The organism is Dactylosporangium sp. NPDC048998, from assembly GCF_043197855.1.
In the GTDB taxonomy this organism is placed as follows: domain Bacteria; phylum Actinomycetota; class Actinomycetes; order Mycobacteriales; family Micromonosporaceae; genus Dactylosporangium.
Window position 1 is genome coordinate 1 of record NZ_JBICTV010000010.1, and the last position, 56,698, is coordinate 56,698.

General features: G+C 72.2%; 52 protein-coding genes and 1 pseudogene (1 of these 53 cut by a window edge). 21 read left to right on the forward strand and 32 right to left on the reverse strand.

Annotated elements, in window-relative coordinates; genetic code table 11:
- The 7 genes and pseudogenes from ACGFI8_RS23280 to ACGFI8_RS23310 form a co-directional block, all read right to left on the reverse strand.
- Nucleotides 1-869 (reverse strand): annotated as a pseudogene (locus ACGFI8_RS23280) (L-arabinose isomerase); the annotation flags it as partial.
- Nucleotides 866-1,525, reverse strand: a complete 660-nt coding sequence (locus ACGFI8_RS23285) for an L-ribulose-5-phosphate 4-epimerase (protein WP_392808295.1) — start codon at nt 1,523-1,525, stop codon at nt 866-868. The pseudogene ACGFI8_RS23280 and the gene ACGFI8_RS23285, both read right to left, overlap by 4 nt.
- Before the next feature lie 2 nt (nt 1,526-1,527).
- The gene (locus ACGFI8_RS23290) at nt 1,528-3,141 is read right to left on the reverse strand and encodes a ribulokinase (protein ID WP_392807843.1); all 1,614 of its coding nucleotides are present in this window, start codon (nt 3,139-3,141) and stop codon (nt 1,528-1,530) included.
- Entirely contained in the window at nt 3,138-4,109 is a 972-nt protein-coding gene (gene yjfF / locus ACGFI8_RS23295; RefSeq protein ID WP_392807844.1) for a galactofuranose ABC transporter, permease protein YjfF, read from the reverse strand. The genes ACGFI8_RS23290 and yjfF overlap by 4 nt, the downstream gene beginning before the upstream one ends.
- Nucleotides 4,106-5,134, reverse strand: coding sequence for an ABC transporter permease (locus ACGFI8_RS23300; protein ID WP_392807845.1), 1,029 nt, complete (start codon nt 5,132-5,134; stop codon nt 4,106-4,108). Before ACGFI8_RS23300 ends, yjfF begins: the two co-directional genes overlap by 4 nt.
- Nucleotides 5,131-6,633, reverse strand: coding sequence for a sugar ABC transporter ATP-binding protein (locus ACGFI8_RS23305; protein WP_392807846.1), 1,503 nt, complete (start codon nt 6,631-6,633; stop codon nt 5,131-5,133). The genes ACGFI8_RS23300 and ACGFI8_RS23305 overlap by 4 nt, the downstream gene beginning before the upstream one ends.
- A gap of 24 nt (nt 6,634-6,657) precedes the next feature.
- Nucleotides 6,658-7,653, reverse strand: coding sequence for an ABC transporter substrate-binding protein (locus ACGFI8_RS23310; protein ID WP_392807847.1), 996 nt, complete (start codon nt 7,651-7,653; stop codon nt 6,658-6,660).
- Nucleotides 7,654-7,955: 302 nt separating this feature from the next.
- On the opposite strand from ACGFI8_RS23310, the gene ACGFI8_RS23315 reads away from it, so the two are divergent.
- Complete coding sequence (locus ACGFI8_RS23315; RefSeq protein WP_392808298.1) at nt 7,956-8,942, forward strand: LacI family DNA-binding transcriptional regulator; 987 nt, start codon at nt 7,956-7,958, stop codon at nt 8,940-8,942.
- Between the two features lie 40 nt (nt 8,943-8,982).
- On the opposite strand, the gene ACGFI8_RS23320 is transcribed toward ACGFI8_RS23315, so the two are convergent.
- Nucleotides 8,983-10,017, reverse strand: coding sequence for a LacI family DNA-binding transcriptional regulator (locus ACGFI8_RS23320; protein WP_392807850.1), 1,035 nt, complete (start codon nt 10,015-10,017; stop codon nt 8,983-8,985).
- Nucleotides 10,018-10,426: 409 nt separating this feature from the next.
- Here ACGFI8_RS23320 and ACGFI8_RS23325 point away from each other — a divergent pair, with 409 nt between their 5' ends.
- The 3 genes from ACGFI8_RS23325 to ACGFI8_RS23335 all read left to right on the forward strand — a co-directional run bounded on the left by ACGFI8_RS23325 (nt 10,427) and on the right by ACGFI8_RS23335 (nt 14,421).
- Nucleotides 10,427-11,518: a hypothetical protein gene (locus ACGFI8_RS23325; protein ID WP_392807852.1), complete on the forward strand. Its 1,092-nt coding sequence runs from the start codon at nt 10,427-10,429 to the stop codon at nt 11,516-11,518.
- Between the two features lie 86 nt (nt 11,519-11,604).
- Entirely contained in the window at nt 11,605-12,417 is an 813-nt protein-coding gene (locus tag ACGFI8_RS23330) for an SAM-dependent methyltransferase (protein ID WP_392807853.1), read from the forward strand.
- 243 nt (nt 12,418-12,660) lie between these two features.
- On the forward strand, nt 12,661-14,421 hold the full coding sequence (locus ACGFI8_RS23335; protein ID WP_392807855.1) for an EAL domain-containing protein: 1,761 nt from the start codon (nt 12,661-12,663) through the stop codon (nt 14,419-14,421).
- A gap of 42 nt (nt 14,422-14,463) precedes the next feature.
- Here the strand turns inward: ACGFI8_RS23335 and ACGFI8_RS23340 are convergent, their stop codons facing one another.
- The 4 genes from ACGFI8_RS23340 to ACGFI8_RS23355 all read right to left on the reverse strand — a co-directional run bounded on the left by ACGFI8_RS23340 (nt 14,464) and on the right by ACGFI8_RS23355 (nt 18,097).
- The gene (locus ACGFI8_RS23340) at nt 14,464-15,108 is read right to left on the reverse strand and encodes an acetoacetate decarboxylase family protein (protein ID WP_392807857.1); all 645 of its coding nucleotides are present in this window, start codon (nt 15,106-15,108) and stop codon (nt 14,464-14,466) included.
- A 43-nt stretch (nt 15,109-15,151) separates the two neighbouring features.
- Nucleotides 15,152-16,393 carry a D-alanyl-D-alanine carboxypeptidase family protein gene (locus ACGFI8_RS23345; protein WP_392807859.1) on the reverse strand — a complete coding sequence of 414 codons (1,242 nt, stop codon included), beginning with the start codon at nt 16,391-16,393 and terminating at the stop codon, nt 15,152-15,154.
- Between the two features lie 134 nt (nt 16,394-16,527).
- Complete coding sequence (locus ACGFI8_RS23350) at nt 16,528-17,871, reverse strand: chitosanase (RefSeq protein ID WP_392807860.1); 1,344 nt, start codon at nt 17,869-17,871, stop codon at nt 16,528-16,530.
- Nucleotides 17,872-17,965: 94 nt separating this feature from the next.
- A complete protein-coding gene (locus ACGFI8_RS23355; protein WP_392807862.1) occupies nt 17,966-18,097 on the reverse strand; it encodes a hypothetical protein in 132 nt (43 codons plus the stop codon).
- Nucleotides 18,098-18,210: 113 nt separating this feature from the next.
- Here ACGFI8_RS23355 and ACGFI8_RS23360 point away from each other — a divergent pair, with 113 nt between their 5' ends.
- The 4 genes from ACGFI8_RS23360 (at nt 18,211) to prfH (ending at nt 22,727) form a co-directional block, all read left to right on the forward strand.
- Nucleotides 18,211-19,131: a hypothetical protein gene (locus tag ACGFI8_RS23360; protein WP_392807864.1), complete on the forward strand. Its 921-nt coding sequence runs from the start codon at nt 18,211-18,213 to the stop codon at nt 19,129-19,131.
- 19 nt (nt 19,132-19,150) lie between these two features.
- Nucleotides 19,151-20,806 carry a lysine--tRNA ligase gene (gene lysS, locus ACGFI8_RS23365; RefSeq protein WP_392807866.1) on the forward strand — a complete coding sequence of 552 codons (1,656 nt, stop codon included), beginning with the start codon at nt 19,151-19,153 and terminating at the stop codon, nt 20,804-20,806.
- A gap of 170 nt (nt 20,807-20,976) precedes the next feature.
- Nucleotides 20,977-22,083: an RNA ligase RtcB family protein gene (locus tag ACGFI8_RS23370; RefSeq protein ID WP_392807867.1), complete on the forward strand. Its 1,107-nt coding sequence runs from the start codon at nt 20,977-20,979 to the stop codon at nt 22,081-22,083.
- Nucleotides 22,080-22,727 (forward strand): peptide chain release factor H, encoded by a 648-nt coding sequence (gene prfH / locus ACGFI8_RS23375; protein WP_392807868.1) that lies wholly within the window; start codon nt 22,080-22,082, stop codon nt 22,725-22,727. The genes ACGFI8_RS23370 and prfH overlap by 4 nt, the downstream gene beginning before the upstream one ends.
- Here prfH and ACGFI8_RS23380 read toward each other — a convergent pair.
- Entirely contained in the window at nt 22,690-23,817 is a 1,128-nt protein-coding gene (locus tag ACGFI8_RS23380) for a trans-sulfuration enzyme family protein (protein WP_392807870.1), read from the reverse strand. The genes prfH and ACGFI8_RS23380 overlap by 38 nt on opposite strands.
- 186 nt (nt 23,818-24,003) lie before the next feature.
- Here ACGFI8_RS23380 and ACGFI8_RS23385 point away from each other — a divergent pair, with 186 nt between their 5' ends.
- A complete protein-coding gene (locus ACGFI8_RS23385) occupies nt 24,004-24,600 on the forward strand; it encodes an NlpC/P60 family protein (protein WP_392807872.1) in 597 nt (198 codons plus the stop codon).
- Here ACGFI8_RS23385 and ACGFI8_RS23390 read toward each other — a convergent pair.
- Nucleotides 24,587-25,774 (reverse strand): ROK family protein, encoded by a 1,188-nt coding sequence (locus tag ACGFI8_RS23390; protein ID WP_392807873.1) that lies wholly within the window; start codon nt 25,772-25,774, stop codon nt 24,587-24,589. The two genes, ACGFI8_RS23385 and ACGFI8_RS23390, sit on opposite strands and share 14 nt — an antisense overlap.
- A gap of 61 nt (nt 25,775-25,835) precedes the next feature.
- On the opposite strand from ACGFI8_RS23390, the gene ACGFI8_RS23395 reads away from it, so the two are divergent.
- Entirely contained in the window at nt 25,836-26,453 is a 618-nt protein-coding gene (locus ACGFI8_RS23395; RefSeq protein ID WP_392807875.1) for an HAD family hydrolase, read from the forward strand.
- 40 nt (nt 26,454-26,493) lie between these two features.
- Nucleotides 26,494-27,831: an MFS transporter gene (locus tag ACGFI8_RS23400; RefSeq protein ID WP_392807876.1), complete on the forward strand. Its 1,338-nt coding sequence runs from the start codon at nt 26,494-26,496 to the stop codon at nt 27,829-27,831.
- A 26-nt stretch (nt 27,832-27,857) separates the two neighbouring features.
- On the opposite strand, the gene ACGFI8_RS23405 is transcribed toward ACGFI8_RS23400, so the two are convergent.
- The gene (locus ACGFI8_RS23405) at nt 27,858-29,063 is read right to left on the reverse strand and encodes an RNA polymerase sigma factor (protein ID WP_392808300.1); all 1,206 of its coding nucleotides are present in this window, start codon (nt 29,061-29,063) and stop codon (nt 27,858-27,860) included.
- Between the two features lie 65 nt (nt 29,064-29,128).
- On the reverse strand, nt 29,129-29,485 hold the full coding sequence (locus ACGFI8_RS23410; protein ID WP_392807877.1) for a YciI family protein: 357 nt from the start codon (nt 29,483-29,485) through the stop codon (nt 29,129-29,131).
- 132 nt (nt 29,486-29,617) lie between these two features.
- On the opposite strand from ACGFI8_RS23410, the gene ACGFI8_RS23415 reads away from it, so the two are divergent.
- Entirely contained in the window at nt 29,618-29,854 is a 237-nt protein-coding gene (locus ACGFI8_RS23415; protein ID WP_392807879.1) for a hypothetical protein, read from the forward strand.
- Complete coding sequence (locus ACGFI8_RS23420; protein WP_392807880.1) at nt 29,854-30,429, forward strand: helix-turn-helix domain-containing protein; 576 nt, start codon at nt 29,854-29,856, stop codon at nt 30,427-30,429. Before ACGFI8_RS23415 ends, ACGFI8_RS23420 begins: the two co-directional genes overlap by 1 nt.
- 1,011 nt (nt 30,430-31,440) lie before the next feature.
- Here the strand turns inward: ACGFI8_RS23420 and ACGFI8_RS23425 are convergent.
- Nucleotides 31,441-32,094, reverse strand: a complete 654-nt coding sequence (locus ACGFI8_RS23425; RefSeq protein WP_392807882.1) for a biotin/lipoyl-containing protein — start codon at nt 32,092-32,094, stop codon at nt 31,441-31,443.
- 805 nt (nt 32,095-32,899) lie between these two features.
- Nucleotides 32,900-35,113: a DEAD/DEAH box helicase gene (locus tag ACGFI8_RS23430; protein WP_392807883.1), complete on the reverse strand. Its 2,214-nt coding sequence runs from the start codon at nt 35,111-35,113 to the stop codon at nt 32,900-32,902.
- A gap of 279 nt (nt 35,114-35,392) precedes the next feature.
- Between ACGFI8_RS23430 and ACGFI8_RS23435 the strand changes: the two genes are divergently transcribed.
- Entirely contained in the window at nt 35,393-36,931 is a 1,539-nt protein-coding gene (locus ACGFI8_RS23435; RefSeq protein WP_392807884.1) for a carboxylesterase/lipase family protein, read from the forward strand.
- A gap of 13 nt (nt 36,932-36,944) precedes the next feature.
- Here the strand turns inward: ACGFI8_RS23435 and ACGFI8_RS23440 are convergent, their stop codons facing one another.
- On the reverse strand, nt 36,945-37,526 hold the full coding sequence (locus ACGFI8_RS23440; protein ID WP_392807885.1) for a CGNR zinc finger domain-containing protein: 582 nt from the start codon (nt 37,524-37,526) through the stop codon (nt 36,945-36,947).
- Nucleotides 37,527-37,616: 90 nt separating this feature from the next.
- Here ACGFI8_RS23440 and ACGFI8_RS23445 point away from each other — a divergent pair, with 90 nt between their 5' ends.
- A complete protein-coding gene (locus tag ACGFI8_RS23445; RefSeq protein WP_392807887.1) occupies nt 37,617-38,918 on the forward strand; it encodes an MFS transporter in 1,302 nt (433 codons plus the stop codon).
- Nucleotides 38,919-39,018: 100 nt separating this feature from the next.
- Complete coding sequence (locus ACGFI8_RS23450; RefSeq protein WP_392807890.1) at nt 39,019-39,918, forward strand: aminoglycoside phosphotransferase family protein; 900 nt, start codon at nt 39,019-39,021, stop codon at nt 39,916-39,918.
- Nucleotides 39,919-39,991: 73 nt separating this feature from the next.
- Here the strand turns inward: ACGFI8_RS23450 and ACGFI8_RS23455 are convergent, their stop codons facing one another.
- Nucleotides 39,992-40,909, reverse strand: coding sequence for a GNAT family N-acetyltransferase (locus ACGFI8_RS23455; RefSeq protein ID WP_392807892.1), 918 nt, complete (start codon nt 40,907-40,909; stop codon nt 39,992-39,994).
- 412 nt (nt 40,910-41,321) lie between these two features.
- Between ACGFI8_RS23455 and ACGFI8_RS23460 the strand changes: the two genes are divergently transcribed.
- Nucleotides 41,322-42,755 carry a ricin-type beta-trefoil lectin domain protein gene (locus tag ACGFI8_RS23460; protein WP_392807894.1) on the forward strand — a complete coding sequence of 478 codons (1,434 nt, stop codon included), beginning with the start codon at nt 41,322-41,324 and terminating at the stop codon, nt 42,753-42,755.
- 37 nt (nt 42,756-42,792) lie between these two features.
- Here the strand turns inward: ACGFI8_RS23460 and ACGFI8_RS23465 are convergent, their stop codons facing one another.
- The 3 genes from ACGFI8_RS23465 to ACGFI8_RS23475 form a co-directional block, all read right to left on the reverse strand.
- On the reverse strand, nt 42,793-44,157 hold the full coding sequence (locus ACGFI8_RS23465; protein ID WP_392807896.1) for an MFS transporter: 1,365 nt from the start codon (nt 44,155-44,157) through the stop codon (nt 42,793-42,795).
- 32 nt (nt 44,158-44,189) lie between these two features.
- A complete protein-coding gene (locus tag ACGFI8_RS23470; RefSeq protein ID WP_392807897.1) occupies nt 44,190-44,924 on the reverse strand; it encodes a DUF2306 domain-containing protein in 735 nt (244 codons plus the stop codon).
- Nucleotides 44,925-45,074: 150 nt separating this feature from the next.
- Nucleotides 45,075-45,665 carry a TlpA family protein disulfide reductase gene (locus tag ACGFI8_RS23475; RefSeq protein ID WP_392807898.1) on the reverse strand — a complete coding sequence of 197 codons (591 nt, stop codon included), beginning with the start codon at nt 45,663-45,665 and terminating at the stop codon, nt 45,075-45,077.
- A gap of 158 nt (nt 45,666-45,823) precedes the next feature.
- On the opposite strand from ACGFI8_RS23475, the gene ACGFI8_RS23480 reads away from it, so the two are divergent.
- A complete protein-coding gene (locus ACGFI8_RS23480; protein WP_392807899.1) occupies nt 45,824-46,576 on the forward strand; it encodes an alpha/beta hydrolase family protein in 753 nt (250 codons plus the stop codon).
- A 38-nt stretch (nt 46,577-46,614) separates the two neighbouring features.
- On the opposite strand, the gene ACGFI8_RS23485 is transcribed toward ACGFI8_RS23480, so the two are convergent.
- Nucleotides 46,615-47,091: a hypothetical protein gene (locus ACGFI8_RS23485; protein WP_392807900.1), complete on the reverse strand. Its 477-nt coding sequence runs from the start codon at nt 47,089-47,091 to the stop codon at nt 46,615-46,617.
- A 193-nt stretch (nt 47,092-47,284) separates the two neighbouring features.
- Here ACGFI8_RS23485 and ACGFI8_RS23490 point away from each other — a divergent pair, with 193 nt between their 5' ends.
- Entirely contained in the window at nt 47,285-48,040 is a 756-nt protein-coding gene (locus ACGFI8_RS23490; protein WP_392807902.1) for a hypothetical protein, read from the forward strand.
- Between the two features lie 4 nt (nt 48,041-48,044).
- Here ACGFI8_RS23490 and ACGFI8_RS23495 read toward each other — a convergent pair whose 3' ends face one another.
- The 6 genes from ACGFI8_RS23495 to ACGFI8_RS23520 form a co-directional block, all read right to left on the reverse strand.
- Nucleotides 48,045-48,335, reverse strand: a complete 291-nt coding sequence (locus ACGFI8_RS23495) for a peptidoglycan-binding protein (RefSeq protein ID WP_392807904.1) — start codon at nt 48,333-48,335, stop codon at nt 48,045-48,047.
- 66 nt (nt 48,336-48,401) lie between these two features.
- Nucleotides 48,402-51,074: a DEAD/DEAH box helicase gene (locus ACGFI8_RS23500; RefSeq protein WP_392807905.1), complete on the reverse strand. Its 2,673-nt coding sequence runs from the start codon at nt 51,072-51,074 to the stop codon at nt 48,402-48,404.
- A gap of 50 nt (nt 51,075-51,124) precedes the next feature.
- The gene (locus ACGFI8_RS23505; RefSeq protein ID WP_392807907.1) at nt 51,125-51,937 is read right to left on the reverse strand and encodes a class I SAM-dependent methyltransferase; all 813 of its coding nucleotides are present in this window, start codon (nt 51,935-51,937) and stop codon (nt 51,125-51,127) included.
- 4 nt (nt 51,938-51,941) lie between these two features.
- Complete coding sequence (locus ACGFI8_RS23510; protein WP_392807908.1) at nt 51,942-52,310, reverse strand: hypothetical protein; 369 nt, start codon at nt 52,308-52,310, stop codon at nt 51,942-51,944.
- Between the two features lie 96 nt (nt 52,311-52,406).
- Nucleotides 52,407-53,153, reverse strand: a complete 747-nt coding sequence (locus tag ACGFI8_RS23515) for an SDR family NAD(P)-dependent oxidoreductase (protein WP_392807910.1) — start codon at nt 53,151-53,153, stop codon at nt 52,407-52,409.
- A gap of 38 nt (nt 53,154-53,191) precedes the next feature.
- Entirely contained in the window at nt 53,192-54,385 is a 1,194-nt protein-coding gene (locus ACGFI8_RS23520) for an ROK family protein (protein WP_392807911.1), read from the reverse strand.
- Nucleotides 54,386-54,642: 257 nt separating this feature from the next.
- Here ACGFI8_RS23520 and ACGFI8_RS23525 point away from each other — a divergent pair, with 257 nt between their 5' ends.
- Both ACGFI8_RS23525 and ACGFI8_RS23530 read left to right on the forward strand, forming a co-directional pair.
- A complete protein-coding gene (locus ACGFI8_RS23525; protein ID WP_392807912.1) occupies nt 54,643-55,425 on the forward strand; it encodes a universal stress protein in 783 nt (260 codons plus the stop codon).
- A gap of 102 nt (nt 55,426-55,527) precedes the next feature.
- Complete coding sequence (locus ACGFI8_RS23530; RefSeq protein WP_392807914.1) at nt 55,528-56,142, forward strand: DedA family protein; 615 nt, start codon at nt 55,528-55,530, stop codon at nt 56,140-56,142.
- On the opposite strand, the gene yidD is transcribed toward ACGFI8_RS23530, so the two are convergent.
- Complete coding sequence (yidD, locus tag ACGFI8_RS23535) at nt 56,139-56,564, reverse strand: membrane protein insertion efficiency factor YidD (RefSeq protein ID WP_392807916.1); 426 nt, start codon at nt 56,562-56,564, stop codon at nt 56,139-56,141. The two genes, ACGFI8_RS23530 and yidD, sit on opposite strands and share 4 nt — an antisense overlap.
- 46 nt (nt 56,565-56,610) lie before the next feature.
- Nucleotides 56,611-56,698: the 3' end of an aminotransferase class I/II-fold pyridoxal phosphate-dependent enzyme gene (locus ACGFI8_RS23540; RefSeq protein WP_392807918.1), read on the reverse strand. Its footprint extends 1,169 nt past the window's final position; only the last 88 of its 1,257 coding nucleotides appear in the window; its start codon lies beyond the right edge, outside the window; the stop codon is at nt 56,611-56,613.

Sequence of the window (56,698 nt, forward strand, 5' to 3'; positions counted from 1 at the left end):
AACCGCTGCACCGCCAGGCCCGGCAACTGCCGCAACCCACCCAGATCCTCGAAGTTCGTGGTGAACGCCCGATACCCACCGCCCTCCAGGAACCCACGCAGCCCCAGCTCGATCCGGGCGGCGTAGCGCAGCGACTCGGAGCGCTCCCCCAGCAGCGCGGAGGAGACGCGGTAGGTGTCGGCGTACTCCTTGACCAGCCGATCGACCTCCCCGTCCAACGCGGCGTCGACCGCCGCGACGAGGTCGTTGACACCGAAGGTGTTGACCGACACCCCGAACCGCAACTGCGCCTCAACCTTGTCACCCTCGGTCACAGCCACATCACGCATGTTGTCGCCGAACCGCACCAGCCGCAGCGAACGCATCGCGGCATAACCGACCGCGGCACGAGCCCAGGCACCGATACGCGACACCACCCGCGGATCAGACACATGCCCGGCGACGGTCTTACGGGCCACACCAAGCCGGGACTGGATGTACCCGAACTCCCGGTCACCGTGCGCCGCCTGATTGAGATTCATGAAATCCATGTCAATGTCCGCCCACGGCAGCGCGACATTAGCCTGGGTGTGCAGATGCAACAACGGCGTACGCAACGCGTCCAACCCCGCGATCCACATCTTCGCCGGCGAAAACGTATGCATCCACGCGATCACACCGACCACATTCGGATCGTTACCCGCCTCCAGACACACCCGCAGAATGTCCCCGGCCGAGGTGAGCACAGGCTTCCACACGACCCGCGGGCCGATGCCCGACGCCTCGTCCAGCGCCGCGGCGATCTGGCGCGACTGCGACGCCACCTGTTCCAGGGTCTCCGGGCCGTACAGACCCTGGCTACCGGTCAGGAACCAAATTTCGTGCGTCATCGTGCGCCTTTCTGGCCGTAGACGTTCTGATAGCGGTCGTGCAAGGAATCGACGGCCTCCGCAGGCAGCCGCTCCACGGAACCGAGCTGCCGGGCGAAATGCATGGTCCGCGCCACGTCCTCACACATCACGGCCGCCTTGACCGCGGCCTTCGCGGTGGCGCCGACGGTGAACGGCCCGTGCTGGCGCATGAGCACCGCCGGCGAGCGGTGACCGGTCAGCGTCTCGACGATCCCCCGCCCGATCGCGTCGGAGCCGATCAGGGCGAACGGCCCGACCGGGATGTCACCGCCGAACTCGTCGGCCATCGCGGTGATCGAGCACGGGATCGGCTCGCCGCGCGCCGCCCAGGCGGTCGCGTACGGGCTGTGGGTGTGCACGACCCCGCCGATGTGCGGCATGTGCGCGTACACGTAGCCGTGCGCCTCGGTGTCCGACGAGGGCGAGTGGTGCCCGTCCACGAGCTTCCCGGAGAAGTCGGCGACCACCATCGCCTCCGGGGTCAGGTCGTCGTACGACACCCCGGACGGCTTGATGACCAGCAGGTCCTCCCCCGGCACCCGGGCCGACACGTTGCCCGCGGTCCAGGCCACGAGGCCCCACCGGATGAGCTCCCGGTGCAGCTCGCAGACCTCGGCCCGAAGCTTCTCGATCACGCTCACCGGGAGACCTCCTCGCGCAGCGCCCGCAGCCGGTGCAGCACGTCGTTGCCACCCCGTCCGAAATAGTCGTGCAACGTCGTGTACTCGGCATAAAGCCGGTCGTAGACGTCCGCGGCCGAGGCGTCCGGGACGTACACGTCGCGCTGCACCTTGCCCATCGCCTCGGCGGCGGCCCGGATGTCGGGGTAGGCCCCGGCGGCGACGGCGGCGTGCATGGCGGAGCCGAGCGCCGGCCCCTGCTCCGAGCCGATGATCGAGATCGGCCGGCGCAGCACGTCGGCGTAGACCTGCATCAGGAAGGCGTTCTTCAGCAGCCCGCCGGCGGCGATGAACTCGGTCACCGCCACGCCCGCGCCCTCCAGCGCCTCGACGATCGTGCGGGTGCCGAACGCGGTCGCCTCGACCAGTGCCCGGTACACGTCCTCGGGCCGGGTCGCGAGGGTCTGCCCGACGATCACGCCCGACAGGCCGTGGTCGACGAGCACCGACCGGTTGCCGTTGTGCCAGTCCAGGGCGACCAGGCCGTGCTGGCCGGGGCGCTGCGCGGCGGCGAGCTCGGTGAGCCGCTCGTGCGAGTCGCCGCCCTGCAGCAGCGTGTCCACGAACCAGCCGAAGATGTCGCCGACCCCGGACTGGCCGGCCTCGAACCCCCAGAGCCCGGGGATGATGCCGTCCCGCACCACCCCGCACATGCCCGGCACGTCGGCCAGTTCGGCGCCGCTCATCACGTGGCACGTCGAGGTGCCCATGATGGCCACCAGCTGGCCCGGCTCGACCGCCTTGGCGGCCGGGGCGGTCACGTGGGCGTCGACGTTGCCGACCGCCACCGCGATCCCGGCCGGCAGTCCGGTCCACTCCGCCGCCTCGGCGGTCAGCGAACCGGCCCGCCCGCCCAGCGGCCACAGTGGACCGTCCACCTTGGACACCCAGTCGCCGAATTCGGTGTGCAGCGACTGCAGGAAGTCCTTGGACGGGTAGGAGCCGTCCTGGAACACGCCCTTGTACCCGGCCGTGCACGCGTTGCGCGTCTCCACGCCGGCCAGCCGCCAGACGATCCAGTCCGCCGCCTCGATGAACCGCTCGGCGCGCGCGTAGACCTCCGGCGCCTCTTCGAGCACCTGCAGCGCCTTGGCCAGCTGCCACTCCGACGACAGCTTCCCGCCGTACCGCGAAATCCAAGGCTCGCCACGCGACGCGGCCAGGGCGTTGATCCGGTCCGCCTGGCCCTGCGCCGCGTGGTGCTTCCACAGCTTGGGGTACGCGTGCTTCTCCGCGGGCAGCACCGCGCACAGCGGCGTGCCGTCGGCGAGCACGGGCAGGAACGTGCAGGCGGTGAAGTCGGTGGCGATGCCGATCACCGAGCCCGGGTCGATCCCGGCCGCGGCCACCGCCGACGGTACGGCGTGACGCAGCACGCCGATCCAGTCGTCCGGCATCTGCAGCGCCCAGTGCGGCGGCAGCGTCTCGCCCGTTGCGGGCAGGGCGCGCTCGACGGCGCCGTGCCGGTACTCGTGGACGGCGGTGGCGACCTCGGCCCCGTCCGAAACCCGCACGACAACGGCTCGTCCGGACAGGGTGCCGAAGTCGACACCGACTACGTATTGCGTCATCTGGTTCTCCGAGCGCTCTGTTTCCTGGTCACCGTCCGCTGCAGCACGATGAAGACGAACAGCAGCGAACCGATGACGATCTTGGTCCACCAGGAGCTGAGGGTCCCCTGGAACGTGATGATGGTCTGGATGAGGCCGAGCACGCCGACGCCGAGCACCGTGCCGAGCACGAAGCCGGAGCCGCCGGTGAGCACGGTGCCGCCGATGACCACGGCGGCGATCGCGTCGAGCTCCATGCCCAGCGCGTTGAGCCCGTAGCCCGAGGGCGTGTAGAAGGTCAGCAGCACGCCGCCGAGCGCCGAGCACACGCCGCTGATGGTGTAGACGCCGATCCGGGTGCGGCCGACCGGCAGGCCCATGAGCAGCGCCGACTGCTGGTTGCCGCCGAGCGCGTAGATGTTGCGGCCGAGGCGGGTGTACGCCAGGACGTACGCGGCGACCGCGACGACGACGGCGGCGATGACGACGCTCCAGGAGATGTGGAAGCCGCCGAAGCGCAGCTTGTCCTGGGCCATGCGGGTCCAGAACGCGTCGGTGATGGGGATGGAGTCGGTGCTGATGACGTAGCAGGTGCCGCGGGCCAGGAACATGCCGGCCAGGGTGGCGATGAAGGGCTGGATGTCGAAGAAGTGGATGATGCAGCCCATGCCGAGCCCGATCGTGGCGCCGACGGCGAGCACGACCAGCAGTACGACACCGGGGTTGACGTGCTTGTCCAGCAGCGACGCGGCGATCATCGTGGTCAGTGCGACGACGGCGCCGACCGACAGGTCGATGCCCCCGGTGAGGATGACGAAGGTCATGCCGACCGCGACGACGAGCAGGAACGCGTTGTCGATGAAGATGTTCAGCACGATCTGCGTGTCGTCGAAACCCTTGTAGCGCAGCACGCCCGCGCCGTACATCAGGCAGAGCAGGATCCCGGTGGCCATGGCCGGCTTGCGCAGGAGGTTCAGGGTGAGCGTCATGCGCCGACCTCCACCTTCTTCTCGGCGGCGGGAGCGGCGGCCGGGAGCGGCCGGCGCCGCTGGAACGCGGCGCGGAACTTCGCCGACTGCGCCAGGCAGAGGACGATCACGACGATCGCCTTGAACAGCAGGGTCACCTCCGGCGGCACGCCGACGGTGTAGATGGTGATGTCGAGGGTCTTGATGATGATCGCGCCGAGCACGGTGCCGACGATGGAGAACCGGCCGCCGGACAGCGAGGTGCCGCCGATGACGACGGCCAGGATCGCGTCGAGCTCGATGAGCAGGCCGGCGTTGTTGCCGTCGGCGCTGGAGACGTTCGAGCTGATCATCAGCCCGGCGACGCCGGCGCAGAGGGCGGCGAAGACGTACACGCCGAGGATCAGCCAGCGGGACTTGATGCCCGCCAGGCGGGACGCCTCGGCGTTGCCGCCGACGGCCTCCAGCAGCATCCCCAGCGCCGAGCGGCGCACGAGCACCGCGGACAGCGCGATGACGGCGCCCGCGATGAGCACGCTCAGCGGCAGGCCGAGCCAGTAGCCGGCCCCGATCATCTTGTACGGCCCGCTGTTCACCGTGATGATCTGCCCGTCGGTGATGAGCTGGGCCAGGCCGCGCCCGGCGACCATGAGGATCAGGGTGGCGATGATCGGCTGGATGCCGATGGTGGCCACCAGGAAGCCGTTCCACACGCCCAGGACGAGCGAGAGCCCCAGCGCGAGGCCGACGGCGATCAGCACGCCGGCGACGCTGCCCTGGTCGTCCAGCTCGCTGATGCGCAGGCAGGCCAGGGCGCCCGCGATGGCCACGACGGCACCGACGGACAGGTCGATGCCGCCGGTGGCGATGACGAGCGTCATGCCCAGCGCGACCAGCGACAGCGGCGCCGCAGCACGCAGGATGTCCACGACGCTGCCGTACAGGTGCCCGCCGCGCAGCTCGACGCTGAAGAAGCTGTGCGAGAAGAAGACGTTCGTGATGAGCAGGGCGACGAGGACGGCCAGCGGCCAGACGAAGCGCCTCATGCGGTACCACCTCCCTCGGCGATGGCGGCCATGAGCCGGTCGGTGTCGACGTCGGCGGTGTTGGGCAGCTCGGCGACGAGGCGGCGGTCGCGCAGGACCGCGATCTTGTGGCTGAGCCGCAGCACCTCCTCCAGCTCGGCGGAGATGAACAGCACCGCCATGCCGCCGTCGGACAGCTCGGTGACCAGGCGCTGGATCTCGGTCTTGGCGCCGACGTCGATGCCGCGGGTCGGCTCGTCGAGGATGAGCAGCCGCGGCTCGGTGATGAGCCAGCGCGCGAGCAGCACCTTCTGCTGGTTGCCGCCGCTGAGGTTGCGCACCGGCAGGTCGGGGTTGGCCGGGCGGATGTCCAGGGCCTTGATGTACTTGTCGACCAGCTCGTCCTGGCGGCGGCGCGACAGCGGGCGGGACCAGCCGCGGGCGGCCTGCAGGGCGAGCACGATGTTCTCCCGCACCGACAGCTCCTCGATGAGCCCCTCGGTGCGGCGGTTCTCCGAGCAGAAGGCGATGTCGTGGTCCATCGCGCTGCGCGGGCCGTGCAGGGCGACCGGCTTGCCGTCGATGCTGAGCCGGCCGCTGTCGGCCCGGTCGGCCCCGAAGAAGAGCCTTGCCGCTTCGGTACGGCCGGAGCCCAGCAGCCCGGCCAGCCCGACGACCTCGCCGCGGTGGATGGTGAGGCTGAAGGGCGCGATGGCCCCCGTGCGCCCGAGGTTGTCGGCCTCGACGACCGGCTCGGCGTCCTGCAGGGTGCGCTTGGACTGGTCCTCGAGGCGCTCGAGGATGGCCAGGTCCTTGCCGATCATCAGGCTGACGAGCTCCAGCTGCGGCAGGTCGGCGACGCGGTGCTCGCCGACCAGCCGGCCGTTGCGCAGGATCGTCATGCGGTCGCAGATCTCGTACACCTGGTCCAGGAAGTGCGAGACGAACAGGATCGCGATGCCCTGCTCCTTGAGCTGGCGCATGACCCGGAAGAGCTGGGCCACCTCGCCGGCGTCGAGGCTGGAGGTCGGCTCGTCCAGGACGAGGACCTTCGCCTCGACGTCGATGGCGCGCGCGATGGCCACCATCTGCTGCACCGCGATCGAGTACTCCGACAGCGGCGCCGAGACATCGAGGTCGAGCTCGAGGCGGTGCAGCAGGTCCGTGGCCCGCCGGCGCATGGTGGCCCAGCGGATGTGTCCGAAGGTGCGCGGTTCCCGGCCGATGAAGACGTTCTCGGCGACCGAGAGGTTGGGGCAGAGATTGACCTCCTGATAAACCGTGCTGATGCCGGCCTGGGTGGCCTGCAGCGGCCCGGAGAACCGCACCGGGGTGCCGTCGAGGACGATCTCGCCCGCGTCGACGCTGTAGACGCCCGTGAGCACCTTGATCAGGGTCGACTTCCCGGCGCCGTTCTCGCCCATGAGGGCGTGGACCTCGCCTGGCAACAGGCGGAAGTCCACGTCCTGCAGGGCCATGACACCCGGGAACTGCTTGGTGATGCCGGTCATGGTCAGCATGGTTCAGTCAGGCTCTCGGCGCGCTCAGTACTTGCGGTCGGGCAGGGCCGCCTTGGCCTGCTCGGGCGTGAACGTGGTCTCCTCGGTGAGGATGCGCTGCTGCACGCTCTCGCCCTTGACGACCTTCTTGGCCAGATCCATCAGCTGGGGCCCGAGCAGCGGGCTGCACTCGACGATGAAGTTGATCTTGTTCTGGGACAGCGCGGTCATGCCGTCCTTGACCGCGTCGACGGAGATGATCTTGATGTCGGTGCCGGGCTTCTTGCCGGCCGCCTCGATCGCCTCGATGGCACCCAGGGCCATGTCGTCGTTGTGCGCGTAGAGCACGTCGATCTTCGGGTTGGCCTTCAGGAAGGCCTCCATGACCTCCTTGCCCTTCGCCCGGGTGAAGTCACCGGTCTGCGACGCGATGATCTTCAGGTTGGGGCTGCCCTTGATCGCGTCGGCGAAGCCCGACTTGCGGTCGTTGGCCGGGGCCGAGCCGGTGGTGCCCTGCAGTTCGACGATGTTCACCTGGTCGGTCTTGCCCTCGTACTCCTTGACCAGCCACTCGCCGGCCTTCTTGCCCTCGACCACGAAGTCGGAGCCGAGGAAGGACTTGTACAGCGTGGTGTCCTTCGAGTCCACGGCGCGGTCGGTCAGGATGACCGGGATCTTCGCGTCCTTGGCCTCCTTGAGCACGGTGTCCCAGCCGGACTCGACGACCGGCGAGAACGCGATGACGTCAACCTTCTGCGCGATGTAGCTGCGGATCGCCTTGATCTGGTTCTCCTGCTTCTGCTGCGCGTCGGAGAACTTCAGCTCGATGCCCGCCGCCGCCGCGGCGTCCTGGATCGACTTCGTGTTGGCGGTGCGCCAGCCGCTCTCGGCGCCGACCTGCGCGAAGCCCATGGTGATCTTGCCGTCGCCCTTGGCGCCGCCACCATTGCCGGCGTCGTTGCTGTTCTCCCCGCCGCACGCGGTGAGCGCGCCGAGCAGGAGCACGCCGCCGAGCACTGCGGCGGACCATCTCTTCAGCACTGCGTCTGTCCCTTCGCGATAGCGTTAACGTTCACATCGACGAGCGGATGGCCACACGCCTGGGGTGTTTGGCGGTGACCTGGCCGCGCTGATGGCCCGAATGCATTGGCCGTCGCGGTTGTATTTCGAGAGTGTTAGCGTTCTCATGCCGGGCGTCAAGTAGCGGCGGTCGGAAAGTTGCCGGAAGGAGACACTCCGTGGCTGCAGTCATCGGACCGGATCGCGGGCGCCCCGGTCCGGTCGCGCACACCGGCGGCCGGCCTGACCTGGACGCCGTCGAGCCGCCGCTGCGCAAGGTCGGCATGCGCGACGTCGCCCGACTGGCCGGCGTGTCGCACCAGACGGTGTCCCGGGTCCTCAACGATCTACCGAATGTGAGCGCACCCACGCGCGAGCGGGTCCTCGACGCGGTGCGGGTGCTCAACTACCGCCGCAACCTGGCCGCCCGTACTTTGGTCACCAGCCGCTCCCGCACGATCGGCCTGATCGGCTTCGAGACGACCCTGGCCGGCCCGGCATCGATGATCTACGGTATCGAGAAGGCGGCCCGCGAGGCCGGCTACTACGTCAGCATCGCCACGGTGCGCTCGCTCGATCGCCACGCCGTGCTCGACGCCGCCGAACAGCTGTGCGCGCAGGCGGTCGAGGGCATCATCGCGATCGCACCGAAGAACTCCGTGGCCGACGCGCTGACCCAGGTGCCGGAGGGCACCCCGGCCGTGGGGGTCGGCGGCGCGGACGACGGGTTCGTGCCGATGCTGCGCGTGGACAACGTGCGCGGCGCCGGCCTGGCCACCAGCCACCTGCTGGAGCTGGGGCACGAGACGGTGCACCACGTCCCGGGACCGGCCGACTGGCCTGAGGCCCGGGACCGCATCGAGGGCTGGCGGCAGACCCTGCACGCGGCCGGCGCCCCGGTGCCGCCGATCGAGGCCGGCGACTGGAGCGCGCGCTCGGGCTACCTGCGCGGCCAGCGCCTGGCCGCGGACCCGCGCGTCACCGCGCTGTTCTGCGGCAACGACCACATCGCGCTGGGCGTGCTGCGCGCCTTCCACGAGGCCGGCCGCCCGGCCCCGGCCCGGGTCAGCGTGGTCGGCTTCGACGACACGCCGGAGTCCGGGTACTTCCTGCCGCCGCTGACCACGATCCACCAGGACTTCGCGGAGCTGGGCCGGCGCAGCGTCGACCTGCTGGTGGCCCAGCTGACCGGCGCGTGCCCGCCCGAAACGGGCCCGGTGCAGCTCTCGCCGCACCTGGTCGTGCGCGCCTCCGCGAACGCCGCCCCGTGAGGCGTCCGGGCCCCGCGGGGTCTTCCCGTGACCGGCGGGGCTACGAGCGGGGTGCGGCGGTGCTGCGGCGCAGGATCAGGGTCGGGGCGACGCGCGGGTCGGGCGACGGGCGGTCCGGCCCCTCGGGCAGGTCGGCCTCGATGACGCGCAGCAGCGCGGCGATGCAGCGCCGGCCGACCTCGTCGAAGTCCTGCCGGATCGTGGTCAGCGGCGGGGACATGAACTCGGCCTCGGGGATGTCGTCGAAGCCGACGATGCTCACGTCGTCGGGGACGCGGATCCCGCGCTCGTGGAAGGCGCGCATCATGCCCAGGGCCATCTGGTCGTTGCCGGCGAACACGGCGGTGACGTCGTCGCGGCCGGCCAGCTCGAGGCCGGCGTTGTACCCGGACCGGGCGCTCCAGTCGCCGGTCATGAGCGGCGGCGCGGCGAGGCCGGCCTCCTCGATCATGCCCCGCCAGCCCTCGATGCGGCCGTGGGTCTCCAGCCAGTCGCGAGGCCCGGACAGGTGCCAGACCTTGCGGTGGCCGAGCTCCAGCAGGTGCCGCACCGCCATCCGGGCGCCGATGACCTGGTCGACGGAGATGGCCGGCACCTCGCCGCCGACATCGGACTCGACGGCGACGGCGGCCATGCCCAGCGGCATGTTGTGCAGCGCCGCGGCGGCCGCGGTCTGCGGGGCGATGACCACGACGCCGGCGACGGACTGGTCGGCCAGGGCGCTCAGCGCCGACACCATGCCGGCGTGGTCGACGCGCTCCAGGGTCACGATGCTGACCCCGTAGCCGGCGGCGCGCGCGGCCCGCTCGATGCCCAGCAGCGTGGACGCGGGCCCGTAGAGGATCGTGTCGAAGGAGACCACACCGACGACCCGGGACCGCCGGCCGGCCAGGCCGCGGGCCATGGCGTTGGGCCGGTAGTTGAGCTGTCGCACCGCCTCGAGGACCCGCTCGCGGGTGGCGGGGCTGACGCTGGGATGGTCGTTGAGGACCCGGGACACAGTCTGGTGCGACACGCCGGCGAGCCTCGCCACGTCGTTCATGACGGCGGCCCGGTTGTGGCTGGTTGCGCGCATGTCCCTCCCCCCGTTGTTGATGTTAGCGCTGCCACGATAAGCCCGGATATCGGGCAACGCGTGGCGCCGGTCACGCGAAATGTCCGTTCGGCTGATCCGGATTGCTGTCATGCCACGCGCAACGCACGGCACTCAACGAAACGGAACGCAATACAACATTGCCATGACAGGAAATCCCGGGCCTGCATCCAATGTGGACATCGGATCGCCGGCCGGGGGCCGGGGGCCGGGGGCCGGGGGCGCGGCGCGGTTGCCTGGCGGGAACGGGTGGACGAGGATTACCGGGATGATCTCGGGACAGGACAAGTCGACGCCGGCCGGGCGTTTGCCCCCTCGGTTTGGTGGGCCGTCGGGCGCGGTACCGGTGACGGCAGCCGGCCAGCCCGCGCTACACGCTTTGGTGGCGGAGGTGGCACGGACGCTACGCCTGCCGCCGACCACGCGGGTGTGGTTGACCGCGGACGCCGAGATCACCCGCCTGACGGACCTGTACGGCCAGCATTTGATCATCGGCCTGCCCCTGCTCAGCGTCCTGAGCGCAACGCAGCTGCGGGCGCTGGTCGGTCAGCACCTGGCGCTGCTGCACCGCACGGATGCCCGCCGGGCCGATCGAGCGCTCGCCAAGTGGTCCGACGTGGTCTGGGAGGAGGCGACGCCGGAGCCTGCGGTGGCGCCGCGCCGCGAACCCGATCCGTATGTGGCGGAGCTGCAGAACGCGGCGGACCGCGCGGCGATCGCCGCGGCCGGCGGCGCGGAACCGGCCGCATGGGCGGTTGCGCTGGCCAACGTGGCCGAAGTCGGCTATCTCGTGTTCCGGGTCGATTCCGGTCCGCCGCTGCTCGGGCAGTGGTGGTGGCAGTTCAGCGACCTCGTCGACGGCTGGGATCGTGCGGTGCGACACGGGCTCGGCGACGCGGACTGGGACGCGGAGACGGCCGCCACGCTGGCCCGCCTGCACCCGTGGCTGTCCGCCGCGCTGACCGCACTGGGCCAAGGGTCGCTGCCCCTGGTCGCGGCGGCGGATCCGGTACCGGTGGTGCCACTGTCGGTCCGCGAGCAGCGGCGGATCGTCCGAGCATTGATCGATCAGTCCGTCCCGACCATTCTGCGGTGGCGGACGTACGACACGGTGCCGGCCCGGCGGTGGCAACGGCGGGCCGCGAAGAACGCGCGTTCGCTGCGGGCACAATTGGCCGCCGCACTCGGCCGCGACCTCGTCGACGACGTCGACGCGATCCGGGTGATCGAAACAGGGGAGGCCGAGCAGGCGTGCGGGCACGTCGGCGGCCGCCACGAGTTCAGCGCGGGCGACCCGGCGGTGGCGTTGATCGAGGATCATCTGCTGCGGCGGGGTTGGCGCCTGGAGCATCCCGCCGTACGCGGCGTGCTGATCGGCCCCGACGGCCGGCGGGTCGACGCGATCGAGGTCTTGCGGGCGGGCGCGGACTCCGCTGCCGTACGCGAGCTGTTCGGACACGCCGGCCCCGCGACCGACCGCTGACGCACCGCCGGCGCGCCAGTCCCGGTGCGACGCGCGTCGATGTATCGTCGGACCCGCTGGCCGCACGACACAATCGGGAGGGCGCGGTGGGGTTGCCGGAATGGGTGCCGGACGGGGTGGACATCACCACGCCGAACGCGGCGCGCGTCTATGACTACACGCTGGGCGGGTTTCACAACTTCCAGGTCGACCGCGAGTTCGCCGAGGACGCGCAGCGGGCCTGGCCGGGCATCTTCCAGCTCGCGCACGCCAACCGGGCCTACCTCGGCCGGGCCGTGCAGTGGCTGGCCAAACAGGGCGTGCGCCAGTTCCTCGACATCGGCTCCGGCATCCCGACCCTGGGCAACGTCCACGAGGTGGCACAGGGGCTGGCGCCGGAGGCGCGGGTGATGTACGTCGACATCGACCCCGTCGCGGTCGCCCACAGCCGGCACATCCTGGCCGGCAACCCGCGCGCGAGTGCCATCAGCGGCGACCTGCGCCGCCCGGAGGAGATTCTCGCCCACCCCGAGGTCCTCGCGCTGCTGGACTTCTCCGAGCCGGTGGCGCTGCTGCTCATGGCCGTGCTGCACTTCGTCTCCGACGAGGACGACCCAGGCGGCATCATCCGCCGCTTCGACGAGGCCACCGTCTCCGGCAGCTACGTCGCGCTGTCGCACGGCATCCCGGCCGAGGTGAAGGCGGCGGAGCAGGACGAGGTCCGCAACCTCTACCGGCGCACCCCGACCGCGGTGCACCTGCGCACCCCGCAGCAGGTGGCCGGCCTGTTCGACGGCTGGAGCGTCATCGAGCCCGGCCTGGTCCCGATCACCGAGTGGTACCCGGACCCCGAGGATGACGAGGCGCCCCAGCCCGCGGTGCTCGCCGCCTTGGCCCGCAAGGGTGCGGATCGTCCGTGATGCGGCGATAGGACTGGATTTGTCGGGCCCCGGCCCGACATAATCATTCGCTGGAGGCAAGTCACATGCCCCCGGTTTCGCACGTCATGTCCTGGAAAGGGTCGCCCACATGACGGAGCCAGCGCTCGCGTACTGCTGCGCCCACATCCGAGTCAGCACGTGACCGGCACGGAGCGAAGCGGAGAGGCCGGTCACCATGGGCACAGTCCTGGGCTCACGCGGCCGGAGCGAAGCGGAGGGCGCGTGACCGGCACGGGGGCCATCCCGCGACCGCGCGACGAGGCGGTCGCGGAGTTCGCCGCCGTCTGGAACCGCACGCTGCCCGCCGGCACGAGCTTCGTGCCCGGCGGCCGGGCCCGGCGCCGGCAGCTGCTGGAGGGCTTCGCCCAGCGGCTGGTCGACGCGCTGCGGGACGGCGACTTCGACCGGCAGGCCGGCTACCGGGTCGGGCAGGACATGGTCCTGGCCGCGCTGGCCGACCCGCGGATCCTGCTGGTCAGCCTCCGGGTGCTGCGCGAGCAACTGCTGAGCGCCGTCGGTCTGCACGAAGCCCGGCCGGCCAGCCGCCTGACCGAACTGCTCGACGAGCTCGCACACGGGTTCACCACCGCCATGCGCACCGAGGTCTGGTCGGCCGCGGAGTCGATCAACCGCGGCGAGCGCTCCGCGTGGCGGGACCGGCAGCGCGACCTCGAGCGGCAGGTCCGCCACGCGCTGCTGCACGACCCGCTGACCGGCCTGCCCAACCGCGCCGCCCTCACCGCCCTCCTCGACGGCCTACCGGCCACGGCGACGCCGGGCGCGCGGCTCGGGCTGTGCCTGATCAACCTGCGCCGGTTCACCGCCGTCAACCAGCTCCTCGGTCACGACGCCGGCAACCAGCTGCTGCTCGGCGTCGCCCGCCGGCTCGGGGACGTCGCCGCGGAGCGCGGGTACGACCTCGCGCACCTCGGCGGGGACACCTTCGTCCTCGTCGTGCCGGACACCGCCGGCGCGGACGAGGCGATCAAGGCCGCCGATGCGGCGCTGAGCGCGCTGCCGAGCCCGTGGCCGATAGACGGCCACGACGTCCCGATCGCCGGCCGGGCCGGGATCGTGGAGCGCGCCGTCGCCGGGGCGAGCGCGGGCGAGCTGCTGCGCCAGGCGTCGATGGCGCTGGACTGGGCGCGCCACGACGCCACGGCGTGGGCGCTGTACAACCCGGGCCGGGCCACCGCCCACCTGCGCCGCCACCAGCGCGCCAACGCGCTGGCCGAGGCGCTCGCCGCGGGCGCGGTCACGCTGGCGTTCCAGCCGATCGTCAGCCTCGACGACCACGGCATCGCCGGCATGCACGCGCTGCCCCGCTGGGTGCACCCGGCGACCGGGCCGGTGCCGGAGGCCGAGCTGCTGCAACTCGCCGAGCAGAGCGGGCTGCTGATCCAGCTCGGCCACCGGCTGCTCGCCGACGCGTGCGCCCGGGCCGCGGCGTGGCAGGCCCACAACGCCGCGCCAATCGTCAGCCTCGACCTCACCGCCGCCCAGCTGCGCCACCCCGACCTGGTCCGGACCGTCACCGCCGTGCTGGACCGCACCGGCCTGCCCCCGGCCAAGCTGCACCTGGCTGTGCCCGAGCACGCGCTGCACGATCCGGCCGACGCGATCGCATTCGCCCTCGACGGCCTCGACCGCGCCGGCGTGCGCATCGCGGTCACCGAGGTCGGCATGGGCCACGCCAACCTGACCGCGAACCCGGTGCACAGCGTGCGGCTCGACTCGCAGCTGATCACGGGGCTCACCCGGACCTCGCCCGCGCACCGGTCCAACCTGTCCATGGCGACGTGGCTCATCGCGATGTTCCACGACCTGTCGATCTCGGTCACCGCCACCGGCGTCGACCACCGCGACCAGACCACCGCCCTGCAGGTGCTCGACTGCGACCACGGCCTGGGGCGCGCCCTCGGCAAGCCGATGACCGGCGACGCCGCCGACACCCTGTTCGGCATCCGCCGGCCGCCGGCCTGACCGGTTACCGCTCGTGTCCGGGCCGCGTGGGAGACCGGGCGGCTACGGGGTGGTCCGAGCCGCCCGCGGGCGGGCCGCCCCGGCGCCGAAGCGCATCCGGAAGTCGTCGGCGACCATCGACAGCAGCGGCCGGCGGCCGGCCAGGAAGCGCAGCGGCCCGTCCGGCTCGATCGTCCACGCGACGCGGGCCGGGCCGCAGCGGGCCGTCGCGCGCACCGGCGTGGTCTTCGCCGCGCCGGCGAGGGCCTGGGTGACCCGGAAGCCGACCGGCAGCCGCAGCGCCGGGCGCCGCCGGCGCAGGTCCGCCGCGGCGATCGGCCCGGCGCCGGTCGCGGCGGCGGCGCGCTCGCCGGTCAGCTCGAACTCGGCCAGCTCCTTCGGGATTCCCCACAGCGCCCGGCCGCCGTCGCGGGAGCCGGGGCTGTCGACCCAGATGTGGGTGACCGTCACCCGCGGGCGCAGACCGGCCCGCACCAGCACCGCCGAGAGCAGCTCGCGGTAGCTCATGTCGCCGCCGGGGCGGTAGTCGACCCAGGCGGTGCCCACCACCGCCCACCGGCCGAAACCAACCACGCGTACCACGCCGGCGAGCTCCGGGGGCAGCTCGGGCAGGTCGGCGACGGGCAGCGCCCAGACCGACACGTACATCCGGCCGCGCAGCGACCAGGGCTCCGCCGGATAGGCCATATCGGCACCCTACGCCGCTGTGACAGACCGCCGAGGACGGTCGTCAACCGGCCTGTCCACGGGACTTGGCCCGGCGGCGGACGCGGACGGTCACGAAGGCCGCCGCGCCGGCCAGGGCCGCGGCCGCGGCGGACAGGGCGCCCACGGTACCCGGGGCCGCGCCCTTCGACGCCGCGGGGCGCGCCCCGGCGGCGGCGGCGGCCGCGGCGCTCGGCGTGGGCGGGGCGTGCAGCGCGGCCGCCTCCTCCGGCGTGACCAGGTGACCGACGGACGTGCCGGCCGGCAGGGCGAAGCCCCAGTCGAGCAGCATCGTGCCCTGCTTCCAGGCCCGGGCCGGGACGATCTCGGCGCCCATGATGGTGACGACCAGCCGGCGGCCGCCCCGCTGGGCCGCGCCCACGTAGGTGTGACGGGCCTCGTCGGTGAAGCCGGTCTTGCCGCCCAGCGCCCCCGGGTACTCGGTGAGCAGCTTGTTCTCGTTCTGGATCTGGAAACCCTTCGGGTCGTTCGGCGGCTGCGGCGGCCACTGGAAACGCTGCATCGTGTCGTACTTGAGGAACTCGGGCCGGTCGAGGTCCTCCCGCGCGATGAGCGCCAGGTCGTAGGCGCTGGTCAGCTGGTCCGGCGCGTCCAGGCCGGACGGGGTGACCGCGTGGGTGTCGTCGGCGCCGAGCCGGTGGGCCTCGGCGTTCATCGCCGCGATCGTGGCCGGCACGCCGCCCTCTGCGCCGGCGGCCCGGGCGAGGGCGTTCGCGGTGTCGTTGCCGGACTGCAGCAGCAGCCCGTACCACAGCGTGGACACCGGGTAATGCCCGCCGACGATCATGCCGACCGCGGAGCTGTCCGCCGGCAGGTCGAGGTCCTCGGGCGTCGCCTCGACGACCCGGTCCGGGTCCAGCTTCGGCAGCACGGTCGCGGCCAGCAGCAGCTTCTGCACGCTCGCCGGGCGGCGGCGCAGGTGCGGGGCGCAGGCGCCGAGCACCTCGCCGGTGTCCAGGTCGGCGACCACCCACGACATCGCCGACAGGGTCGGCGGCGCGGGCGCGCCGGCCGCGACGGCCAGGCCGGTGGTGGCCATCCGGTCGCCGCCGATCACCGGCGCGGACGGGTCGCGCGGCGGCGACGGCGGGGTGGGCGGGACCGTCGGGATCGTCGCGTACGGGCACGGCAGCACCGCCGCCGGGCTCGACGACGGACCCAGCGCCGGCAGCAGCGGCACCGGGCCGGCCGGCAGGGCCAGCGGGGCCGAGGCCAGCGCGGCGGCCACGAGACGCCAGACTCCCATGCCGCGCAGCCTACCGAGCCCCGGCGTCGCCCGGCGGCGAGTCGCCGTCAGGACCTGCCGCGGCTACCGCGACTGCACCACAACCGCACTCATCCTCAAGATCGACCGTTCGTTCGTCGACGGGATCACCCGATCTATGCCGCGATGCTGTACGGGTCGCCGTACACCTTCCAGCTCAGCGGCGGGTTGAGGTCGAAGTTGCGGTTGTTGAGGAACACCCGCTGCCCGGTGTCGACGCGGCTGGTGTCGCTGTGCGCCGCCTCGGTCCTCATCGCCGCGGCCCGCGCGTCGAGGAAGGCGTTGAGGTAGGTCGCCTCGTCGCCGCCCTGCGCCGGGGTCTTCGCCTTGGCCATGGCGGCCTTGCGGATGCCGCCGAAGCTGACCGGGTCGGTGCCGGGGCCGTGCATGACGATCGCGTCGTAGTAGATGAACTGGCCCAGCGCGCGCAGGCCGTCGGCCTTGGCCTGGTTGACGGCGGGGTTGAAGTACACCCGGTCCCGCTCGTCGTCCTGAGCCTTGGTGAACCGCGGGTCGGCCGCCGCGGTCTTCCAGTCCTTGGTGAAATTCGGGTCGAGCCCGGCGTGCGAGGCGCTGCCGTTGACGCTGCGCAGCGCCGGCAGGTACTTCGCCAGCACGTTGCCCGGCACCCGCTGGGTGTAGAGCTGGACGAGCGCGAGCATGTCGCCGGTGCCGGAGCAGAAGCCGATGACGCCGGCCGTGTACCCGCGGCCGTCGCCGATGTCCTCGATGTACTTGTACTGCGCCTTCCAGTCCAGCGAGGAGTTCTCCGCCGAGGACACCAGCCGCATCGCGATGTCCTTCTTGCGCGGGTCGGTCAGGTCCTGGCCGGGCGAGGACGTCGGGCTCTTCGTCGGCGAGGCGCTGGCGGACGCGCTGGGCGACGGCGAGGCCGACGGGGACGCGGAGGCGGACGGACCCGCGGAGCGCGAGGCCGACGGGGACGGCGCCGGGGTGCCCTCGGTGGCGCTGCCGTACACCTGGAACTCCCACAGCGAGTAGCCCCACCGCGTGCCGCGGGCGGTGCCGTAGAGCCGCACGTACCGGCCGGAGCCGGACAGGCCGGTCAGGTCGTCGGTACCGCCGTCGCCGCTGGTCGTGCTGTAGATCGTGCTCCACGTGGCGCCGTCGGCGGAGGTCTCGATCCGGTACGCCTTGCCGTACGCGGCCTCCCACTTGAGGTTCACGTGCGTGATGCGCCGGGTCGCGCCGAGGTCGACGCGGATCCACTGCGGATCGGACCCTTCCGCGCTGGCCCACCGGGTGCCGGTGTCGCCGTCGAACGCCAGTGCGGCGCCGAGGGACGACGACTCCACCGACGACGCCGCGGCCGGCTTGCCCTGCGACAGCAGGGTCTCCGTGGCCGCGTCGGCGCCGTACATGACCAGGACGGTCGTGACGGTGCCGACGGTGAGCAGCGCCGCGGCGCCCAGGCCGGCCAGCCTGAGGGGGTGGTTCACGAGACGCCTCCAGCCCTTATCTGTCAGGTAACTTGCCTGACAGATCTTGGGATCGGAGCGCCTCGATGTCCAGGGGCCTAAACGAGACTTCATCTCACGTTATGGTTCGACGCCGCGAGTCGAACACCCGGCCTTTCTCCTCGTCGGGGATGCCGATGCCGCGGTCGGCGACCTCCAGCCGCGCGCCACCGTCGCCGATCGATGCGGATATCTCCACCCGCACCACTCAAGGATATTTGATGGGATTTGTTCGGTTCGAGATATTGGAGGGGTGCGATGTCGGTGTCGCGGGCGCCGACGAGTCCGGAACCGATCGACCGGCCACCGCGTCCGAGGAGCATGAGGCGCCACTGGCTCACCGCGCTCGCCGCCGCCCTCGCGACCCTCGCCGTCGTGGGGTCGCTCTCCTTCGCCGCCCGCCGGGCCGGCCCCGCCGCCCACGGCCCCGGCCAGCCCGGCCCCGGTGCACCCACCGCCTCGCCGCCGGCCGACCCCGCCGCGCTGGTGGTGCGCGACGGCGACACGGTCGAGGCCTCCGGCGCGGTGGTCCAGGTCCCCGGCAAGCCGCCGCGCTTCTGCGCGCCCGCACCCGTGGCCGCCGTCGGGAGCATCGACGGCCGCCCCCAGACCTGCCAGATGGGCGTCGACCTCGCCGGCCTGGACGCCACCCGGCTCGGGCCCGACGGTCGCGCCCTGCTGCGCGGCACCCTGCGCGGCGGCGTGCTGCAGATCACCGACCAGGGCCCGGTCCGGCCCGAGCCCACCACCGGCTTCGACTGGCGGGTGCCGTGCCCGCCCCCGGACGGCGGCTGGAACCGGGGCCGCCCCGACGACAACGGCCTGCACGAGTTCATCTACAACGAGCACCCCGACTGGTTCCGCGACCTGCGCGTCACCTACCCCGACGGCGAGCCCGGCGCCGCCACCGACGGCCCGCAGCCACGGACCGTGTTCGTGGTCGAGATCGTGATCGCCGACCACGCCGCCGCCGAGCGCGCGGTGCGCGCCCGCTACGCCGGCGACGTGTGCTTCGTGGCCAACCCGGGCGCCAAGAGCCTCGCCGACCAGCAGCGCGACCTCGAACGCGTACGGGCCGTCGTCGAACGGCTCATGCAGGAGCCCGCCAACGGCATCTACACGATGCGCGGCGGCGACGCGGTCGAGCTGGACATGGTGGCCCTGACCCCGCCGCTGCTGGAACGACTCGAGCCGGTGCTCCGGCTCATCGTCGCCAACCCCTGGCTTCGGCCCGTCCGGTAGGATCGGACAGAATGGCAGGGTGACGCACAGCATCGAGGACGACTGGGTAGCCCGCTTCGCCGACGAGGTCATCGCATCCGCGCAGGACCGCGCGCCGGGCCGGCCGATCGTCTGCGCGTCCGGGCTGAGCCCCTCCGGGCCGATCCACCTCGGCAACCTGCGCGAGGTGATGACCCCGCACCTGGTCGCCGACGAGATCCGCCGCCGCGGCGAGGACGTCGTGCACATCCTGTCGTGGGACGACTTCGACCGCTTCCGCAAGGTGCCGGCCGGCGTCGAGGGCGTCGACGAGTCGTGGAGCGAGCACATCGGCCGCCCGCTGACCTCGGTGCCGCCGCCGCCCGGCAGCCCCTACGGCAGCTGGGCCGAGCACTTCAAGGCCGCGATGGCGGCGTCGCTGGAGCAGCTCGGCGTGCGGTACCGCGGCATCAGCCAGACCGAGATGTACCGCTCCGGGGCGTACACCGAGCAGATCCTGCTCGCCATGCGGGAGCGGCAGCACATCGACGGCGTGCTCGCGAAGTACCGCACGAAGATCGCGCCGGAGGAGAACGACGAGGACGGCGAGAGCGTCACCGGCTACTACCCGTACCGGCCGTACTGCTCAGTCTGCGGCCGCGACACCACCACCGTCACCGCCTACGACGACGCCACCACCGAGCTGACCTACACCTGCTCCTACGGCCACGGCGCGACCGTGCTGCTGTCCGAGCACCGCGACGGCAAGCTGGTGTGGAAGGTCGACTGGCCGATGCGCTGGGCCTACGAGGGCGTGCACTTCGAGCCCTCCGGCGTCGACCACTCCTCCCCCGGCTCGTCGTACGTCGTCGGCAGCCAACTCGTCGCCGAGGTCTTCGGCGCCCGCGCCCCGATCGGCCCGATGTACGCGTTCGTCGGCATCGCCGGCATGGCCAAGATGAGCAGCTCCCGCGGCGGCGTGCCCACGCCCGCCGACGCCATGCAGATCATGGAGCCGCCGCTGCTGCGCTGGCTGTACAGCCGCCGCCGCCCCAACCAGTCCTTCAACATCGCGTTCGGCGACGAGAACCAGCGGCTCTACGACGAGTGGGACACGCTCGGGCGCAAGGTCGCCGACGGCACCGCGCCGCCGGCCGACGCCGCCGCGTACCACCGCGCGATCGGCACCGCCGAGGGCCTGCTGCCCGCGACGCCACGCCCGTTGTCGTACCGCATGCTCGCCTCCGTCGCCGACATCACCGTCGGCGACCCGGCACAGATGCTGCGGATCCTCGCCGACGTCGACCCCGCCGACCCGATCGTCACGCTCGACGAAACCCGCCCGCGGCTGGACTGCGCGGTTCGCTGGGTCACCACGTACGTCCCGGCGGAGCAGCGCACCCACGTCCGCACGGCCCCCGACACCGAGCTGCTGGCGTCGCTGGACGACGAGCAGCGCGCGGCGCTGCGCCTGCTGGCGGAGCGCCTGGAGGACCAGTGGTCCCTCGAGGGCCTGACGAGCCTGGTGTACGGCGTGCCGAAGATCCGCCTGGGCCTGCCCCTGGACACGAAGCCGACCCCGGAGCTGAAGACGGCCCAGCGCGAGTTCTTCTCGCTGCTGTACCGCCTCCTGGTCAGCCGCGAGTCGGGCCCCCGCCTGCCCACCCTGCTGCTCTCCCTGGGCGCCGACCGGGTTCGCACCCTCGTCGGCGCCTGATCCGACGCCTGATCCCCGCCCGGCCGAAAACCGGTTGCCGCCCTCGGCCGGGTCGGGGAACCTTGTGCCCATGACGCTCTGACGGACTTCTCCGCTAGCACCGCGCCCGCGCACCGCTCTCGTGCGCCGTGCCGCCGTCCGTCCGCACCCGCCTCCAGGGAAGAGCGTCGTTGTCTCCTTCGCAGCACTCTGCCACCGTCACCGTCTTCGCCTCCCCGTCCAGCTGGATCGAGTCCGACGCCGTCGACCAGTGCCGCCAGGTGGCGGCCCTCGACGGCATGGTCCACGTCGCGGGCATGCCCGACCTGCACCCCGGCAAGGGCGCGCCGATCGGCGCCGCCATGCTCTCCTCGGTGTTGTACCCGCACCTGGTGGGCTCCGACATCGGGTGCGGGATCGCGGTGTTCCCGATCGCCCTCAAGCGCCCCGTGCCCGAGCGGCTCGCCGCGCGCTTCCCCGACCTCGACCGGCCCCTGGATCCCGGCCTCGTGGCGGAGGGCGTCCCCGCCGGCCACGTCGAGGGGCTCGGCACCGTCGGCCGCGGCAACCACTTCGCCGAGCTGGCGCGGGTCCACACCGTCCTCGACGCGGCGCACGCGGCCCGCCTCGGCCTGTCCGCCGGCGACCTCGTCCTCATCGTCCACAGTGGATCCCGCGGCCTCGGCGAGCGGATCCTGCGCGAGCACACCGAGGTACACGGGGCCGGGCCCGCCGCCGACGCCGAGGCCTACCTGGCCATGCACGACGCCGCCGTACGGTGGGGATCACTCAACCGCCGGCTCATCGCCGCCCGGGTCGCCGACGCGCTCGGCGCGCGGCCCGCCGAGCCGATCGTCGACCAGTGCCACAACCTCGTCGAGATCCGCGACGGGGCATACCTACACCGCAAGGGCGCCGCCCCCGGCGACGGCCGGGACGTGCTCATCGCCGGCACGCGCGGCACCATGTCCTACCTCGTGGCCGCGCACGCGGGCCCGGAGGCCGGCCACTCGGTGGCCCACGGCGCCGGGCGCAAGATGTCCCGGGCCGACGCGCTGGTCCGCAACCGGGCCAAGCACACCGTCGAGGAGCTGCGCCGCACCCCGCTCGGGTCGGTCGTGGTGTGCGGCGACCGGCAGCTGCTGTTCGAGGAGGCACCGGGCGCGTACAAGCGCATCGAGCAGGTGGTCACCGACCTCGTCGAGCACGGCCTGGCCACGCCGATCGTCACCACGGCCCCGGTGGTCACGTACAAGACCGCCGACCGGGAGCCGCGCCGCGGCAAGGGCCGGTCATGACGGGTGTACACCTGCTGATGTCGGCCGGCCGCGGGCCGCAGGAGTGCGCGTGGGCCGTGGCCGAGCTCGCCGCCCGGCTGGAGGCCGAGGCCGCCGGGCTGGGCCTGGCAACCCGGCGGGTGCAGACCGTGCCCGGCGACCACCGAAGCACGTACCGGTCGGTGCTGCTGCACATCGGCGGCGCCGACGCCGGGCGGTTCGCCGCCACGTGGACCGGGACGCTGTGCTGGCAGGCGCCGAGTCCGTACCGCACCGGCGCCGGGCGCAGGAACTGGTACGTCATCGCCCGCCCCTGCGACCTGGACGCCCCGAGCACGCCGTTCACGGAGGCGGACGTGGACGTCGTCCCGTGCCGGACCGGGGGCCCAGGCGGCCAAAACCGCAACAAGGTCAGCACCGCGGTCCGCGCGACGCACCGGCCGTCGGGCCTGGTCGTCGTGGTCGACACCGAGCGGCAGTTCGGCCAGAACCGGCGGCTCGCCCTGGACCTGCTGCGCCGCCGCCTCGGCGAGGGCGACGCGGCCGCCGGCCGCGCCATCGAGGCCGCGAGGTGGCACATCCACGACGAACTCGTCCGCGGCGACCCGGTCCGCGTCGAGCGCCCGGTCAGGCCCGGTCCAGGGCCGCTGCCAGGTCGGCGATGATGTCGGCGGGCTCCTCGAGGCCGACCGAGACGCGCAGCAGGGACGCGTCGACGGTGTCCGCGGTGCCGCCGTGGGCGAAGATCAGCGACGCCGGGTGGGTGATCAGCGTTTCCATGCCGCCCAGGCTCACCGCGTTGCGGGCCAGGCTCGTCGAGGCCAGGACCCGCGTGGCGAGCTCCGCGGACTCGACCGTGAACGACAGCATGCCGCCGAAGCCGGTCATCTGGCGGCGCGCCAGGGCGTGCTGCGGATGGGTCGGCAGGCCCGGGTAATGCACCGCGGCGACCCGCGGGTGGACCGCCAGGGCCTCGGCGACCGCGCGGCCGTTGTCGTTGTGCCGGGCCATGCGCAGCGGGAACGTGCGCAGACCGCGGGCCAGCAGCCAGGCCTCGAACGGGTGGCAGGTCGGGCCCAGCACGCGGGCGGTCTCCCAGGCGCGGTCGATCAGCTCCGCCCGGCCGGTGACGACGCCGGCGGTCACGTCGCTGTGGCCGTTGAGATACTTCGTCGCCGACTGCACCACCAGGTCCGCGCCGAGGTCGAGGGGGCGGGTGTTGAACGGCGTGGCGAACGTGTTGTCCACGACGAGCAGCGCGCCCGGGGCTGCGGCGCGCACCGCGGCCAGGTCGGTGAGCACCATCGCGGGATTGCTCGGGGTCTCGGCGTAGACGACGTCGGTGTCCGCGTCCACCGCCTCGTGCAGCGACTCCTGCGATACCAGACGGACCTCGACGCCGAACGAGGGCAGCACGTCGCGCAGCAACGTGAGCGCGGCCGTGTAGTGGTTGGTCTGGGCGACGACCCGGGTGCCGGCGCGCGCGTTCGAGATCAGCGCGGCGCTGACCGCGGCCATGCCGCTGCCCAGCAGCAGCGCCCGCTCGGCGCCGTCGAGGTCCGCGAGCATCGCCTCGGCCTCGGCGTTGTTCGGGGAACCGTACCGCGTGTAGTACCCCGTCGGCGCCACCGCCGCCGCGATCCGCGCCGCCTCCGGGGTGCGGGGCAGCTCGTACGTGCTCGTCTGATAGACGGGCGTCGTCACGGGGGTGCCCCCGGGCCGCTCCTCGACGGCCGGGTGCAAAAGCCGGGTCATGCGGCCTCCGCTTCGCTCCGGCCGCACGACCTGCGAACTGAGCCCATGATGACCGGCCCCTCCGCTTCGCTCCGGACCGGTCATGCTGGCACGGGGTGCCTCTTCGATCGCCATCGCCCAAGTATGATCGCCCGCCGCCGTGACCGATTTGCCACAAACAAGAATTTTGTTCGCTATGGTGCCTGCATGCGACATCGATGGCTGAGCGCGCTCCTCGCCGGGGCGCTGCTCCTGGTACCGCAGAACGCCCTGGCCCAGGAGGCGCCCCAGACGATCGTGGTGCGGCCCGGCGACACGCTGTGGGGGCTGGCGCGCCGCAACGGCACGACGGTGGCGGAGCTGCAGCGGCTCAACAACCTCGGCACCTCGACCCTGATCTGTATCGGTCAGACCCTCGTCCTGCGCGACGACACCGCCGCGATCCGGGCCCGCAAGGTGGCCACCGCGATCGCGTACGCCCGGGAGCAGCTGGGCAAGCCCTACCGGTTCGTCACCGCCGGGCCGGACACGTTCGACTGCTCGGGCCTGGTGATGCGAGCCTGGGAGGCGGCCGGCGTGCGGCTGCCCCGGGTCACGTACGACCAGATCAAGGTCGGCGAGCGGGTCGACCGCGACGAGCTGGCCGCCGGCGACCTGGTGTTCACCAACAACGGCGGGCACGTCGTGCTCTACATCGGCGACGGCCAGGTGATCAATGCCGGACACACCGGCGTGTCGGTGCGCCTGCAGGCGCTGCCCCGCGAGGAGCAGGTCGTCGCCTACGTGCACCTCACCGACGTGTGACCCGCTCCCGGGTCAGGTCGGCCAGCACGGCGGCGAGGGCCGACTCCGCGGCGCCGATCGACGGGCCGCGCGAGCCCAGCTCCGCCGGGACGACCGGCGGGAGCCCGAGGAGACCGTCTCGGCGGCGCCAGGCCATCGCCGCCCGCCGTACCGCCGCGGAAATGGTGTCCCCGGCGACCTCCAGCAGGTCCGCGCCGAGGCCGCCCAGGGTCACCACCGCCGGGTCGAGCGCGTTGAGCAGGGCGCCGATGCCGCGGCCGAGGGCGTCGGCCGCCTCGGTCACGGCGGCGCGGGCCGGCCCGTCACCGGCGCGGGCGGCGGCCAGGACCTCCCCGGCGAACGCCCGCGGGTCCTCGGGGTCGGCCCGGCCGAGGCTGCGGGCCATCGCCCGGCCGTCGACCATGATGTCCCAGCAGCCGGCGGCGCCGCACGGGCAGCGCAGGCCGGGATCGCCGAACGGCACGTGCCCGAACTCGCCGCCGGCTCCGGTCGCGCCGAGCACGGGGCCGCCACCGACGAGCAGCACCCCGCCGATGCCGACCTCGACGGTGAGGTGCAGCGCCACCGGCACCCCGCGCGCCGCGCCCCGCAACGCCTCGGCCACGCCGGCCAGGGACGCGTCGTTGCCGACGGTCAGCGGCAGGCCGCCGGCGGACGCGGCCAGCCCGGACAGGTCGACGTCGCGCCATCGCAGGGTCGCGGCCTGCACGACCGTGTGCCCGCGCACCGTGCCCGGCAGCGCGACGCCGACGGCCGCGAGCCGATCGCCGGCCCGCGCGCGCAGCCCTTCGAGGGCCGCGCCGACCTCGGCGAGCACCTCGCCGGGCGGCCCGCCGCGGTGGCGGTGCACGGGCGCCGGGGCGAGCTCGCCGCCGATGGCCGCCGTGGTCACCGTCCACGTCGCATGGGTCAGCTCGACGACGGCCACGAGCGGCCCCTCGGGGTGCGGCACGAGCACGGTGCTCGGGCGCCCGCGCCCGCCGGTCGGCGCCGACGCCCGCTCGCCCAGCAGCCGGGCGGCGCGCAGCCGGCCCATGATCTCGGTCGCCGAGCCGCTGCTCAGCCCCAGGCTGGCGGCCGCCTCCGCGCGGGTCACGCCGGGGTGCGCGTGCGCGTGGCGCAGCAGCGCGAGCGCGCCCTGCACGCGCAGCTCCTCGGCCCGCATCGTTGCCATCGCACGCTCCCGGTGATTATGCTCGTGAGACGAGTTTATTTATCCGAGGGGGTACGGGCAAATGCGGCGCTTCGCTGCGGTACTGCTGGACATGGACGGCACCCTCGTCGACTCCGACGCCGCCGTGGAGCGCGCCTGGCTGGCCTGGGCCGCCGAGGCCGGCGTCGCCGCGGACCAGATCATCCCCCGCATGCACGGCAACCCGGCGCCGACCACGATCGCCGCCGTGCAGCCCCACCTCGACCCGGCCGGCGTGGAGCGGGCCGCGGCGCGCCAGCTGGAGCTGCAGTACGGGGACCTCGACGACGTGGTGCCGACCGCCGGCGCGGCCCGCCTGCTGGTCGCGCTGAAGGAGCTGGACCTGCCCTGGGCGGTGGTCACCAGCGCCGACCGGCGGCTGGCCCTGGCCCGGCTGGGCGCCGCCGGCATCGACCCGCCGCTGCTCGTCACGGTCGAGGACACGCCGCGCGGCAAGCCCGCCCCGGACCCGTATCTCGAGGCCGCGGCCCGGCTCGGGGTGCCGCCGGGCGACTGCCTCGTGGTCGAGGACTCACAGCCCGGCCTCGACGCCGGCCGGGCGGCCGGGGCGACGGTCGCCGCGCTGCGCGGCCTCGACGGCGACGTGCGCCTCGGCGACCTGGGCGACCTCGCCGACCTGCTCACTGTCGAAAGCCGGTAGCGGCTTCTACACTCCAAGCCACCCGGCGAGGAGGACAGCCATGACTACCACCCAGGTCGCGCCCCCGTCGACCCGCGCCGAACGGGTCGGCTGGTACTCCTACGACTGGGCCATCTCGGCCTTCCGGGCGACGGTCATCACCGTCTTCCTCGGCCCCTACCTGACCACGATCGCCGAGCACGCCGCCGGCCCAGACGGGCTGGTGCACCCGTTCGGCATCCCGGTCGCCACCGGCTCGCTGTTCACCTACACGGTCTCCGCCTCGGTGTTGCTGACCGTGCCGATCCTGCCGCTGGTCGGCGCGCTGGCCGACCGCAGCTCGCACAAGAAGCGGCTGCTCGCGCTGTTCGCGTACATCGGGGCCGGCAGCGTGATCGCGATGGTGTTCCTGACCGGCACGCGGTGGCTGCTGGGCGCCGTGCTGCTGCTGGTCGCGAACATCGCCTACGGCGCGGCGAAGGTCGTGTTCAACTCGTTCCTGCCACAGCTGGCCGGCCCCGACGACCGGGACCGCATCTCCAGCTTCAGCTGGGCCATCGGGTACATCGGCGGCGGCCTGCTGCTGGCGGCCAACCTCGCCGCGCTGGTGATGCTCGGCGAGGACAACAAGGCGACCGTGGCCCGGTGGTCGATCGTGTCGGCCGGCGTGTGGTGGGCCGTGTTCACCACCGTCGCCGTCGCCCGGCTGACCGACCGCCCCGCCGTGGCCGGCGAGCACGGCCGCGGATCCCCGCTCACCGACGGGTTCCGCCAGCTGTGGCACACCCTCAAGGGGATCCGTGCGTACCCCCTGACGGTGTTCTTCCTCGCCGCCTACCTGGTGTACAACGACGGCATCCAGACCGTGATCACCGTGGCGACCATCTACGCCGACCAGGAACTGCGGCTGAACCAGTCGGTACAGATCATCACGATCCTGCTGGTGCAGTTCGTCGCCTTCGGCGGCGCGTGGGCTCTGGGCCGGGTCGCCGCCCGGTTCGGCGCCTGGCGCACGATCGCCGGGAGCCTGGTGGTATGGATCATCGCGGTTGGCCTGGCCTACCCGCTGCCGGCCCACAACCCGGTGGCGTTCATGCTGCTGGGCTGCCTGATCGGGATCGTGCTGGGCGGCAGCCAGGCCCTGAGCCGCTCACTGTTCAGCCAGATGATCCCGCACGGCCGCGAGGCGGAGTACTACGGCCTGTACGAGATCTCCTCCGACGGCACGAGCTGGCTGGGCCCGCTGCTGTTCGGCCTGGCGTTCCAGCTCACCCACACCAACCGCCTGGCCATCGTCTCCACGCTGGTCTTCTTCGTGGCCGGCCTGGCGATGCTGCTGGCCGTGCCGGTCCGCCGCGCCATCATCGCGGCCGGAAACACCCCACCCCGCGTCCTGTGACGTTCACCCGGCGCGCCGGTGCGCGCTCATGCTTCGGCCAGGCGCCGGGTCAGGAACTCCCGTTCGGTCTCGTTGCTGGTCAAGTCCAATGCTTGCCGGTAGGCCAGCGTGGCCTCAGCGGTTCGTCCCAGCCGCTGGAGGAGGTCTGCCTTGATCGCCGGTAGGTACCGGTAGCCGGCGAGCCGGCCGTCCTGTTCCAGTTCCGCGATCCGCAGGAGGGCGTGCTCGGGTCCGCGGACCTGCGCGAGGGCCACCGTGCGGTTCAACGCCACGACCGGTGAGGGCCACACCGACAGGAGTTCGTCGTAGAGCGTCACGATCTGCGGCCAGTCGGTCTGCTCGAAGGTGGGCGCCTGGGCGTACAGTGCCGCGATCGCCGCCTGCAGGACGTACCGTCCCGGCCGCCCGCCGCGCAGGCCGTCGACGATCAGGTCATGCGCCTCGGCGATCGCGGCACGGTCCCACCGGGATCGATCCTGCTGTTCCAGCCGCACCAACCGGCCCTGGGCGTCGACCCGGGTGCCTCGCCGGGCGTCGGTGACCAGCAGCAACGCGAGCAGCCCCCACACCTCCCGCTCGTCGGGCATCAGCTCGCGCAGCATCCGGGCCAGATGCAGCGCCTGATCGGTGAGGTCGGTGCGGACCAGCGACGCGCCTGACGGCGCGGTGTGCCCGGTCGTGAACAGCAGGTGGATCACCCCGAGGACCGCGCGGAGGCGATCGGGGAGTTCGGCCGCTTCCGGAATCCGATAGGGGATCCGGGCGACCGAGATCTTCTTCTTCGCGCGGGTCAGCCGGGCGGCCATCGTCGGCTCCGAGACGAGGAACGCGTGGGCGATCTCCCCGGTCGTCAGCCCGCACACCAGCCTCAGCGTCAGAGCCGGCTGAACGTCCGCGGCCAACGCCGGATGACAGCACATGAAGATCAACCGCAGTCGCTCGTCGGGCACCACGTCCGCCAACTCCTCCAGGGCAGGTTCGGCCCGCTCGTCGAGGACCGGCTCGTCCACCACCTCGTCAGGCTCGACCAGGAACGCGAGCTTGGAGCGGAACACGCGTTCCCGTCGGATCGCGTCGATGGCGCGACGCCTGGCCGCCGTGGTGAGCCAGGCAAGCGGGTTGGCCGGAACTCCGTTCTCGGGCCAGGCCGTCAGGGCGCTCGCGTATGCCTCCTGTACGCATTCTTCGGCCAGATCCAGGTCCCGCGCGACGCGGACCGTCGCGGCGAGCACCAGGGCCCAGCCGCGACGGTGCACATCGGCGACCGCCCTGTTGACGTCCGCGGGCTCCGGGCGCGTCATCCGTGCGCCGGCGGGCGTACGAAGCCGCCCGCGACCGGCCGCACTTCGACGCCCCCGCCCTGCTGAGTGACGGGATTGCGCCCAGCGATCCGCAGCGCGGCGTCCAGGTCGGGTGCGTCGATCACGTAGAAGCCCGCGACGACCTCCTTCGCGTCCACGAACGGCCCGTCGGTCACCACGTCACCGCGGATCGACGTCGCGGTCGCGATCGGCTCCAGCGCGAACGCCGCCGCCAGACACCCGGATTCCTCCAACTCCGCGGCATGCCGGTCATGCACCTGAAGATCCTCCGCCCCGGCATCCGCGCCGTGGGCGGAATCCGCTGCGTAGATCAGGACCGCATACTGAGCCATGGTCGTCCTCCCTCACGATCGTCCTACACCTCTACGTCGAACACCCGGCCCGGATTCGACAGCCGCACCACGTCGAGTTTCACCGCGCCGGAGCCGGACGTACCGCCGGCCAGCCCCGAGGACCGGGAGGAGGTGACCGCCGCCCTGCGGAAGACGGTCGCCGCGGCCATCGCCGACGACCTGCCGGTGACGACGGCGTATGACGAACAGGGACGGCGCATCGTGCGCCTGGATGCTCTGCACGCCGCGCCCTGCGGAGGAACGCACGTGCGCAGCCTCGGCGACCTGGCCGATGTGGTCCTGCCGACACTGAAGGTCAAACGAGGCCGGATCCGTGTCTCCTACACCGCCTCCCACAGGGCGCGATGATGGCGCAGAACCCGGCCGACCGGCGGCCTGCCAGCAGCACCGCGGCCGCGGTGGGGGCGCAGATCCGCCGGCGCCGCGAGCAGCGCGGCATGAGCAGCGCCGAACTGGCTCGGCGCGCGGGGCTGAGCAAGGCGACGCTGTCGAAGCTGGAGGTCGGCCACGGCAACCCGACGATCGAGACGCTGGACGCGCTCGCGGTCGCGCTCAGGATCCCGCTGACCGACCTGCTGGCCCGAGACACGGACCCTGGCCCGGTGTTCATGCCGGGCACCGCCCTGCCGGACGGCGAGGTGGGCCGGGAGCTGCTGCGCCGGATCAGCAGCGGCAACAGCCTGGAGATCTGGCGGCTGCGGATGCCACCCGGCACCGAACTGCAGGGGGTGCCGCACGCGAACGGCACCATCGCGCACCTGCTGGTCGCCGCCGGCCACCTCATTGCCGGGCCCAGCGGCTCCCCGGCGGACCTGCACTCCGGCGATCTGCTCGCCTTCGCCGGCGACGCCCCGCACATCTACCGCACCGGCACCCACCCGGCCGACGTCACCGTCGTCATCGCCTCGCCGATCATCAATTGAAAGACAGGCCCCGTGTCCATGAGCGTCACCGCCGCCGCCGCGCCTGAGATCATTGAAGCCGTGACCGCGGCCGCCGCCGGTCAGGCCCGCCGTACGGCGCGGACAGCTGGACCGACAGCGCCCGGCGCCGCCTCAGCGAAACCTTCGAACACGACGTCGACGTCGCGCTCGTCTCCACCGGCTCCGCCGCCAACCTAGCCGCCCTGACCCCGCCGTGGGGCAGCGTGCGGTGCCACCACGACAGCCACATCAACAACGACGAATGTAGCGCCGGAGTTCTTCACCAACGGCGCCAAACTCGATCACCGAGCGTGATAGCGGCGCATTTTCAGCCGCCGGTGACAGGGTGTTGCCGGCTCGCCGGCCGAATTTTACGGTGCCCGGCCAGCGAGCCGAACAGCTCAACTTCCCAAGACGAGCCGCAGAAGGGCCGCTACGGCTACTGTCAGGCTGGCGGCTGCTACCAGGACACCTCTTATGGTGTCGAGAGTCCGCAGGATGAGGATGAAGCGGTCACGTCGTGAAGCGTTGTCCACGCGTCGACCCGTTGCTACGGTCATTCCAACTCCTTCGCTGCGACACATCGGTGCGCGGGGAGCGGGTGGCGTCCGGTGCAACGGGCGCCACCTCCGCGCTTACGGCTTGCCGCCACCGTACGTTTCGGGGCTCGATCCGTGACAGACGTAGAACGCGAATGATGCGGAACGACTGGGATGAATGCCATATTCAGGTCGGGCCGTGAATTTCACATAGCGTCTGACCTGGGAGATGGCCCACCGTTCACCATGCGGCTCATCTCATCCTCCTGCACCCAGAGGTATGCGGAATGGGCCGTCCATTGTCTGAAACGGCATGTACAGCATGGCACGGCCGGCTGAAGCCTCCGTTGCCCAGGGACGTGCTGGTGACTGCGTCCGTCAGCCCGTCCGGAGAGGCGGAGGCCGGCGCCCATCAAGATGGGGTGTGCCGATCGCGCACTGCGACCGGTCGCCGAACGCTGGGCTCGGTCACTTATCTCTCCGAACCGATACGGCCAACGCCGATCACCGCCAGTGTGGCGCCGACGAGCACCGTTTCGTTCTGAACAACCTTGATCTCCAGCAGCATGCCAGCGGCCGGAGAGGGAAACTCGATGTCGACCTTGTCGGTGGAGACCTCCAACAGCGGCTCGCCGGCCTTGACCGTCTCACCGACCTCCTTCAGCCAGCGGGTCACTGTCCCCCCATCGTTGCCCGGGCCGAGGTGCGGCATCGCCACGACCATGGTCTCGCCAGCGGCCAGCGCGGTTTCCGCGCTGACGACATTCCCCGCCGGCTGCAACTCAAGGGCTGCGCCGGCCGCCGAGGCGTCAAGCCGTGCCGGCGAAGCCTCCGCCGTGCGGGATCCGGTACGCCTCCGATAGCTGTATTGACGCCACAACTCGATACTGAGGGTCAAGGCGAGAAGCGCCGCGGCGGTCCCTTTCCACTGACGCTCGAACAATGGCCGCTGATCGCCGAATGCCGCATCGCCGGCCAGAATGAATACAACGAGCCCGTATCCCCAGTCGCGCCGTGACAACTCCGGCAGCCCCCGGCGGAAGAGAGCCACCAGCAATGCGTTAGCACTCAACGCCACAAGGACGAGCGGAACTCCGACATGCCACATCTCTTCGGCAGCGCGCACAACGCCAGTATGGGGCAGCTAGGAGCATGATCCGTCGCCCTCGTGGTCTGCTGCACGGCCGTGGTCGTGTCGCTGCTCACCGGTTGCACCACGGCGTGCTCGGACGGGGCCAGGACGGCCTGCTGTCGCCGCGCGGCACTCTGCGAACGGCGCGCTCGACCTGTACCCAGTTCGGGGAGTATTTACCCGCATTGGTCATCAATTCCGCCAGTGCGATGGTGAGGCCGTGTCCTGCGAGGCGTAGGCCACCCCTTGGTGGTGACCAGGGCGATCTTGGCGGAGGCTGTCATGACGGCGGAGGCTGGCATCGCTGCAGATCAACGCGAACGCCTGTGGCGGCCAAGCGACCGGCGACTAGGCGCATCTCAGCGTCCGTCCCGTAAGACCATCGCCGATAAGCCGCTCAAACATGTCGATGACCTCGGCAAGCGAGCCACCCGAACGTCGCAGAGTGGCAAGCAACCGGACGCGGAGCGGACTCGCCGACGTCGGGTCCAGCCGAAGCCGCGTCGGCCCGTACTGCGAGATCAGCGCAGTACGAACCACTTCCGGCATGTCATCCCAGCCGTCGACGACCTCCTGCGCGCCGCAGCCACCGCAGCTGGTCTCGATAGACCATACGAGCCGACCACAGTGGACACTCTTCGGACACCAACCGCTCGACCCGCGCCCCGCACGCCGAACATCGGTTGACCGGCTCAGCGCTACCCGCCATTGTGAAGACCCCGGTGAAGTGCGGCCGTCCCCATGCCTCTGGACATCAAGGTCGTGACGAAGATGTTCAACGAGCGTTCGCTCAACCCGGTCACTGTGGGCGGGTGTGCTGGGCGGACGTCGTGGTACTGACGAGACGGCGAGGCGGCTCCGGTGTGCCGGCCAGCCGCTGCTGCTCCTGCGCCACGATCATCCGGGCCAGCTGTACCTCGGAGATGTCCACGGCGCCCGGCGCGGCCTGCGCGATGGTGCTGTGCCGGACGTACGCGTCGAAGAGCTGCGCCTTCGAGCCGAGGATCTCGATCATCCGCTCGTCGACCGAGTCAGCGATCAGCAGGCGGTACACCTGGACGGTGCGCACCTGTCCCATCCGGTGAGCCCGGGCGATCGCCTGGGCCTCGATCGACGGCTTGACCTGCGGCTCGCAGAGGATCACCACCGATGCCGCCTGGATGTTCACGCCTACCCCGGCGGCTTCGATCTGGCACACCAGCACGGCCGGCTTCGGCGAGGCGGTGAACTCGTCCACGATGCGCTGGCGGTCGGCGACCGGCGTCGAGCCGGTGATCGGCCCACGGGCGTCAGTGCCGAGCGCGGCGCCCACCACCGCCAGCACGTCGCGGAAGTAGGAGAAGACCACGACGTTGCGATCGTTGGCCATCGCCTCCCGGGCCAGCTCGAGCAGGCGGGTCAGCTTCGCCGAGTCGTGCGGCCGGTGCACGGCGAACGCGGCCCGGCGCATGGCCATGAAGTTGCCCTCGCGCACCGCGGCGCGGTACGCGGCCCCGTCCTCGACGCCGAACTCCTCCCACTCGTCGACCTGGACCAGCTCCGGCAGCTCGGTGAGCACGTCGGGCTGGTTGCGGCGCAGGTAGACCGGCGCCGCCGCGCGCCGGAACGCCTCGACGCTGATCGCCGCGTGCTCGGGCCCCATGCCGGCGGCGACCTCCGGCCGCAGGTGTTCGATCAGAGCCCGGAACTCGTCGATGCGGTTCTCCATCGGCGTACCGGTGAGGAACAGCACCCGGTCGGACTCCGCCGCGACCCGGTTGACCGCCTGCGACCGCTTCGCGCCGGGGTTCTTCACGTAGTGCGCCTCGTCGACGACCAGCAGCGCGGGCCTGAGCGGGGGAAGTCCGAGCGCGCCGAGCGAGCCGAACGTGACCACGCCGACGCCGCCCTCGTCCCGCCATCGGGCCGCCGCCCGCGCCCGGCCGTGGCCGTGCAGGCTGATCATCGGAATCGTCGAGTGCCGGGCGATCTCGCGAGCCCAGTTGATCAGTACGCTGGCCGGGCAGACGACGAGGAAGTGGGTGGCGCCACGGGCGGCCAGATGCGCCATTGTGGCGATGGCCTGGACCGTCTTACCCAGCCCCATCTCGTCGCCCAGCACGACCCGCCGCTGGACCAGGGCGAACCGGGCACCGAACGACTGGTAGCCGCGCAACCGGAGGCTGTCGTTGAGCCGGGAGGTGTCCAGCTGCTGCGCCCCGACCCGCTCGACGATGTCGGCGGGCAGGTAGCCCTCGCTCGCGGCGACGTCGCCGCCAAGGCCGACGACCTGGCTGAGCAGACCGTAGTAGTCCGCCGAGTGCTGTTCGAAGTCGCGCCAGACCTGCTCGTCGTTCGGCGTGCGGACCGCGCGTACCTCCCGGGCGGCCCGCAGCAGGCCACTGGACTCGGCGGTGTCCACCAGGGCCCGTACCCGCCGCGTCGCGGCGTCAGCGACGGCCTTGTCTCCGGCCCGCATGAACAGCCGGCGTATGCGTCCCGTCGCGGCTGGTTCGGCGATCGGCCGCTGCGTGGCCAGCTCCGCGGCGAGCCGCCCGGCGCCGGCCTCGTGTACCCCGGCCGCGTGCCACACCGCGCCCCACTTGGCCAGCGCCCGCAGCAAGCGGGTCATGTCCGGGTTCTTCGGGTCGAACTCGATCCGGAACTGCAGCGAGTCCCGCGCCGCCCGCTTGAGTTGCTCGGCAGCGTGGATGGTCTTGCGTGCGGTGCCTTCGCCGATGCCGGGTACGCCGATCAGGCGGTCCGGGCCGGCCCGCAGCACGTCGGCGACCGAGTAGATGCCGTGTGCCGGCAGCTCGTCCAGCCGGGCCCGGCCGTCCACGGTGTCCTTTACCGTCTCGATCGACATCTTCCCGATCGCGGTCCACACCTGGGGCTCACTCGCGATCGCGTACGCCTCGACGACCTTCGCACGGGCCGAGCTGACAATCTCGACAACCGCTTCGGCTTCGGCCTGCGCCTCGGCCGCCCGGGCCAGCAGCGCGCGTGTCTCTCGGCGACTCGGGGCCGTCATCGCGACGGCGGGCACGGCAGCGGGCCTGTAACGCTCGGCCGGGTCGCCGGCCGCTGGAGCACCGTGGAATACCGCAGAGACATGCCTTGAACGTACCGACAGACCGGCCGTGATGCCCGCTACGCCGGTCCGAACCGCGCCCGACCCCCATCGACGGAACATGCCGCGTTCCGACTGCTACCGACCGTGACGAGTTCTCGAGGCTGCCCCTATATGGCTTGCCCGCAGACAGCGCGTATTGGGATGCTCGGCCGCGCAGGAACGGGGAGGAAACGCGAAGTGGCCGTCACCGCATCCAGCAAGCCGTCCGAGTCCGAGCCGGAAGTCCGCACGACGGCCGGCGTCCTCCGCGGCGGCCGGGAGGCCGGCCTGGCGGTCTTCCGCGGCATCCCGTTCGCCGAGCCGCCGGTCGGCGCCCTCCGTTTCGCCGCGCCGCAGCCGGTGCGCAGCTGGGACGGCGTACGCCCGGCGGTCTCGTACGGCCCGCCGCCCCCGCAGTCCGGCGTGCTCGGGTCGTCCGAGGACGCGGCCGGCGACGACTGGTTGACGATCAACGTCTGGACACCGCAACCGGATCCGGCGGCAGGGCTCCCGGTGATGGTGTGGATCCCCGGCGGCGGTTACGGCATGGGCCACTCCGGCCTCCCGGAATACGACGCCGGACACCTGGCCGGGAGCGGAACCGTGGTCGTGACCCTCAACTACCGTCTCGGTATCGAGGGTTTCGCGCAGATCGACGGGGCCCCGGCCAACCGGGGACTGCTCGACCAGGTCGCGGCCTTGCAGTGGGTGCGGGACAACATCCGGGCGTTCGGCGGCGACCCGGACCGGGTCACGGTCTTCGGGCAGTCAGCGGGCGGCGGATCGGTCGCCGCGCTGCTTGCCATGCCGCGCGCCGCCGGGCTCTTCCGCCGGGCGGTCGCGCAGAGCGTGCCGGGGACGTTCTTCTCCCCCGAACTGGCCGCCGACATCGCCGCCGCCTGCGCCGCCGAGCTGGGGGTACGACCCACGGTGTCCGGCCTGTCGGCGGTGGCCCCGGCCCGGCTGCCCGCCGCCGGCGACGCGATCCTCGCCAAGATGACCCGATGGCGGGAGCGCTGGGGGCCGATCACCCACCGGCCGATCCCGTTCGCACCGGTCGTCGACGGTGACGTCCTGCCGGCAACCCCTTGGCAGGCGCTGGCCGACGGCGCCGCCCGGGACGTCGGACTTCTCGTCGGGCACACCCGTGACGAGCACCGGTTGTTCAGCCTGATCGACGGCGTGCTCGGCCAGGTCACGCACGAGCAGACCGAGACCGCGCTGCACCTGCTCGCCCCCGACCCGGACGGCGCACGCCGATACCGGGAGGCATTCCCGGCGGCGGCCGATGAGGAGCTGTACGAACTGGTCAACGCGGACTGGCTGTTCCGCATGCCGAGCCTCCACCTCGCCGACGCGCAGATCGCCGGCGGCGGCCGGGCCCACCTCTACGAACTGACCTGGTCCGCCCCGGGACTGGGCGGTGGCCTCGGCGCCTGCCACGGCCTGGAGGTACCGCTCGTCTTCGGCAACCTGGGCAGCGGACAGCCCGCCATGCTGATCGGCGACCCGCCCTCCCCAGCGGCGGAGGAGCTGTCCGCGCGGATCCGCGGGGCGTGGACGGCGTTCGCCGCTCACGGCGACCCGGGCTGGCCTCCGTACGACGCCGCCCACCGCCGCACACAGCTCTTCGACACGCCGTCGATGGTCACCGCCTACCCGGAAGAGACCTCGCGGCTGCTGTGGCAGAACCACACCTTCCCCGCGCTCCCGCTGCTCGTCGGTCGTCTTCGTTGAGGAGCTGACGCGCTCAGCCCGGCCCGGCGATTTCTGCGGCGCGCTGGCGCTCGGCGAAGGCGCGCACCTTGGCGCGGTTGCCGCAGACTCGCATCTTGCACCAGCGCCGCGCGCTCCTGGCCGAGGAATCCCAGAAGACCCAGGCGCAGTCGCCGGCCGGGCACTGCCGCATGCGGGCCCAGGCGCCGGTGAGCAGGCCCGTGGCATAACCCGCCACGACCACGCCCAGCGCCGCCATGACCGGACCCTCGACCGTACCGGTAAGCGCGCCCCCGCCGGCGGCGTCGGGCCGGACGGTGAGCGGGAAGGCCCGCAGCGCCGCCCGGAGATCGTCGAGAACAGCCGGCTCCGCCGGGACGCCGTTGTTGGCGAGGGTCATCGCGCGAAGGCCGGCGCGGAGATCGCGGGCCAGGCCGAACTCGGCCGACGTGACCCGCACGTCGCCGTCGTTCAGCAGTCCGTTGAGCGTCAGCCAGCCCGCGAGAGCCGGCGGACCGGCGGCCCACTCGTCCGTATCAAGCTCGATGTCCACCGAATTGACGAACGAGAGGACCGGATCCAGCTCAGGCGGCAGAGGATGCGTACCGCTGCTCATCGCCACCTCCTGGACCAGCTTGACACGGCGAGCTTACTGCTAGACCCTGCTAACTGGTTAGCCCAGCCTACTGGTTATCCCGGAGGGTCGATGTCGCAACCATCGTCGACGGCAAGGACGACCATCACAGCAGCCTCCACCGCGGCCGAGGTCGACGCGACGGTACCGCGGCGCAACGAGTGGATCCTGGTGGCGTTCACGATCCTCACGAACCTCGCCGACGCGGTCACCAAGATCGCTCTGCCGTTGCTCGCCGTGCGGCTGACCGACTCCCCCGCCCTGGTCGCCGCCGTCGCGGTACTGATCACGCTGCCGTGGCTGACCACCGCGCTGCACATCGGCGTCTTCGTCGACCGCCTCGACCGCCGCACCCTGATGGTCTGGGCCGAGGTCACCCGGATCGCGGCGATGGCCATCCTGTTGGGCGCCGTGCTGACCGGCGTGATCAACCTGCCCCTGATCTACATGGTCGGCTTCGGGCTCGGCGTCGCCGAGGTGACCGCCCTGACCTCGGCCGCCTCGATCGTGCCCTCCGCGGTGCCGCGCTCTCGCTGGCAGACCGTCAGCGCGCGGGTCACCGCGATGGAGTACCTCTGCAACGGCTTCCTCGGCGCCCCGCTCGGCGGCTTCCTGGTCGCCGCCGGCTTCGCCCTTGCGCTCGGCACGACCGGCGTCGTCTACGTGCTCGGCGCGGCGCTGCTCCTGCTGCTGGTCGGCAACTTCTCGGTCAGCTCGGGGCAGCGGCGCCGGTCGGTCAGCGTCGAGATCAAGGACGGTCTGCGGTTCCTCTGGCGCACCAAACTGCTGCGCACCATGGCGCTGCTCATCGCGGTGATGGCCGGGTGCTGGAGCGCGTGGCTGGCGATCATCCCGGCGTACGCGGTGTCGGGCCCGCTCGGGCTCAGCGAGCGCCAGTTCGGCCTGCTGATGACCGCGCTCGGCGCCGGTGGCGTGGTCGGCGCGACGCTGACCGGGCCGATCAACCGGCTCCTCGGCCGCCGCTGGTCGATGTTCGCCGACATCATCGGCTCGTTCCTGCTGGTTGCGGTCCCCGCCGTCGTGCCCGCCTCGCCGAGCAGCGCCGTCCTCGTCGCAGCCGCGGCGTTCATCGCCGGCGTGGGCGGGACGATGTGGACGGTCAATGCCCGGGTCATCATCCAGTCGTCCGTTCCCAACCACATGCTCGGCCGCTTCAACGCCGCGAGTCGGCTGGTCGGGTGGGGCATGACGCCGGTGGCTGCGCTGATCGCCGGCGTACTGGCCCAGACCGTCACCTACCGCTTCGCGTTCGGTGTCTTCGCCGCGGTGTGCATCTGCCTCGTGATCCCCTACCTCAGGGTGGTGACGGACTCGGCGCTCGCGGTCGCCGACCAGCCGGAGCCCTCGATGTAGTCGACGCCAGGGCCGATGCCGGTGCGATGCGGGAGGCGGCCGCAGGCCGAAACCGGGTTGCTACCAGCGGTCGAGAGGTATCACGCTGCCGCTTGTGTCGATGCATCACGACGAACTCAGTGTGCCGCTCGAAACCGTGCGTGCGCTGGTGGACGCGCAGTTTCCCGAGTGGCGGGCCTTGCCCGTCAGCCGTGTCGCCTCGCAGGGGACGGTCAACGCGATCTTCCGTATCGGTGACCGATTCGCGGCTCGATTCCCGCTGCAACCCCGGGCCGTCGAGGCGGCGCGCCACTGGCTGGAATGCGAAGCGGAAGCGGCACGCGAACTGCTCGGACGTACGCGATTCCCGACCCCCGAACCGGTCGCCGTCGGCGAACCCGGCGCCGGCTACCCGCTCCCGTGGTCGGTGCAGACCTGGATACCCGGCGTCATAGCCACCGACCGGGACCCCGGCGAATCGGTCGCGTTCGCACACGACCTCGCCGAGTTCATCAACGACGTACGGGCCATCGACACTCGAGGCCGCGTGTTCAGCGGCCAGGGGCGCGGGGGCGAGCTGCGGGCTCATGACTCATGGATGCGGACGTGCTTCCAGCACAGCGAAACGCTGCTGGACGTCCCGAGGCTACGCCGTGCCTGGGCCGTGATGCGACAACTGCCGCGAGGCGAGTACGCGGACACGATGACCCATGGTGATCTGATTCCCGGCAACGTCATCGTCGCCGATTCGCGGCTCGCCGGAATTCTTGACGTGGGTGGCTTGGGGGTTGCCGATCGCGCCCTCGACCTGGTGAGTGCCTGGCATCTGCTGGAACGCGAGCCGCGCCAGGCGCTGCGGGAGCGACTCGGCTGCGACGACCTCGAATGGGAACGCGGCAGGGCGTGGGCCTTCGTGCAGGCCATGGGGGTCGTCTGGTACTACCACCAGAGCAACCCGGCCATGAGCCGGATGGGTCGGCGCACCCTCACGCGCATCATGGCTGATCCGCCACCTGCCTGACCGGTGCAGTGCCAGCGAGGAGGCGCGGCGGGCGACAGGGGACGTCGCTTCGCCGCGCCTCGATATCCCGCCGCTACCAGGCCATGTCGATCTGGTTCTGGTGGTTGACGTACCCGGCCCGGGCGAACGCGCGCGCCATCGGCACGTTGCCGACGTCGGTGGTGGCCCGGATCCGGGGGATGTCGTGCCGGGCCAGGACCCGGGTGCCCTCGGCGAGCACGTCGTCGATGTAGCCGTGTCCGCGGTGGCGCGGCAGGACGCCGATGTACGCGATGATCGGGCCGTAGTCGTTGCGGGCCGGGAAGACGAACCCGACCGGGTCGCCGTCGGGCAGCGTCGCGACCCGCCACCACTCCCGCGGGCTCGGCCACCGTTCGAGCTCGCCGTGGAAGTGTTCGGCGGCGACCTCGCGGGCCGGGCGCCGGGCGAGATCGGTGCGGCTGTGGGCGTCGAGGGTGCCCTCGAGCGCCTCCGTCATCAGGTCGAGGGCCTCGGCGTTGCCGCCGAATTCCCGGAACCGCAGACGGCCCGGATCGGCGGGGATCGGCGTGCCCGGGCGCCACTCCAGGCGGAGCCGCTCGACGAGCAGCCGGGCGCCGAGCCGCTCCAGCGCGGCCATGCGCTCGCGCACGGGCGCCGGGTCGTCGCGCCAGTCCGGCGGCACGAACCGGATGTACTCCGGCGGTGTTGCCCCGGCCGGCAGGATTTCGGCCAGCGCGGCGCGGACGAGCTGCTCGCCGACGTCGGCGTGGCCGCCGACGAAGTCGAAGAAGTCCATCAGGTAGGGGTCCGGCGAGCCGGCGCGTGACCACCACGCGGCGCGGGCGACGACGCGGCCGCCGTCGCCGGCGTCCTGGGCGATCCACATCCAGCCGGGACGGCGCCGCCCGGCGGCGAGGTCGTCGGCAACCTCGTCGTCGAGGACGTACGTCAGGCGGCGGAAGAGGTCCAGCTCGTCGGGCCCGGTGATGGGGCGGAAGGTGAGGTGCATGTGATGCTCCAGAGCTCGGTGCTTTGCTTGCGGGACATGACCGGCTCCTCCCTTCTGGCGATCACTCGTCGCCGCCGCCTGTTCTACCGGCTCACCACCGCGCCCGCAACGGACTTTCCGCGCACGCAGGTCGGCCACCGTCCAGCCAATTGCGTTCGCAGCCGAGAATGCAGGGGTGGACGACCGATCCGATTCCCGCTCTCTTCCGCCGCCGCAGGGCCGCCAACGCGGGGCGAACGCCTCGACACTGACCGAGTGCCATCCGGGGGCGTGTTGACGGGAAGATCGGCAAATACGTAGACTTCCGTCGATTCATCCGCAGTCTTATCCAGGTTCTGCGCTGGCGGCGCTGCCCGTTGCATTGCGGCCCCGTCGCGCAGCCACCCCCCGTGCCTGCCGGAAGGGGCACTTCATGTTGGGCACACGTGTTTCCCGGCGGGGCGCGCGACTCGTTCCGCGGTGGGCCGCCACGCTGGGCACCCTCGTCGCCCTGCTCGCCGCGACGGTCGGCGTCGAGGTCGGCATGGTCGGCACCCCCGCGCTCGCCGCCACGGATCAGTTCAAGGGCGTCAACTGGGCCGACCCGAGGGACAACTACGCCGACGACCCGGTCGTACCGTCGGGGTTGTCCACATCGGACAGTTACTCGACCACATACGCCAAGGCGACGGCAGTCATCGGAGGGTTCCAGAGCAATCTCGGCGCCAACACCGTGCGGCTGCCGATCAACCCGTACACCGTCAACGGGTCGTACTGGTCCTCGTACACGGGCGCGATCGACGCCGCCGTCGCCAAGGGTTTCAAGGTCATCCTCAGCTACTGGGAGGGCACCGCCCACAAGGACGGGATGGTCGACAACACCAGCGCGTACTGGAACATGTGGCAGACCGTCGTCAACGCGTACGGCGGCAACGGCATGGTCTACTTCGAGCCGATGAACGAGCCGTTCGGATACAGCCAGAGCGCCTGGGCAAACCTCGCGGCCAGCTGGATCAGCACCTATCCGTCGGTCCCGAAGAGCCGGATCTTCGTCAGCGGTACCGGCTACAACGACAACGTCACCTCCGTGTGCGCCGACAGCCGGCTGTCCGGCACGTACCTCTCGCTGCACTTCTACGGGTTCTGGAACCCCAGCCAGACCAGCTACTGGTCCTGGGCCAACGACCTGCGGGACAGGATCGGTTCGTGCGCCTCACGCACCGTCCTGGACGAGTGGGGTGCGCCGATGACGACGGGCCTGAACTACAACGGCCCGATCAACGGCAACGCCTACGTCGCCTACATCCAGGCCGCCAGCGACACGCTTCGGCTGCTGGGCATGGGCTCGGTCTACTGGCCGGGGCTGCGCACCGGCGACTCCTACAGCATGGAGAAGCTCGGCGGGAGCGGCAGCGACCTGACCCTCACCAACAACAACGCCTCCGGCGTCAGCCGGCTGCAGTGGGCCTGGGGCTCCGGCGGCGCTTCCGTGATCCGCGGCGGCAGCTCCAAGCGGTGCCTGGACGTGCCCGGCGGGTCGACCACGTGGGGCACGAAACTGCAGATCTGGGACTGCAACGGCGGCGGCAACCAGTCGTGGCTGCTGACGCCGTCGAAGACCCTGGTGGTGTACGGGAAGCTGTGCCTCGACATCCCCGGTGGCGGCACCGCCGCCGGTGCGCGGGTGGAGACCTGGGACTGCAGCGGCACCGGAAACCAGCAGTGGAACGTCAACAGCGACGGCACGATCACCAACGTCCAGACCGGACTGTGCCTCGATGCGAACGGTGGCGGCACGGCCAACGGCACGGCCGTTGTGGTGTGGTACTGCAACGGCGGCGCGAACCAGAAGTGGACGCGCTCCTGAGGCAGCCCTGCATCCGCACGGACACGGCGGGCTGCACTCAGCGGCTGCCACTGGGATCATCGACTGTCGATACCAGTGGCAGCCGGGTTGCGGCGATGAGGCCGGCGCCCGCGACAAGCGTCATGAGCGCGAACACGACGCTGAAGGCCAGCGTCGGAGACGATCCCAGTCCAGTCAGCACCGCACCGGTCACCGCAACGCCCGTCACCGCCGCCACCTGCCGGACGGTGTTGAACATTCCCGAGGCCGCACCGGCCGCCGCCGAGTCCACAGATGCCATGGCGGCAGCCGACAGAGGCGACCAGGCCACGGCGTTCGCGACACCCAGTACCGCAGCCCCGAGTGCCGCCCACCATGGATTGATTTCCAGGACGACCACAAGTCCGATGAGCAAGAGACTTGCCGCAAGCAGCGCCATCCCCACAACCGCCGGACGGCGTGGTCCCACCCGGTCGACCCAACGGCCGGCTGCGGGAGACAACACGGCTGCTACCACAGCGTCCGGCGTCATCACCAACGCTGCCTGCATCGGTCCGAGGCCCCTTGCCTGCTGCAGATACAGCATGGTCGGCAGAGCCATCGCGATGACCGCTGTGCCAAGCGCTGCCATCGCAACGCTTGCCGCGAGGTAGCCGGCCGAGCGGTAGAGTTCCAGCAAAGCCAGAGCCGCAGGCCCCATCCGCCGTTCATGGAACGCGAAGACGACCAACAGCGCTGCGGCGACGACGGCAGCGGTGATCATCGCGGGCGCTGAGATGTCACGCCAGGCAAGGAGCGCCCAGACGAGAACACCGAGGCCGGCCGTGCTTGCGACCGCCCCCAGCAGGTCAACCCGCGTAGCGAGACCTCGGCTCCTGGGAATCCAGCGTAGTCCCAGGAGCAGCGCGATACCGCAGAGCGGAACATTGACCCAGAAGATCCACCGCCAATCCAGGACTGCGGTCAACAAGCCCCCGAGGATCGGGCCGAGCAGCGTGCCGGCTGCCGCGACAGAGCCCCATACACCGAGAACCCGCCCGCGCTCATCGGCTGCGAAAAGGCGGCGGATCAGCGTGAGCGGCTGAGGAGCCATCGCGGCCGCCGCAAGACCCTGCGCAACCCTGAACACGACGAGCCAGCCGACCGACGGAGCCAGCCCGCACAGCGCCGAGGCCACCCCAAAGCCGCCCATCCCTACCAGGAACACGCGCTTGGGGTCATACCGATCGCCGAGCCTCCCGGCGACGAGTAACGGGACCGAGAAAGCCAGCAGATAACCGGCCGTCACCCAGAACAGTCCGGAGACGCCCGGCTTGAGATCGTTCTGGATGCTCGGACTCGCGACCGCCACAATCGTCGTATCGAGCAAAATGACGAAGAACCCCGCGAGGAGTGCCGCAAGTCCCGCCCACCTGTCCGCCACAGGGCCTCCCGAATCCCTGCGCCGAGGGTCCATCAGGCCGCGTCGCGACGGGCGCGGCGGCGGGCGTCGCCGCGTTCCAGCCACCATTCGGCGACGAGCAGATTGAGCACCCAGCTCATCCAGACGCTGGCGCCGGCCGCTGCCCGGATCATCGCGTCCTGGTCGCCGCCGAACGTCGTGTCGACCTGGGGCAGCAGCAGGATGACGAAGAGGATCACCCACGCCCGGTTGACCACGATCGATGTGGTCAGGGCGAAGCTGCGGATCATCCACCGGCGATGCTCGACGAACCTTCGTTGCCGCGCCATGCGGTATCCGGCGATCGACGTTGCGAGCCAGAGGACCGCCAGCATGGTGTTGCCGACCTGTGAGACGAAGCCGGTGCTGCTGAGCGGTGCGACGCCCAGGACCGCGATCCCCGCCGGGAAGACCCCGGCGAAGAAGTACGCCCGGCCCATCCAGCGGTGCGCGGCCGGGTAGCGGCGGCGGAACCATGGCCAGACCTGGAAGCAGCCGGCGAGCAGTGCCACGGAGCCGAAGATGATGTGCGCTACCAGCAGCGGGTAGTACTGCGGATGGCTCTGCGGGACAGGCAGCCGGGACCGGTTCGGGTCGAACGTCAGGTACGGCGGCAACGCGTACACGACGAACGCGACCGCGACCAGAAGCAGCGGTACCGCCCATCGCAGTTGCCGCCGAGTGCGGCTGCGCCCGGCCGGTGCCCCGGTGGCGGCCGGGGATGACGAGCGGTCGACTGTCGTGGGCATGTCGCTTCACCTGTCTCTCGTGACGTGACGAACCGGGCGCCATGAACTCTGCGCCTTGCCGGCCCGTCGGGTCAGCCGTACTGGCCCCCGCATTCACGGTGGTGCTGGCCCCACCGGTCGCGACAAATGCGAAGCGGAGCAGTACGCCAGTTACCCGGTTGCCACCGGTTCCACAGTGAGAGATCGAACAGTGGCCTCGAGTTCGGTGCGGGTGACCTTGCGGCGAGCCACGGCCGCTACTCTGCCGTCCTGGTCGAGGACGACGGTGTTCGGCAGCGTGCGGGGCGAGATCGCGGGAAAGATCAGCGGGATCTCACCGCTCGGATCGAACAGGCTCGGGTAGCTCAAGTGATAGGAGTCAACGAATTTCCTGGCCGCGTCGCGGTCATCGTTGACGTCTACCCCAAGCAGGCGCACGCCGAGGCCGGCGGTCGCGTCGGCGACGGCCTGCAGGTCCGGCGCCTCGTCGCCGCAGGGCGGACACCAGGACGCCCAGAAGTTGACCACCACGACGGAACCGCGCCAATCGGCGAGCCGAAACGCGCTGGTATCGAGAAGCTGCCCGGTCAATGCCGGCGCGGCCTGGCGGTCAGCCGGCGAAAATTGGATGACCGCGGTGGCGGAGGGCCGTGCCGCGCTGTCCTCCGGGCCGTTCGCGGCGGCCGTGTGCCGGACATACCACGCCGCCAGCAGACTGGCCGCAACGATCGTGCATGCAGCAACGCGACGACGCGTGGACAACACACCCCCTGGAGGTCGAAACACCTCTCGAAGCCCCTGTAGACGGTAGCCCATCCCCGGATTCCCAAATACCGGTGCCGGCGATGCAACCGGAACAGGCCGTCGTGGGTCGCATCGGTATGCGTTTCATCACGGGGATCTGCTGCGCGCTGTTACTGATGGGTATCGCGGCCTGCGGGAGCAAGGCCGACACGACGGACACATCCGACACGTCCGCCACCACCGTCGCGGCGGCGCCGAGTCCGATCGACCGGCTGTGCGGGGATGCGGAGCTCAACGACAAGCAGGTGGCCTTCGCCGGGCAGGGCGGCGCGTTCCTGGCCGGCTATCTCCTCGGCTCGGGCGACGTCACGCTGGTGCTCGCCCCGCAGGCCTCCGCCACCGGCTGCTCGTGGCTGGGCTGGGCCAAGCAGAAGGCCGCCGCCGGATACCGGGTCCTCGCGTTCGACTTCAACGGCGAGGGCCGCTCGCGGCGCGCCGAGACCGGCACCAACTCCGGCGACGTCGCGGCCGCCGCGGCGTTCGCGCGGGGCAAGGGCGGGCGCAGCGTGGTGCTCATCGGCGCCTCGCGGGGCGCCACCGCGACGCTCATCGCCGGGGCGCGGCTGGAGCCGCCGGCCACGGCCGTGATCAGCCTCTCCGGGCCGGACTCGTACGCCGGCGAGAGCGCCCTGCAGGCCGTCCCGCGGCTGAGCGCGCCGGTGCTGTACGTCGCGGCGACCGACGACCGCAGCTTCGCGACGGCGGCGCAGGCGATGCACGACGCAACGCCGGGCGACAAGCGCACGCTGTCGATCGTCCCGGGCCGCCTGCACGGCACGGCGCTGCTGACCGTCACCGCCGACGGCGCCCCGGAGGCGACCCGCGCCGTCGACGACTTCCTGGCGAAGAACGCCCCGCCGAAGGGCTGAGCACAGCCGCGGCACGGGCAGCGCCCCCGACGAGACGGTCACACGCACTCGCGCGGCGCGGCCCGCAGCACGGTGCCCAGGTGGTCGGCGGCGGAGCACAGGCCGGCGACGGCGTCGGACACCATCGGGCCGGAGTCGCGCGACGCGAGCAGTTCGATGAGCACGCCCAGCGTGGTGGCGACGGCGTCGGCGGACGGGTCGGGGCGCCGGCCGCGCTGCCGGGCGACGCTCTGCTGCACCCAGGCCAGCCGCGCCGTCTGCAGCCGGACCACGCGGCCGGCCCCGGCGGCGTCGCGGTCGGCCTGCCAGTGCAGGTCGGCGCGGTCCTCGACGTCGAGGCCAGCGAGGGTCTCCAGCGTCTCGAGGCGATCGACGAGCGCCGCGGTGATGTGCGCCAGCAGCTCCGCGCGGCGGCGCTCGTCGGCGTGGTCCTTCATGATGCGCAGCGGATCGCCCGGAATCCCCAGGATGGTCATGACCCGCAGCAGATCGTCGGTGCTCGGCAGGGTTTGCACACGGTCAGCGTAGGTCGCCCGCCGCACGGGCGCTGTGACGAATCCGGCAAGCCGAACGCCGCGAACAGGCCCGATCCGAGACAGCCGGAGGGGCCCTCTTGCCAGGTACCGGATTGCCCTTAGGCTGTGTCGAATTCGTGGCGGCGGGACGTACGGATGACCCGATACATTCCCGTGCAAAGGAGGTGGCACGGTGTCACAAGGTGCGAACGGGGAAGACGAGTTAGGCCGGCGCAATGCCTGGCTGTACTACCTGCTCGTGGGCGGTGTTGGCATCGTGCTGCTGCCGTTCACGGTGGTGCTGCACGAACAGTTGTGGCCGGAGTCGCTGTCGTTGCTGTTGCTGGTCGGGACCGGCGTCGCGGGCGTGGTGAAAGCGATGCGCGGGCAGAAGCCGCGCTCGTTCGTGATACGCCCCGGCGAGTTCGTCGCGCCACCGTCGTACTTCGGACTCGCCAACAACGCCGCGACCATGCCCGCGGTGGTCGGCATTCTGCTGAGCGTCGTCTACAGCGACGACGACTGGGGCATCTTCACCTGGATGCTGTTCGCCGTGACCGTGGCGTTCATGTACTTCGCGGTGTACGGGCTCCTCATGCTGATCCGCGGCACGGGCCGGCTGATCCTGCGCCCGGACGGCCTGACCGTCGTCGACGCCTTCGGCACCTACGACGTGCCGTGGCAGGCCATCATGACCGGGCCGCTGCCCACGGTCTTCGGCGTTGGCCGGCTCGGCATCCTGTGGCCGGAGCTGATCCGCAGCCGCGGCCCGCTGCGCCGGCGCAACCCGCAGCGCATCCAACTGCAGCTGCAACGCTCGGCGGTGCACCGCGAATTCCTGCACGACGCGGTCAACCACTACCTCAACCACCCGGAGGAGCGGCCGGCGATCGGCACCCGCGAGGGCCTGGACGGCCTGCTCGGGGCCCTGCACGTGCAGCGCGTCTGACGCGTTAGGCGGCCATGCCCAGCGAGCGCAGGTGGCGCGCCTCGCGGGCGGAGCGGGCCAGGGCCTGCGTCGTGCGCGGGCCCGCCACGCCGTCGACCGGCAGGCCGGCGCGGGCCTGGAAGCGGCGCAGCGCCTGCGACACCTCGGCCTCGAACGCACCCGGGCGCAGCAGGCCCACGTCGGCGAGCAGCGCGCGCACCTCGCGCGGGTCCGCCGGCGGGACGGCCTCGTCGGTGGCGGAGACGGTGCCGGCCAGCGCGGCGCCGACGACGGTGAAGATGCGGCGTACGGTCATGCTTCCGAGTGTCCTGCCCCCGGGTCCGGCCGTCGTCAGGGGAAATCCTGGGAATAGACCCTGAATTCACAGATCGAGGGCGGCCCGGACCGGGTCGTGCTGCCAGCGGCTCGCGAACGCCTCGCGCACCGTCCAGCCGGCGCGCAGCAGCGCCCGCTGACGTTCCAGGTGGGCGGCGTCGCCGTCCGGGTGCGGCGCGCAGACGTGGCCGGTGCCGTCGACGACCAGGTCGACGGTCCACTGGCCGACCGGGTAGGCCAGGCGCACGTCGCGGCCGGCGGCGGCCAGCTCGGCGGCGAGGCGTGCGGCCCACGGCGGCGCCGCGCCGTCCACGGGGGCGGCCGGCGTGGGCGGCGCCGCGGCATGCGCGAGGAAGTCGGCGACGAGGCCGGTGCCGCCGGTCAGGGACGTGACCACGACGAGGCGGCGGCGGGCCCGGGTGGTCATGACGTTGAACAGGTTGGGGTCGGCGACGAAACGCTGGCGGGCCGGGGTGTCGCCGTCGACGAGGCCGAGGGAGATAACGACGGTGTCGGCCTCGCCGCCCTGGAAGGCGTGCACGGTGCCGGAGCGCAGGCCGAGCCGCTCGATCTCCTCGACGGTGAGCTCCTTGAGCAGCGCCGCCTCGATCGCGTCGGCCTGCGCCCGAAACGGCGTGACGACGCCGATGCCGGTGCGCCCCGCCTCGGCGAGCGAACGGACGGTCGCTAGCACCGTGTCGACCTCGGCCCGGTTGACGCCGTCGCGGACCTCGGCGCCGGGCACCCGCACGACGTCGATGGCGGATGCACGCTCCGCGGCCGGGGTGCGGGTCATCAGCGACAGGCGGCCGTCGTAGAAGCGCCGGGCGGCGAACTCGATGAGGTGCGGCGCGCACCGGTAGTGCTCGCCGAGCCAGGTGACCGGGGCCGCGCCGACCGCCACGTCGTAGGCGCTGGAGCGCCGTACGTCGACCCGGTCGGGCAGCCCGTGCCGGGCCAGGGTGGCGGCCACGTCGACGTCGGCGACGAACGACACGAACCGCAGCTGGCCGGGGTCGCCGGCGACAAGGGCGCGGCGGGCCCGCGCGAGCACCGGCGCGGCGCGGATCTGGTCGATGTGCGCGGCCTCGTCCAGGATGACCAGGTCGAACAGGCCGGGCGTCGGCGGCAGCAGGTCCTCGACGTCGGCGACCGTGCCGATCCACAGCGGCAGCGCGCGCACCAGCGCCGGGCCGTCGAGCGCGGCCAGTGCCTCGCGGCGGCGGTTGCGGCCGGTGCGCAGCGCGGCGGCCAGGGCGGCGGCGCTGCGCCGGGCGTCGCCGCCCCATCGGCCGGCCGCCGCGGCCGCGTCGTGCATCGCGGCGCCGGTCGCGTCCCGCAGGCGCGCGTCGGCGGCCAGCAGGGCCGGCCAGACGGGGCCGAGGTCGGTGCCGCCGTTCACGGCCAGGGTGGCCGCCGCGCGGTCCGCGTCGAGGGCCTCCAGCAGCGCGGGGAGCCGCTCGGGGGCGACGCCGGCGAGCCAGCGCACCCGCAGGCGTGTGAAGAACCGCGAGGCAAGGGCCTTTTTCGCCTTCGGTACGTCGAAATCGCGGCCGAACACCCGCGGTGCCTCCAGCCGCAGGCCCGCCAGCAGCGGCTCCCAGACGGCCATGGTCGACGCCCGCCGCTCCAGCCCGAGGGCCGCGGCGACGCCCTGCTCGAGCGCCCGGACGGCGGCCGTGGCGGCGGCGACCTCGGCCCGGCGGGCCTGCAGCGCGCGGGACGCGACGCCCTCGGGCCGGCCGGACGCCAGCGCCAGCGCGAACCGGTCGCGCCGCTCGGCGTCGCCGAACAGCACCGGCTCGGCGCCCGGGTAGCGGCCGAGGAGCTCGCCGAGCACCTCGGCGGCGCGCGGCGCCTGGGTGGCGACGAGGACGGATCCGCCGCGATACACCGTGTCGAGGGCCGCGGCGACGACGGCGTGACTCTTGCCGTTGCCCGGCGGCCCGGACACCACGACGACCCGCTCGCGCCGGATCCGCCGGACGACCTCGCGCTGGGCCGCGTTGAGCGGCAGCGGGGACTGCACGTCGTCCTCGTCGGCGGGCTCCCCCGGCGCGGTCGCGTCGCCGTACACGTGGGCCAGCGCGGTGTCCTCCAGTCCGGGCCGGGCGGCCCAGGCGCGCAGCGTGTCGCGCAGCCCGGCGGAGGACACGTCGCGGACCACGTACAGCGCCGCGGCGGCCTGGCCGAGCAGCTCCCCGTCGGGCAGCCGGGCGATCGGGGTGTCGGCGACGGCGATGCGGTCCGGCTTCAGCCCGGCCGCCTCCGCCGCGGTGCCGACCCAGGCGGCGGTGCCGGTCGCGGCGGGCCACGCCGCCGTGCCCAGGCCGGGCGCGGACTCCAGCACGGCGGCCAGGTCCCGGTCGCCGATGAGCGGCGTGACCTCGAGGTCGCCGGCCGGCACGACCCGGTGGCCGCGCAGCCCGCCGGCGCGCTCCAGCCGCACCGGCTCGGCGACCAGCGGCAGCCGCAGCCGGCGGACCGACCCGTCGACCTCGGCCGAGCCGAGCAGCCACGCCCAGCCGCGGCGCAGGATCCGCTCGTCGCGGTGCAGTGCGTCCAGGGCGGCGAGCCGGTCGGCGCCCCGGCTACGCGGCGCCCGGTCCGGGTCGGCGAGCCAGACCAGCGGCTGGTCCCCCTTGGCCACGTCGAGGACGCGGTCGCGCCCGGCGGGGGCGAGGTCGGCGAGCGCGGCGAGGACGTGGTCCGGGTGCATAGGTGCCCGATTCTGTCACCGCCGCGCTTCCCCGGCCCGCCCGGTGCGGTTCATCCAGCGCTGACGTCGACGGAGTACAGGTTGACCCGGGAGTTGGTCATCCGCCGCGGTACGAACGCGTTGATGGCGGCCAGCGTGGCGCGCGTGCCGCGGGACAGGCCGCGGCGCACGGCCCAGTCCGGCCGGCTCAGCGGCCACGACTCGCGCAGGGTCAGCCCGAGCCCCCAGTCCTCCGGCTCGCGCGGGTTCTCGCAGGCCCACACGAGGTCGGCGGCCATCGACGTGAGCGGTCCGCGGGGGCGTTTGACGATCCACTCGCCGTACGTGTCCAGCGCGATCCGGCAGCCCGGGAACCGCGTGGCGACGTGTGACAGGGCGCGGCGCACGCCGTCCGGCTCCAGGTAGACCAGGACGCCCTCGGCGAGGAACAGGTAGGGGCCGGGCTCGGCGGCGACCGTGTCCGCCCAGTCCGGCTCCAGCACCGACCCGGTGACGGTGCGCCGCCGCTCGCCGTCGGGCAGCAGCCCGAGCCGGAACTCGGTGGCGTCGGGGAGGTCGACGAAGCACCAGTGGGCCGTGCCGTTGTCGAGGCGGTCGGCCCGGGTGCTCAGCCCCGCGCCGAGCTCCACCACCGTCCCGTGCGGACGCTCGGCGAGGAACTGGCGGGTCCACTCGTCGAGCGCCGCCGAGCGCAGCACGTGGAACAGCGCCGTCGGGCCGGCGTGCCGCTCGAACCGCGTGAAGTCGTAGTCGATCGCCTCGATGAGCCGCGCGGCGGCCGCGTCCCCGGCCGTGGCGCGGGCGTGCAGGGTGATGAGCATCGTCTCCTGCACGGCACCGAGCCCCGGCGCGCGCTTGTCCACGGCCTCAGTCCTCGGCGGCCTTGGCGCGCCGCTTGCGGGGAGTGGTGGTGGCGCGCTTGCGGGGCTTGGACTTCGCCGCGCCGGAGGCCAGTTTGGTGTAGGTGAGCATGTTCGCCAGCCCGATGCCGATCGCGGAGAAGAGCACCTGGATGCCCAGCTCCCACCAGCTCCACTGGATCTTCCAGACCTTGACGACGGCCTTGTCGTCGAGGTTGACCAGCTCCGCGACGAGCGTGCCCAGCAGCGCCGCGCCGACGCCGATCAGGAACGTGATGAACACGCCGATGGACTGCCGCCCGGGGACCACGAGCCGGCCGAGCACGCCGATGAGCAGCCCGATCGGAATCGCGACCCAGAAGTCGTTGATGTGCATGGTCCCGCGCTCCCCTCGCGTTCACTTCGACCTCGGTCAACGAAGGTCGAACGGGACCGTACACGATGGGGCGGGCGCGGGAGCGGCGGGTGTCAGTCAGCTCGCCGTGATCCCGCCGTCGACGGTCACCACCTGCCCGGTGATGAAGCTGGCGTGGTCCGAGCCGAGGAACGCCACGGCGTCGGCGATCTCGTCGGGCGTGCCGAGGCGCCCCATCGGCACCCGGGCCGCGAACGCCGCCCGGCCCTCCTCAGTGCCGACGTACCGGTCGAGCATCGCGGTCTGGATCGGTCCGGGCGCGATCGCGTTGACGCGCACCCCGGACTCGGCCGCCTCGAGCGCCGCCGAGCGGGTCAGCCCCTCGACGGCGTGCTTGCTGGCCACGTACACGGACGCCCCCGGCTCCCCGGCGTGGCCGTAGACCGACGACATGTTGACGATGCTGCCGCTGTGCTGCGGCAGCATGGCCCGCAGCTCGTGCTTGAGGCTCAGCATGGTGCCCAGCACGTTGGTCTCGAACGTCTCGGCGTAGGTCTCGGGCGTCTGGTCCTCCAGGCGCCCGACGAACCCCTCGGTGCCCGCGTTGTTCACTGCCACGTCGAGCCGCCCGAAGCGCTGGACGGTCCCGTCCACGAGCCGGGCGACCTCGTCGTCACGCCGGACGTCGGTGTGCACGTACGCGGCCTGCGCCCCGGCGTCGAGCAGGTCGGCGACCAGCTCCTCCCCGGCCTCGTCGTGCCGCCCGGCGACGACCACGGCGGCGTGCTGCTCGGCGAAGGCGAGCGCGGTGGCGCGGCCGATACCGGTCAGCGCCCCGGTGATGAGAACGACAGGTGTGCTCATGTGCCGGTCACTGCCCCGGCGGCGCCGGTCGAACCCGGTCAGGGGCGGCGCAGCGAGGCCAGGATCGTCTCCCGGACGAACGCGCGGCCGGCCTCCTGGGCGCCGAGCAGCGCGGCGTCGTCCTGCACCCGGGTGGTGGCGATCGTGGTGTCCAGCGGCGCCGCCTCGGCCAGGGCGCTCGCGACCGCCGTGCCGAGCAGGTCGCCGCCGGCCTGCCCGACCTCGCCGCCGATGACGACCAGCGGCGGATCGAGCACCGCGACCACGGCCGACAGGCCGATCGCGATGCGGCCGGCGAGCGCCGTGACGAACTCGCTCGCCGCCGGGTCGTCCGCACCGGCCCGCGCGACCGCGGCGGCCATCGTCTGCGCCGCGCTCGGCGCGGTGATGCCGTGCGCGGCGGCCAGCTCCAGGACCGCTCCGCCGCCGACCAGGTCCTGGAAGGCGACCCGCTCGCCGCCGCCGCCCGCCAGGTTCATCGGCATGTACCCGATCTCGCCCGCGCCGCCCCGGGCACCCCGCAGCAGGCTGCCGCCGAGGTCGATGGCCAGGCCGAGGCCGGCCTCGCCGAGCCAGAGCAGGGCGAAGCTCTCCGCGTCGCGCCCGGCGCCGTGGGCGCGCTCGGCCACGGCCGCCAGGTTGACGTCGTTGTCGACGCCGACCGGCACCCCGAGCCGGCGGCGCAGCTCCTCGACCAGCCCGGGGCGGCCCCAGCCGGGCACCTCCACGTGGTGCAGCACGTCGCCGCGCGGGTCGTACGAGCCGGCCACCGCGATCTGCACCTGCGCGACCGGGTCGCGGGCGACGCCGGCCTCCTTGCAGACCGACTCGAGCGTGTCGACGACCGCGGCGACCGGGTCGGTGCGGGCGAAGTCCACGGCGGACTCCAGCCGCCCGCGTACCGTGCCGGCCAGGTCGGTCAGGGCGGCGGTGACGGTCGGGGTGTCGCTGTCCCCGCGATCGCGCACCGACAGGGCCACCGCGTAGGCGGCGTCGGGGTTCACGGCGTACACCTCGGCGTTGGGCCCGGGCCCCGCGCTGACGTAGCCGACCACGCTTACCAGCCCCGCCTCCGTCAGCCGCCGCAGCGCCTCCGAGATGGTCGGCTTGGACAGCCCGGTGAGGTCGCGCAGCTCCCCGCGGGTCAGCGGCCCGCGTTCCAGCACGTGACTCAGGGCGGCCGCGTCGTTCATGGCCCTGAGCAGCTTCGATGATCCGCCGAGGTGCGTCATGGTGGCTCGAACCGTATGGGGGCCCCAAGTCCGGTGTCAATCGCGGATCTGTCGTAAGCCGACGCAACGGATAAAGGGGATGAGCGCCACCGCCGCGGCGACCCACCGGGGATATCATGAAATGTCCGATACGTCCGGGAAATGCGTCCGGGCGTGTCCGGCGGCGACACGCCGGTCTTCGGGGGCAGCGTGGGCGCGCAGGACGGCCTTGCTCAGGTGCGCCCGGAGAGGGACGGTGGATCCAGAGGGGGTGCGAGATGCTGCTGGAACACAGTCCGATCGTCGTCGGCGTCGACGGTTCGACCGCGTCCCTGGGGGCCGTCCGGTGGGCCGCGGACGAGGCCGCCCGGCACTGCCGGATGCTGCGGGTGGTGCACGCCTTGTCGTGGGAGGGCCCGGCCGACGGGCAGGGCCTCGTGCTCGACGCCGCCGCCGAGGCGAGATCCTGGCAGCCGGGCATCGCGGTGGAGACGATGACACTCGGCGGGTCGCCCGCCCGCGTGCTGCGCGAACAGTCCCGCACCGCCGCGCTCGTCGTCATCGGGGGCCGGGTGCACGACGGCGGCGTGCTCGACGCCTCGGTGGGCGCGCATCTCGCCGCGTTCGCGCACTGCCCGGTCCTGGTGGTCAACAACGGCTGGCGGTGGGCCGACCCGATGGCCGCGCTGCCCGCCCACTCGCCCGTCGTGGTGGGCGTCGACGGCTCCCCCTCCAGCCAGCGCGCCCTGGCCTACGGCTACGGCGAGGCGGCATCCCGGCACGTGCCGCTCATCGCCCTGCACGCCGGCCGGGCCCGGCCGCACGAGGCGGTCGCGGCCGAACTCGAGCCGTGGCTGCGCCGGCACCCGGAGGTCGAGACCCGTTTCGACAGCCGCGACACCGGTGTGCTGGAGACGCTCACCGAGGCGGCCCGCACGGCGCTGATGCTGATCGTGGGTGCGCACCGGGTCGGGTGGTACGAGCAGCCCCACCCCAACCCGGTGACCCAGATGGTCGTGCACCACGCCGCCTCGCCGGTGCTGGTGACGCGCAGCGTCTGACGGGTCCCGACCCGAGGTTCCCGGCCTTCATCCGCTTCTCAGCTTCCGCGGCCTATGGTTGCGGTTGCGGCAAGGGCTGTGGGGCGGAGGAGGCACGGGACGGTGGGCGGGTTCACGGCCCTGGTCGGCCACTACGGCTACCTCGGCCTGGCGGTGCTGGTGCTGGTCGAGGGCTTCGGGGTGCCGGCGCCCGGCGAGACGGCGATCATCCTGGCGGCCGGTTACGCCGGTCACGGCCGGCTCGACCCGTTCGCCGTCGCCGTCGTCGCGGTCGCCGCGGCGGTCGTCGGGGACAGCATCGGATACTGGATCGGCCGCTCCGGCGGGCGGCCGCTGGTTCTGCGCTACGGCCGGTACGTGCGCCTGACCGAGCCCCGCCTCGAGCGGATGGAGCGGTTCATGGCCCGCCGCGGGCCGATCGTGGTCGCGGCCGCCCGGTTCGTCGAGGGCCTGCGCCAGCTCAACGGGGTGGTCGCCGGGGCGACCGGCATGCCGTGGCCGCGGTTCCTCGCCTGCAACGCGATCGGCGCCGCGCTCTGGGTGGGCGTGTGGGCGACCGCCGGCTACCTGGTGGGCGACCATATCCCGGCGGTCGAGGCCACGCTGGGCCGCTACCAGTGGTACGCGCTGGCCGGCCTGGTCGTCGCCGGCCTCGCGTGGCTGGTGCTGCACCGCACGCTGCGACACCGCGAGCCCGGCGACGTCGGCGACCTCTAAGCCGGCACCGGGTCCGGGCCGTGCGCGCCACCGGGGCGGCAGCGGCCCAGGCGGCGTGTGGCCAGCCACAGGCCCCGCACCGCGCCGTGCCGCGTGATCGCCTCGGCGGCGTAGTGCGAGCAGCTCGGCGTGAACCGGCAGCACGGCCGGTCCCGCTTGGCGCTGACCTCCCGCTGGTACCGCCGGATCGCCCCCACCAGGGGTCCGTCCGCGGCCGCCGCCGAGCGCGGCGCCCGCGCCACCGTGAACAGCATGCTCGGCAGCGAGAGCAGCCCGAGCATCAGGCAGCTGCCGTCGATCGCCTCGCCGATGCAGCAGCCGGCCTCGAGCAGGCAGGCGTCGCGGAGGCAGCTGTTGCCCCCGCGCTGGTAACCGTAGTCGGGGTGCCGGCGGTACCGGCGTCGTGACCATCGTTCGCGCATGAGTCCGTGATAGCGCTCCGGCGCCACCACTAAGGGTTTCCCCGAGTCAGCTGGCGCTGCCCTCCCGGGCCTCCTGGAATACGTCGGCGGCGGCGAGCTCGCTGATCACGTCGTTGAGGTGGTCGATCTGCTCG

Coding starts and splice junctions, on each gene's coding strand:
- ACGFI8_RS23290 (WP_392807843.1), bottom strand. CDS start 3,141: ATGACGCAATACGTAGTCGGTGTCGACTTCGGCACCCTGTCCGGACGA.
- yjfF (WP_392807844.1), bottom strand. CDS start 4,109: ATGACGCTCACCCTGAACCTCCTGCGCAAGCCGGCCATGGCCACCGGG.
- ACGFI8_RS23300 (WP_392807845.1), bottom strand. CDS start 5,134: ATGAGGCGCTTCGTCTGGCCGCTGGCCGTCCTCGTCGCCCTGCTCATC.
- ACGFI8_RS23305 (WP_392807846.1), bottom strand. CDS start 6,633: ATGCTGACCATGACCGGCATCACCAAGCAGTTCCCGGGTGTCATGGCC.
- ACGFI8_RS23315 (WP_392808298.1), top strand. CDS start 7,956: ATGCGCGACGTCGCCCGACTGGCCGGCGTGTCGCACCAGACGGTGTCC.
- ACGFI8_RS23320 (WP_392807850.1), bottom strand. CDS start 10,017: ATGCGCGCAACCAGCCACAACCGGGCCGCCGTCATGAACGACGTGGCG.
- ACGFI8_RS23340 (WP_392807857.1), bottom strand. CDS start 15,108: ATGGCCTATCCGGCGGAGCCCTGGTCGCTGCGCGGCCGGATGTACGTG.
- ACGFI8_RS23345 (WP_392807859.1), bottom strand. CDS start 16,393: ATGGGAGTCTGGCGTCTCGTGGCCGCCGCGCTGGCCTCGGCCCCGCTG.
- ACGFI8_RS23360 (WP_392807864.1), top strand. CDS start 18,211: ATGAGGCGCCACTGGCTCACCGCGCTCGCCGCCGCCCTCGCGACCCTC.
- prfH (WP_392807868.1), top strand. CDS start 22,080: ATGACGGGTGTACACCTGCTGATGTCGGCCGGCCGCGGGCCGCAGGAG.
- ACGFI8_RS23380 (WP_392807870.1), bottom strand. CDS start 23,817: ATGACCCGGCTTTTGCACCCGGCCGTCGAGGAGCGGCCCGGGGGCACC.
- ACGFI8_RS23385 (WP_392807872.1), top strand. CDS start 24,004: ATGCGACATCGATGGCTGAGCGCGCTCCTCGCCGGGGCGCTGCTCCTG.
- ACGFI8_RS23390 (WP_392807873.1), bottom strand. CDS start 25,774: ATGGCAACGATGCGGGCCGAGGAGCTGCGCGTGCAGGGCGCGCTCGCG.
- ACGFI8_RS23395 (WP_392807875.1), top strand. CDS start 25,836: ATGCGGCGCTTCGCTGCGGTACTGCTGGACATGGACGGCACCCTCGTC.
- ACGFI8_RS23400 (WP_392807876.1), top strand. CDS start 26,494: ATGACTACCACCCAGGTCGCGCCCCCGTCGACCCGCGCCGAACGGGTC.
- ACGFI8_RS23410 (WP_392807877.1), bottom strand. CDS start 29,485: ATGGCTCAGTATGCGGTCCTGATCTACGCAGCGGATTCCGCCCACGGC.
- ACGFI8_RS23420 (WP_392807880.1), top strand. CDS start 29,854: ATGGCGCAGAACCCGGCCGACCGGCGGCCTGCCAGCAGCACCGCGGCC.
- ACGFI8_RS23430 (WP_392807883.1), bottom strand. CDS start 35,113: ATGACGGCCCCGAGTCGCCGAGAGACACGCGCGCTGCTGGCCCGGGCG.
- ACGFI8_RS23440 (WP_392807885.1), bottom strand. CDS start 37,526: ATGAGCAGCGGTACGCATCCTCTGCCGCCTGAGCTGGATCCGGTCCTC.
- ACGFI8_RS23445 (WP_392807887.1), top strand. CDS start 37,617: ATGTCGCAACCATCGTCGACGGCAAGGACGACCATCACAGCAGCCTCC.
- ACGFI8_RS23450 (WP_392807890.1), top strand. CDS start 39,019: ATGCATCACGACGAACTCAGTGTGCCGCTCGAAACCGTGCGTGCGCTG.
- ACGFI8_RS23455 (WP_392807892.1), bottom strand. CDS start 40,909: ATGCACCTCACCTTCCGCCCCATCACCGGGCCCGACGAGCTGGACCTC.
- ACGFI8_RS23460 (WP_392807894.1), top strand. CDS start 41,322: ATGTTGGGCACACGTGTTTCCCGGCGGGGCGCGCGACTCGTTCCGCGG.
- ACGFI8_RS23470 (WP_392807897.1), bottom strand. CDS start 44,924: ATGCCCACGACAGTCGACCGCTCGTCATCCCCGGCCGCCACCGGGGCA.
- ACGFI8_RS23480 (WP_392807899.1), top strand. CDS start 45,824: ATGGGTATCGCGGCCTGCGGGAGCAAGGCCGACACGACGGACACATCC.
- ACGFI8_RS23495 (WP_392807904.1), bottom strand. CDS start 48,335: ATGACCGTACGCCGCATCTTCACCGTCGTCGGCGCCGCGCTGGCCGGC.
- ACGFI8_RS23500 (WP_392807905.1), bottom strand. CDS start 51,074: ATGCACCCGGACCACGTCCTCGCCGCGCTCGCCGACCTCGCCCCCGCC.
- ACGFI8_RS23510 (WP_392807908.1), bottom strand. CDS start 52,310: ATGCACATCAACGACTTCTGGGTCGCGATTCCGATCGGGCTGCTCATC.
- ACGFI8_RS23515 (WP_392807910.1), bottom strand. CDS start 53,153: ATGAGCACACCTGTCGTTCTCATCACCGGGGCGCTGACCGGTATCGGC.
- ACGFI8_RS23520 (WP_392807911.1), bottom strand. CDS start 54,385: ATGACGCACCTCGGCGGATCATCGAAGCTGCTCAGGGCCATGAACGAC.
- ACGFI8_RS23525 (WP_392807912.1), top strand. CDS start 54,643: ATGCTGCTGGAACACAGTCCGATCGTCGTCGGCGTCGACGGTTCGACC.
- yidD (WP_392807916.1), bottom strand. CDS start 56,564: ATGCGCGAACGATGGTCACGACGCCGGTACCGCCGGCACCCCGACTAC.